Raw genomic sequence first — 57,671 nt, forward strand, 5'->3', positions numbered from 1 at the left:
TATCCGTCGCTTTGACTCTTCCATCCGTCGCTCTTGCCCTTTCATCCGTCGCTTTGACTCTTCTATCCGTCGCTTCGACCTCTATCCGTCGCTCTTGCACTTTTATCCGTCGCTTTGACTCTTCCATCCGTCGCTCTTGCCCTTTCATCCGTCGCTTTGACTCTTCTATCCGTCGCTTCGACCTCTATCCGTCGCTCTGGCCCTTCTGTCCGTCACTTTGACTCTTCTATCCGTCGCTCTTGCACTTCATCCAACGTTTTAAAAAAAGCTGTATAAGCTTACATGCCTATACAGCTCCTATCGTTATTTAGCTCTTTCTACAATTGTCTTAGCAATGCACTCGCCATGGAAACGGCCATTTTCGATAAAAATTTCATTAGCATTATTTCCTGCTGCAATAACTCCTGCAATAAATAATCCTTCTACATTTGTTTCCATATTTTCCGAATTAAAGAAAGGACGGCCCGTTTCATAATCAATAGAGACACCCATTGCTCGAATAAATGAATGATCTGGATGATAGCCTGTCATCGCAAAAACAAAATCATTTTTTATAGTTTTCTTGCTACCATCAATTTCTAATACAACCTCATGCTCACGGATTTCCAGTATATTTGTATTGAAATGCATTTGGACTTCTTCATTTCGTACTACACCTTCAAATTCTGGTAAAACCCATGGCTTGATGCTAGGTGAATACTCACTACCACGATATGCAACCGTGACGCGAGCTCCTGCCTTATTCAACTCAAGCGCTGCATCTATTGCCGAATTTTTCCCACCTATTACGAGAACATCAGTATCAAAAAATTCATGTCCCTCTTTAAAGTAATGGAAGACTTTCGGCAATTTCTCACCTGGGATGTTTAAATAATTCGGATGGTCATAGTAGCCTGTTGCGATCACTACATAAGGTGTTGTATAGACCTCTTTATCTGTCGTTACTGTAAACACCGCTCCATTTTTTACAACGCTATTTACTTTCTCGAAGCGGTTTACTTGAATATCCTTCAAACGCACAACTTCTCGATAATAAACTAGTGCTTGATTTCGCTTTGGTTTACGACCTTCAATAATAAAGGGCACATCACCGATAGCTAGACGTTCACTCGTACTAAAAAAAGTTTGATGCGTAGGGTAATTGTAAATCGCATTAACGATATTTCCTTTTTCAATGACAATTGGCTTTAAACCAATATTTTGCAAGGCTATTGCTGCTGCTAAACCACATGGGCCTCCTCCAACAATAATTGCATCTACTTGCTGCATTTCTTGACACTCCTATCAACTTTGTATAAGCAATTTGCTCATACTTTACTTTTAACTTCTTTCAGCAATTATTTTATGTAGCGAAAGCAAAGCGTCAGCTACAGAAGTCTCCCACCTCTATAGATGGTTAGATGAATGCGGGTTTAAGTTACTTTTCAGCGGGTTTCCAAACATCCACTGAAATAGAGGAACTCAGGCTAAGAACTTCACATCCTGTGAAAACGCCTGAGTGACCAACATCGTGCTGTTGCCGCTGCCGCTACGCTTTCGCGCAGATGAAACCCTTTTGCTGTCGCTTCGCTTTCGCACAGACAAAACACCTTGCTGTCGCTTCGCTTTCGCACAGACAAAACACCTTGCTGACGCTGCGTTAGCACTACGCTTTCGCGCAAAAAACATCTGCTGCTGACGCTTCGCTTTCGCGCAAAAAACATTTGTTGGCCTAAAGCCTCCGGCGGATGTCACGGAAATCGGAAAGGAGTTCTTTGTGCATGCACAAAGCCGATTCCGGACGCAATTTTGCCGAGGCATAATTGATTAATCGGGCTTTTACCGAATAAATCCTTATCCTTCCATTATACGCCTTCTCTCGAGTTTTGGTTGTTTATTTACCCGAAATTTCAATGTCAATAATATGACACTGTGGTCTCGCACCAAGTCGGAAAGGTAATAATGTCGTACCATAGCCGTTACTTACTAACGTCATCACACCTTCACGCTCCCGATATGAACCGTTAGGATGCACACCGTATGGGCCAATTCTAATTTGACCACCGTGTAAATGCCCACCAATCATTAAATCTGCTCTAAATTTTGCACGGACTCTTGCAAAAACACCAGGGTTATGTGAGATGAAAACAACTAGGTCTTTCTCTCCTACTTTTGCAAATGCTTCATCAAAGCTATATTTCATTGTCGATGTGTCTTCAATTGCATTTAGCCAAAAGCGGTTTTTTTTAGGTAATAATACAGCATCATTGGCGATGATCTGAACACCATGTTCCTGTAAAATACTTCGTAATCGCTCTTCACCTACTTCTCTGTCATTATTACCCCATACAAAATAAGTTGGTCCTAAAGGAGTTAATAATTTTAGATTGTCATGAATACGTTGAATTGGTGTGCGTCCATCCGCAAAATCTCCACCAATAATAACAGCATCAAATTGACCATCTAACTGCTCAATCATCTGGCGGTTAATTTTGCGTAAATGTGTATCCGAAATAAAAAATAGTCGGATCTTTTCCTGTTCACCCTTTAATAGCAATTGATGATGTAAAACATTGTTTTCATGTGCCACCTTCAACATATAAAGCAGGAACGCGATGACTACTAAAACAAATAGTCCAAAATAAATCATTCCCTCACATCTCCTTACGAAAGCAAAAAGACGATTCGTAATAATGAAGAATCGCCTTTTCACTAAATCAGACGTACGCCTCGACCATATTGGTGTTAACGTTTGTCCATTATTTTATACTAGAAAAACATCATTGCCAAAGAATGACACCTTCTTTTCTTATGGTAATTTAATAACTTGCCCAATCATTACATTATTTGAAGACATACCGTTTGCTGCACGAATTTTCGCTAGTGTTGCTTCACTGCCATCACCGTAGTGATTCAATGCAATACGATACAGATTTTCATTTGCTTTTACAGTATGAGTACTTGCTTTTGCAGATTGTTTTGCTTCTTCTGCTTTGCGTGCTTCCTCAGCTTTACGCGCTTCCTCGGCCTTTCGTGCTTGTTGTGCTATTCTAGCTTGCTCAGCTTTTTTAGCTTCCTCGGCTTTTCTAGCTTCTTCTGCCTTCTTGGCTGCTTCGGCCTTTTTCGCTTCCTCAGCTGCCTTCTGCTCAGCTGCTACTTTCTCAGCGTCTTTCTTAGATGGCTCTTTTGCTTTGTCTGTTTTATCTTTGTTTGCTTTATCGTCTTCTTTTGCTTTGTTTTTGTCAGTTGACACAGCTACCTTACCTTCATCCCCTGAATTGTCAAATTCTACAACTTGATCCGAAGATTTTTTTTCAGCCTCTTCAATTGTTGTTCCAGGTTCATAGAATTTTAAAAAATAGACTAATATCGATAATGGAATTAAGATAAAAATTACAAAAAGAATCGTCATTAATGGCGGTTTTCGTTTTGTTTTTTTTGGCTTTTTATCGTTATTACTCCCATTTTTATTCATTCTTGAAACTCTAGATAAAGCTTGCTGTTCTTTTTGTTCTTCTTCAAAAGATTGACGATGCTCTTCGATTTTATCGCGATAATCTTCTTTACTCATTCGCCGTTCCTCCAACCTTACTACGCTTTCTATCATTCTATTATGACGAATTTTGCGAAAAAAGTAAATGACCGTCAGTTTTAGTCTAAAAAGGCTCCTCACCTAACTCGGGGTTGATTTCCGTTACGACTCGGTGCTTTCCTGGTGGCATTCGATGAGCTACTTCTGAACGACATCCTCTGAAACAGGTCTCGTCTGTGACTCTATTCCTCAAGAATTCCCTCAAATTCCACTCCAATCAACTAATCCAAGACAAACGTTGTAACAAAATGTCATCCAAAACTTCCGGTGAATGAACCTCTAACAACCCATTAAGAGTTGCTTTAGCCGACTTTTCCATGGAATCATTTCTATTTTCTTCTCTTCTTTCAAGCGTACCTTATTGATTTCATCATAATGGATTCCACAATTTTCACAACAGTTTTCCGGTTTTTCCAACAATTTTTGCCCAAAATACCCGACTAGCTGTGTGCGGATACAGTCTTTTGTCTGAGTAATTTTATGCATTTTATCGACAGCACGATATTTTTCCAGTGCTAAATGATTTAAACGCACTTTAACTTGTTCCATCGTTTCTTGTTGCAGCCAGTAATCAAGCACACGAAAAGCGGTCTCACTCAGCTCTCCATTTTTCAGCATTTTGGAAGGGTGTACTTGTTGATTTAGTAATTCCTGATAACGGTCGACATGAACGGATGTTGGCAAATCACCTGTTACAACAAATTTCGCAAGTTCCTCGTCACCATCACTATAAAGTAATATCGCGAGAGCTGTTTGACCGTCACGCCCTGCACGGCCAATCTCCTGCATGTAATTTTCTACATTAGCGGGCATCATTTCATGGATAACCTGACGAATATCCGGCTTATTGATACCCATCCCAAAAGCATTTGTAGCCACAATCCAGTCGAGTTCCCCGTCAATAAATTGTTGCTGAATAAACTGACGGTCCTCAGCACTATAGCCTGCATGATAAGCTGCCGCTCGTATACCAGCCTGTATAAGCGCTTCTCTATATTGTTCAGCACGCTTCCGCGAGGACATATATAATATACCCGGCCCTGCTGTCTCTTTAACATGCTGCATAATCCAGTGTGTTTTATCTGCCCTATCCTCAAATACAACACGCCCTAGATGAATATTAGGCCGATCCACATTGTACAAAAACTCAAATGGTGTATCTAGCGACAATGTATCTCGTATGTCATTGACTACTTTATTCGTCGCAGTCGCTGATAATGCTAAAATCGGTGGACGATTTACTTGTGAAAACCATTGTCCAATTCGTAAATAATCTGGTCGAAAATCAAAGCCCCACTGAGAAATACAATGTGCCTCGTCCACGACGATAAGACCTAGCTGCATTTGTGAAAGCTTGTCTTGAACTTGCTGCTGTAAAAGCATCTCTGGTGATGTAAATATAAAACGATACTGCTCTAAAAAATGTAATACATATCGTTTTTCACTTACGGTTAAAAATGAATTTAAGGCAACTACCCTCTTTTCACCAAAGCGTTTTAGCTCCTCTACCTGATCCTGCATTAGAGAAAGCAGAGGAGAAACAATTAATACTGGCTTCTGCAGGACATATCCTGATAGCTGGTAACAAAGTGACTTCCCCATTCCAGTTGGTAATAAAGCAATAACATCTTTTTCTTCTAGAATTGCTTCAATGACCTCTTTTTGGCCAGGACGAAATGCTGTATAGCCAAAATACTTTGTTAATGTTTGTTCAAGCTCCATTTATACTTCTCCTTTCGCGAGGACAAGCCTTAACTGGAAATAACTCATACCTTCAACCACTTCATGCAATGTTTTCAATTTTTTGTTTGATAGTGTTTCGATGCCTGCCAAACTTTTTCCGCTTCTTCATAAGAGACGAATGGACCAATCGAAAAGTTCGGTTCATTCATGGCTAATTCTACCAAATGATCCTCGATTGTACTTTGTTTTAGTTTCCTTATTTGCACAATCTGTTCAATTGAATAGCCCTGCTCATATAAATGTGCTGTTTGCTGTGCTGAATCGGTTAGTAATGCTTTGACTCTTAATCCTTCTGCCACTTTACTAAGTAACGGATAATCATTTGTTTGATGAAATTCATTTAATAATGTATGTAGCAATTCTATAAACGCTAATTGACAATCTAAAACTGTTTCCTGACGTTCACTCGCAAGCTGCTGCCACGTCCATCCTGGTAAACTATGACCACTCAATCGATAGAGGACGAGCTGTTTGTTGGCATCTGATAAGGGTAACTCAGAAAGCACCTGTTCACATTCCTCCAATAATTGTTGCTGTAAATGCCCATCTTGATAGTTATGCTCGACTAAAAATGTACGAACCCAAGACTGAATATTCGTATCCTTACAAATAGGAGAAAATGAACGAACCCCAGCACTTTGAAAAGATAAACTTTGTACAATTAACGAGAACCTCGCAAGAAATACATGCTCATTTCCCCGATAGTGCCATCCGTCAAATAAAAAATCAGGAGTCTGCTCCGCTCGTTGTAAACCTAGCTTTTTCATGGAATAGTGACCAGATTCTTGCATAGTTAACCAACTATACTGTAAAAACGAAGTTACAGCTTCATCAAATGTCTTCCTAGGTAACTTAGGTAATAGCCCAAAATAATTATGTAACTGAAATAGGCCGATGTCTTGAATAGTCTGACCTGAGCGCTTTCCTCTTAATACATGATAAGCAGCAGAAATTGTTCTTTCATTATTTAGTTTTTGAAAGATTTGCAATAAAATTTGATGAAACATAGACGCAAATTCCTCCAATTTAATAGTATTTATGTTGAAATGTAAGATAAACATCTTTAAAATGAGTATGAAGCTTTGTAGGAACATGTAAAAGGAGAGAATGAAAAATGGCTAAATTCACAATTGTTGATAAAGATACATGCATCGCTTGTGGCGCTTGCGGAGCCGCAGCACCAGATATTTATGATTATGATGATGAAGGTATTGCCTTCGTTATTTTAGATGATAACATGGGAACTGCTGAAGTTCCAGAAGATCTACTAGAAGACATGCAAGACGCTTTCGAAGGATGCCCAACTGACTCAATCAAAGTAGCAGATGAAACTTTTGATGGCGACTCATTAAAATTCGAGTAGTTTTTATACTTCATACGTATCTTTAAAGGCATCCTTAACTGGATGCCTTTATTTGATTCCCTCGTTACAAACGCCAACGTTAGATTGCATGGTTAATTTCCCCTTGGATATACATACTTTGGTTGAACCAATTAAATAACATCTACTGGATTCGTCTCTAACATAGCAGGGATGAATTTTTTTGTTCTTTCCAACGTAAAGTTTGTCACTCTTTTCATCTTGTTATTGCAACCATTTTTTATGTATGATAAGATTTTAGTAGTTGGTACTAATAACAGATATTATTTCATAAAGGGGTTCTTATAGATGATGGATAATTTATTACAATTAAAAGATAAGAATATTGTCGTAATGGGTGTGGCAAACGATCGAAGTATTGCTTGGGGTATCGCAAAACGTTTATTTGACGTAGGTGCAAATGTTATTTTCACATATCGTCAAGAACGTTCATTAAAAAAATTACAAAAGCAATTAGAGAATATCGGACAATCTGATTCACTGATTGTACAATGTGATGTCAACAGCGACGAAAGCACAAAAGCAGCTTTTGATGAAATCGGTACAAAAGTAGGCGTTATCCATGGTATCGTGCACTCAGTAGCCTTTGCCAATGCAGAAGATTTACACAATCGCTTCTTAAATACAACTCGTGATGGCTATGCATTTGCACAAGATACCAGCGCCTATTCTCTTATTTCAGCAGCAAAGGCCGCACATCCTTATATGACTGAAGGCGGTTCTATCGTAACAATGAGTTACTTAGGAGCTGAGCGCGTACTTGATGGCTACAACGTCATGGGTGTAGCGAAAGCTGCATTAGAGGCATCTATGCGCTATCTTGCTGCAGATGTTGGTAAAGATAATATTCGCGTTAATGCTATCTCAGCTGGAGCGATTCGTACACTTGCTGCAAAAGGAGTTCCTTCCTTCAATACAATTTTACACAAGATTGAAGAAACAGCTCCATTAAAACGTAATGTTCAACAAGACGAAGTAGCAGATATGACAATCGTGATGCTGTCTCACTTATCACGCGGTGTGACAGGCGAAACGATTTACATCGACGCTGGCTACAATATTATGGGATAAATACAAAGAAGCATGAGAGATCATCATTGATCTCTCATGCTTCTTTGTTTCGTATTGTACCTCAGATTTTCACAACTGTTATTTCAGTACCTTTGGGGCTGGATAATCAAAGCCCTTTGTATCTACTTCTACCTTTTTCATCTGCTGATCTTTTAATGGTTTATCTGCACCATCTCGTTCAGCAGCAGCGATAGCATCTACTATTTCCATCCCCTCGATCACTTTTCCAAAGGCAGCATAATCGCCATCAAGCTGCGATGTATCCTTTACCATAATGAAAAATTGAGATCCCGCAGAATTCAGATCCTGCGAACGAGCCATTGAAATGACACCACGTTCATGCTTTAAATCATTTTTAAAACCATTTGATGAAAACTCACCTTCTATCGAATAGTCTGGACCACCCGTACCATTACCTGAAGGATCTCCACCTTGAATCATAAAATCAGGGACAACTCGATGGAAAATAAGACCATCATAAAAACCTTTTTTAACTAAGGAAATAAAATTAGCTACCGTATTCGGCGCTGTAGAAGGCTCTAATTCGATTACGATTTTTTCATCATTGTTCATCGTAATCGTCACAATTGGATTTTCCTTCACTTTTGATGAATAATCTACATTTCCTTCCGATTGCCCACTATCTTTAGCGGCTCCACAACCTGTCAAAACAAATGCTACCATCAGCAATGCAAAGACAATAGAAAATCCTTTATAACGCGCGAACATATTCTTTCAACTCCTCTTTATCACCAGTCTACTCATTATATTATCAAATAGTTTACGACAAATCATTTTTATAATAATTAATGAAGATGGCTAAAAAGTAAATAAGCTAACAAAAAATTACTATTCCTAGTGCCCTAATGCAATGCGCTGTTGTTTAGCAATAATCCCCTTTAATAAAAAAGATAGTAAGCATGCAACGACTAAAAATACAGCAATCATTGCAATAACGCCTCCCCAGCCGTAATGCATCCAGAATATCCCTCCTATTGTTCCTCCAACACTTGAACCAAAATAATAGAAAAATAAATAGAGAGAAGATGCTTGTGCTTTATCATGAGTGGCTCGTTTACTTACCCAGCCGCTGGCAATCGAGTGCGCTGCAAAGAAGCCAAATGTAAAGATTGTAATCCCTATAATTTTCAAACTAAGCAGCCCATTTAATGTAAAAATTGCCCCTGTAAACATGATCGCGATGGACAATAACAGCATCTTTTGACGGCCATATTGATCAGCTAGACTACCGAACCAAGCAGAGCTAAATGTACCTACTAAGTAAATGACAAAAATCCAACCAACAATCGTGGCACTTAAATTATAAGGTGGCGCCATCAATTTAAAGCCAATGTAGTTATAAAGAGTCACAAAGCTTCCCATTAATACAAAGCTAATACCAAAAAGACAAAGCATAGATGGGTCCTTTAAATGTTGTAAAAGAGATGTCGCCAATGATTTTATCTGTAATGGACGTGCTGTAAAATGCTTGGAGTTAGGTAGCATCCAGATAAATAACACGCTAATCATAAGACTAATGACACCCAGTACAATCATCCCCACCTGCCAATTGTAAAGATCCGTTAATGTCCCTATAATCACTCGTCCACTAAGGCCACCTACCGAATTACCACTTATGTATAAACCCATCGCAATCCCTAAACTAGAAGGATCCATTTCCTCCCCTAAATAAGCCATCGCAATTGCCGGCAATCCTGCAAAAACGACTCCCTGTATAACACGTAACACTAATATCGTTTCAAAATTAGGAGAAAAGGCAAGTGCAAGCGTAATAATAGATGCCCCCAAAATAGAAATCGTCATTAAAGATTTCCTGCCCCATGCTTCTGATAATGAGCCAACAATAATCATACTTATGGATAATGCAAAGGTTGTCACAGAAAGCGTTAAACTCGCAACAGCTGGTGATACATGAAACTCCTTCGCAAATGTTGGTAATAATGGCTGTGATACATATAAGTTGGCGAAGGTAATAAAGCCTGCTAAAAATAAAGCCCAGTTTGCTTTATGAAACGCCTTAGTCCCCTTTTGAATGTAATCCATTTCTCTCTCTCCTTAACGCACTTCAAATTCTTCTATTATTCTAATACAATAATCTTCAAAACACACGATTGTTTGTCAAAAAATAGACAAATTTGCCACCGTTTGAATCATTGCCATAACGTGTTGTTGATTTGGCATACGTTTTAACAAATGTCATCCACAACTTTTGGTGATGAGCCCACTATTTTTAGTGTTGAGTGCATTATTTTATTTGATAATCTTCCTGTGATTGCAATTACATATCTTCAAATAAATTTCTATTTTGAGTTAGCAAATATTGTGTTACAGTGAATGTAATCATCTAGCAATCATTGGCAATATTAGCTCCGATGACCAAACTATTTTCGTTGCACAGACTTGGAGGAATTTTCATGAAAATTATTGAAGCTTTAGCCCTTTCAGCACCCTATATTCACCTTGCATTAAAGGAAGAAGCAATCGTGGCTGTCGTTGAGAAGGAAAGTGAAACAGTTGTAAAATATTTAGCTGGTAAACGTGTAGATTCAGGCTATCTAGATGGACAAAAAGTAAATGCTAATGACCAAAATGTTTTCATTGCCTTTAATGGAAAAAATGCTGATGTCGTTATACCAAAGGATGTATATGGAGTTGCCATCAATGCTTTTTCATTTCCAATCCGTGAAAATGGTAAAGTCGTAGGTGCTCTAGCATTTGGACTACCAATCGACAATGAGCTTAAACTCGAGGATTACATGGGTACATTGGATAACATTGTAAACAGCCTACAGGACAAAGTACATACTATCGCCTCACATTCAGAGGAATTAGCAGCAACAAGTGAGGAAATTAACAAACAAGCACAGCACGCCCTTGAAGATTCAGAGAAAACAAATGAAGTAACAGATTTAATAAAAAACATTTCTCGCCAAACAAATTTACTCGGCTTAAATGCATCTATTGAGGCGGCTCGTGCGGGTCAGCATGGTGCTGGCTTTAACATCGTAGCGCAGGAAGTTAGAAAGCTCTCTTTTGAAACATCAAGCGCCACTGAAAACATTGAAGCATCCCTACGAAATATAAATAGAAACCTTGATAACCTTAAGCAAAATATGGGGCAAATCAATGACGCAACAAACGAACAGGCTCAACTTGTTCAAGATTTTAGTGAAATTATTGAGGAGTTAACAGTTCTTAGTCATGAAATGAAGGGCTTTATGCATGATGCCTTAAAATAATTAAGAGGTGAAGAATATTGCAAATTACAATTAATCCGGAATTATCCTTACGTACTATCGAATTAGAAGATGCTAATGCGGCTTTTGCCTTAACAGATGCATCACGAGCATATTTACGTGAATGGTTGCCGTGGCTAGATTTTACAAAAGAAGTAGCCGATACAACGGCTTATATAGAAGGCTGTATAAAAGGACACGAAGCTAAAAGCAGCCTCTCTCTTGTCATCATTTTTAGAAATAAAATAGTAGGCATTGCTGGCTTTAATACGATAAATCATAGCAATAAAATTGCTGCTATTGGCTATTGGCTCAGTGAAGGAGCTCAAGGGCATGGTATTATGACAAAGACCGTACAGGCATTATTACAATATGCTTTTGAGGATTTACAGCTCAATAAGGTCGAAATTCGTGCTGCTGAGGGCAACGAAAAAAGCCGTGCCATCCCTGAACGACTAGGCTTTACAAAAGAAGGAACGATTCGTGCAGCAGAATGGCTTTACGATCATTATGTTGACCATGTTGCTTACGGTATGCTCGCTAGTGAGTGGAAGGAAAAATAGAAGCAAAAATAGCCGCCCGATATCACAGATATCAGGCGGCTATAGTTTATTATTGTTCAACTGTTTCTTTTATCTCGTCTTGCGTTTCATTAGCTGTAGCTGGTGCTTGCTTTCCTAAGCCTACTGCTATTTGTTCTAGCTCTGGACGCAATGTATGCTTACCTGCATAGCTTTCAATTAGTTCCTTCACGTCAATCCCTGAAGTTTCCTTCAACGATTCCTGTAATGTTGACATTAAATTAGTTGCGTAGGCAGTTACTTTATTGGCACCGCCGCTTCCTTCCCCACCGCCAGTATCAACAACAGTAATCTTATCGATATTGCCAAGTGGACTTGCAAGCTCTTTCGCATATTCTGGCATCATACGTACAATCATATCAAGGACAGCTGCTTGACCGTAGTATTCGAAGGCTTCCGCAATTTTACGTTTTGCCTCGGCTTCAGCAAGACCACGAAGACGAATAATATCCGCATCTGTTTCCCCTTTTGCACGCTCAGCATCCGCTTTCGCAAGACCGTCCAAACGAATTTTCTCTGCTTCGGCTTTTGCTAATGATTCGATACGGTATTTCTCCGCATCTGCTTGCGCTAGTTCACGCATTTTGGCTGCCTCTGCATTTTGCTCGACAGCGTAACGATCAGCATCCGCCTTTTTCTTAACTTCTGAATCGTATTGCTTCTCACGACGTAAAATCTCTTTTTCTTCTAATTCAATTTGTTTTTGACGTTCAATAATGCGAATTTGCATTTCCTGTTCAGTTACTTCCTGCTTTGCACGTGCCGTTTCTAGCTCATACGCTTGGTCTGCACGAGCTTTTGCAATATCTTGCTCTCGACGGAATTCTGCTACCTTTAATTGATTTTCTTTTTCGGCTTCTGCAATTTCTGTCGCACGTTCAAGTTCTGCCTTTTGAGCTTCTTTCGATGCTTCAGCACGCTTAATACGTGTTTCCTTATCAGCATCTGCAGTAGCAATATCCGCATCACGTTTAACCTGTGCAATACGTGGCTTACCAAGTGATTCTAAGTAGCCATTTTTATCGCGTACATCTTTAATCGTAAAGGATACGATTGTCAGACCCATCTTCGCCAAGTCCTGAGATGCAACACGTTGTACTTCCTGAGAGAATTTATCACGGTTTTTATAAATTTCCTCAACCGTCATTGAACCTAAGATTGAACGTAAATGACCTTCTAATACTTCACGCGCCTCATTTTCACGCTCTTCCTTTTGCTTTCCTAAAAATTGCTCCGCTGCCGTTGCAATTTCTGAAATGGAACCGCCAATTTTAATGATAGCTGTTCCATCGGCCATAACGGGTACACCTTGTTCTGTATACACTTCAGGTGTTGTCACATCAAGCTTACTTGACAATAAGCTTAATGGATGTGCCTGCTGGAAAATCGGGAATACAAATGTACCGCCACCACGGATAATTTTTATACGATTTCCTGACTCATCTTTATGTACATTTTTTGAGCCAAGATAGCTACCTGTCACAATCAGTGCTTCATCAGGACCCGCTGTACGATACTTAGTCACATACAGTCCAACTAGTGCGATTAAAACAAATGCTACAATCCCTATAACAATTAAAATTTCCGTTGACATATAAATATCGCTCCTTTATAAAAATTTCTTATCATAAGATCTCACAAACAGTGTTCCTTCCTTCACTTCTACAACAAGTACCGTCGTATCGTAATCGATAGCCTCATTGTCAAAACCTGTTGCCCGCTTCGAAATCATACCGCTAGTCGTTTCAATAACTACCTCTCCAAAACCGTCTGTCGGGATTGGGACAATGACCTTTCCTAGCTGGCCACCAAGTGATTCTTCCGTATAAGCTAACGAAACATCGGCCGATCGTAGCGGAACAAGAACAAATAAATAAAATAGTGCACTTAAAATAGCTCCGATTATACAAGCAGCAACAATGTTCCAAACGCTAGGGAAGAAGGCTAGTTTTTCTAAAATAAATCCTGTTGCTGACATCAACGTAATGAAAGATAGAATGACACTTGGATTAAAAATCGGTAGTCCCTCTCCAATGCCCTCGACAGCATCACTAAAAAACGTAAATAAAAGAGTTGCAAGGCCACCAAATATTAATCCCACTAAAAAGATCTGCTCGAGTGAATAGCCAAATAGCGTCAAGTTGTTCACCCCTTTTCATTGTATTACCTACTATACGGATTCAGCCTCGAAAAGGTTTCGTAATTTTTCACATTTTCTTAATTTTCGAATGATAGATTTTGAAATAGTAAACTTTTTAAAGTAATATTAGCCATGTTACAATAAAGGGAATAATGGCTAAGGAGATATTGAATGAGGCTTTCATCGATTTTAAATTTTTGTATTCTTGTATTTTTCACCTTACTATTCGTCAATGATTTCTTTCCACACACTACAACAGCTGAGATACTGTCTAAAAAAATCACCCTTCTTATATTAATAGCTCTTGTAATCGTACAAATCACGATGGACAAGGGTAGATATAAAAAGCTTTCAAAAAAAGCCTATGTTGGCTTAACAGTATATACAGTCGGTCTTTGGATTGTACTAACATTACTTGGTGGCGAATCACAAATAGGTCTATCATTTAATAGTCCTATTTTTTATATTATCGTGCTGTTGCTTGCACTTGATTTACTGCGTGTTTATCGTCAATCCAAGAAAGAACAGTCTGAGAGAGAAGCAAAGCAGTAGCAAGTAACAATAATTTGCAAGAACACTAAAAAAACAGGTCAATCACCATAGCGTGGAGTTGATTTCTGTTCCGACTAGGCGCTTTCCTGGGGGCGTCCGATGAGCCCCTTCGCTTACGCTCCATTCAACCTATATAAATAGCTTACGTTTTAACAAATGGCATCTCCAACTTTCGGTGATGATTCAAAAAACAAAAAGCATGTCACCGATTGGGCTTTACTTGTAAAGCTCCAATCGGCGGACATGCTTTTCTTAGGATTCTAGTACATTTAAAATAGCATCAAGATCATTGACAGCAATATCTAGGCGTTCCTTTGCCTCAATATTTTGCTGTTTTAATTGACTAAACTCTAGCAAATTTTTCTCATGCTTTAACTTGATAGAAGACAGGCGTTCAATTCGCGATTCAACCTTTTCAATTGCTTGTTCACAAACTCCTGTCCATATCTTTTCTGAATGCTGCATTTCAGTTGTTGATGGGTTGTGGTGACGCATAATTCGTGCATATACTACTTCAATTTGTTCAATTAGTTCAGAATAAAAATGTCGCTCAACACGAGTTGTTTGGAATGTTGGGTGCTCTACCTCTTTTGCATATGGGGTAATTTGACGTAGCAGCTTTCCAGCATTTTCTCCGAAACCATGTGATAAATTCAATACATTCATTAACTGTAAAAGTAAACGAATTTCTTCTAGATTAATAAGCTGTGAATCGATGCTTTCCTTTACCTTTAAGGATTCCATATAGCGTCGATCAAAGTGCTCAATTTCACCATTGCGTTGTTCTACTAAATGATCACCTGCATTGTCTTTTAAGCTTTTAATATAGCGAATTGCATGGCTTTTTAGCTCTTCCATCGATAGCAAGTTGTCATTGTCTTGTTGTAGCTTTCCTCGTTGAACATACGCAAATGCATCCATTTTTTTGGGCCATTGTGCTGCTGGGGTTTCTTCTAAGACATTATAGCGTATATAAATTCCGTGCATTTCATATCCTCCAAGTCCATTAAACAAGTATCTCTAAAGAGAGTAAATCGAATTCGCCATTTTTTCAAGTAAAAAACTTTTAAAGATTGAAAATCCTTCTTTTGAACAGTAATTCAAAAATCCTGAATAGTAGATACCATTCAGGATTGCCTCATTTTTTATCATGATAAAAATTTTATCACTTTATCCTCTGACAAGCTTTGTTCGTACACGGTTTGAAACATACTCCACGACTAAAATAAGCAAAATTAGTCCCAATAAAATAGCTCCTACCTCTGACCACTTATAGGCATTCATAGCAAAAATAAGTGGTGCTCCTATTCCGCCAGCCCCAACTAGGCCGAGTACTGTTGCATCACGCAAATTCATATCAAAACGGTAGATCACAATAGATAAAAATAATGCCGTCAGCTGTGGCCATATTCCAAATCGGATCTTCTCCATTAATGTGCAGCCGATAGCCTCCATTGACTCTAGTACACTTTTATCTAAGTCCTCAATTACATCTACATACAGCTTTGATAGCATTCCGATAGACGTCAATGACATTGTTAACACACCAGCAAATGGGCCAGGGCCTGTTACCCTGATAAACATAAGTCCGTATACGATTACTGGAATAGTGCGAATGATGATTAACAACAATCGAACTACAAATGCAATTGGTTTCGGCATAATATTTGAAGCTGATAAAAAGGCCAAAGGTATTGCCAACAATGCACCTACAATCGTACCGAGAAAGGCAATTGCCATTGTTTCAATTAATAAATAAGGGATACCACCAGTAGACACATTAAAAATTAATGACCAATCAGGATTTAGCAGTCCTACAAATATGTTTTTAGCAATCTTCGTACCATTTAACGATACATTTTCAAAATGAATTGTTGACACAGACCATACAAATAAAATACTTAAAATAAAGACGGTCATGATGTATGACATGCGTCGATTTGGTTGTAATTGTAATTGCTTGTCGATTGCATTCATAGCATCACCCCTACATTAATTTCTTGCGAAGATATTCGCTAGTTGTTTCAATAATAAAAACGGTACAAACAAGCATTAGTAAAATCATACCCACATTCGCATAGCTTCTCCATCCTAGACTTTCGTTGAGAAGTAAACCAACCCCACCAGCACCAACATAGCCTAAAATAGACGCATAACGAACATTTCCTTCAAAGCAAAATAAAGATGTCGATAAGTAATTAGGAAGAATCTGAGGCAGTATCGCATAACGAAATGCTTGAATCGTTGTCAGTCCCATCGAATGCATTGCTTCATATGCCTTCATATCGACATTTTCAATTTGCTCATATAACAATTTTCCAACATATGCAATGGTAAATAAAAAAATAGCAATCGTACCAGCCATTGTACCAAGCCCGAATATAAATGTTGCTATAAGAGCAACAATCAAAGTAGGCAATGTTCGAAGCAAGCTTAAAATAAATTTGCTCGACATAGTGATCCATTTATTTTTTGTAATATTTGTCGCAGCAAGCATTGCGATAGGCAAGGCACAGATAGCACCTACTATGGAACCAAACAATGACATTTTAATCGTATCGAATAACGGCTGCCATAGCTTCGATACATACGTCCAATTAGGTGGTATCATCTTTTGTATAATGACGAAAAACTGACTGATTCGATTGACAATAACCTCTATGCTAAAACCTGTAATACGAATTGAAAGGAACGTTAATAGAAGCAGAATAAGCCACATCAATGGCATTATCGAGCGCTTCTCCAGCACTTCTTTGCCATTAGGCAATACTATTTTTTTCTGGGATAGCAGCCTCCATTGCATGATTGTTTGCCCCCCTCCCTTCATTATTGTTATAGATATACGAAAGAATTTCCTCGTCTACCTCACTAGCTCGCCCATCAAAAACAATTTCACCGCTTCTTACACCAATAACACGAGTTGCATAGGCTAATGCCAGTTCAACGTGATGAATATTAATAATAATTGTCATATTGAACTCATGATTAATGCGTTTAAAATCCTCCATGACTTGCTTTGCAGTGACGGGGTCTAATGAAGCAACAGGTTCATCCGCTAAAATAATTGATGGATTTTGCGCGAGGGTACGCGCTAAGGCTACACGCTGTTGTTGACCACCAGATAACTGATCTACACGTACATACGCCTTGTCTAAAATACCTACCTGATCAAGTGCCATTAATGCTTTAAGCTTCTCTTCTTCAGTAAAGATGCCGAGCATTTTTCGCCAAAACGGCATATTAGGCACAAAGGAAACGAGGACATTTTTCAAAACAGATACACGTGTTACAAGGTTAAAAGATTGAAAAATCATCCCGATATTACGTCGTAATTTTCGTATCCCCTTCCCCTTTAGCTGTTGTACGTCAACAGAATCTACTCGTAATGATCCTCCTGTGATGTCATGCATTTTATTTATACAGCGCAATAAGGTTGATTTCCCTGCACCTGATAAGCCAATAATAGCAACAAATTCGGCCTGCTCAATTTGTAGGTTAATTTGATTTAAAGCAAGAAAGCCATTTGGGTATCTTTTTTCTACCTCTTTAAACTCAATCATAGAACCGCTCCATTTCTGACAAAGTGCTGTAGTATTATAAAAAGGGCTTATCGCCATAATGTCATTCCCAACTTAAGATGAAGAACAAAAAAGAATCTGCAAGCCTTCTGCGGGTAAGCCGCAAGCTTCGCAGATTCTTCACTATGAACAGCTCTGTTCCATTCTATTTAAGGTTTTGAACTAATTCCTGAGCCTTACGCTCATTGTCATAGTCACTATCCTTTGCTACCTGATAACCTTCATGGCTGTAGATAGCGATAACTTCCTTACCTTTTTCAGAGTTTCCAATATTAATAAATGCTTGCTGAATAGCCTTTTTTAAATTATCATTCATGACCTTCGAATTTTTACTTACGCTAATTGTGTCATTATAAATAGCAGGCATTACACCGATTAAATCTGTTTCCTCCCAAATTGAAGCTTTGCGACCAAATTCACCTTTCCAGCTTTCCTCATAATCTCTACGTGCATCTGCATATGTGACCAGTACATCAGTTTGACCTATAGCCAAACGTGCAAAGGCATTGCCATAGGAATCAGCCTGAACAACCTTCGCTAAATCTGGGATTGTTTTATTAAACTTCTCATGTAACCATAATGTTGGGTAAATATAGCCTGCTGGTGAAGACGAAGACATAACATTCCAAGTGACATTATTTAAATCCTCGAAAGTTAATTCTTCACCGTTATTTACTTTCGCTGCTAAAGCTTTTCCTTTTTCCGATGGCCCCGCAACTAAAATCGCTCGGTAAGATGTCGTTTGTTTCGTTGTTGGTGCAGTCGGCTTGTTTTTATTCCAATCGACTGGATTATCTGAATCATTACTTAAACCTGCACGCGTTGCCGTTAAAATAACTTCTGCGCCATCATCATAAAGGACATATGTTCCCCCAGGAATTAAACCAATATCAGTAGTACCTGCTGATAATGCTTCGCCAACTGCTTCATAATTTGTGCCTACTGTAATATCAATTTCACCTACGTCATAGCCTAAATTTACAAGCTCGTCCTTTAATAAATTTTTTAAAGGCTCCGTTGCTGTAATAATTTCATCCGGATCACGTGAAGGCACAAAGCCAATCGTTAATTTTTTTATAGATTCATTGCCTTTTACTTCTGAGGACACATCTACAGTCTCGTCAGAATTAGAAGTTTTGGAAGCCTCGTTTCCACATGCCATCAAGAACACTGAAAACATTAATGTTAAACAGAAAAATAGTAATTTCTTCAAGTTATTATCCTCCCCATTTTCGAATGCCTCCTCAGTATAAACAGTAAATATTTTCCTGGTATTAATAGAAGGTAAATATATGTTTCTAATATGTAAAACAATATTTTGATATCGTAAATACGCAAAATTATTAAAAATAACTTTATATACTATGGATATACTAACTAACGGAGGACTTCTTATGACTGTAAAAAAAATACAAATACTTGCAACTAGTGATATTCACGGTTATATAATGCCTACCACTTTCCGGAATACACTCAATGAGGCACTAGGTTTAGCTAAACTAGCAACAATCATCCAGGAAAAAAGGTTGGAAGGGCCAACAATTTTAATTGATAACGGAGATTTTATTCAAGGAAGTCCGTTGACCTATTATCATCAAAAATTTCAAGCACAAGAGCCTAATCCATTAATACAGGTTGCCAATGCTCTTCAATATGATGCGATGATATTTGGTAATCACGAATTTAATTATGGGCTGTCTGCCTTACAATCTGTAATAAGTCAGTCCAAATTTCCATGGCTAGGCGCTAACATTTTAACGAATGATGGACAGCATTTTACAAAGCCCTATATCATCAAAGAAATAGAAGGCGTTCGCATAGCTATTTTAGGCGTTACAACTCATTTTGTAACTAAATGGGAGGAACCGTATCATATCAGTGGGCTTCGTTTTGAAGATGCTTTCTCTAGTGCAAGCTACTGGGCAAAATGGATACGCTCAAATGAGCAAATTGATGTTCTTATTCTTTGCTACCACGGAGGATTTGAGCGAAGTCTAGAAACCGGAGAATTACTCGAAACAGAAGACGGGGAAAATCAAGGATATCGTATATGTACCGAAATCGAAGAAGTGGATATCATCATTTCCGGTCATCAGCATCGTGAAATTAGCACAACATTTATGGGAAAATCAATAGTACAGCCTAACACTAAAGGAACTTGCTTAGCTAGTATAGAACTAAAAATTATGATGGACAGCCAAAAGAAAATCCACTCGATTACCCATACACCATCACTGATATATGTTACAGAAGATATGAAACCTAATACATCTGTTTGTGGCATCATCTCCCCTACTTTTGACAAAACAGAGGCGTGGTTAGATGAAACGATTGGGATCATTCATGGAAATATGCTAATCGAGAATACATTTTTTGCACGTATTCAAGAGCATCCATATATCGAATTTATAAATCATATTCAAATGGAGTCATCTGGAGCTTCTATTTCTTGTACAGCGCTCTTTCACGATGAGCGTGGTGGCTTAAAACAAGAGGTAACAATTCGTGATATTGTTACAAACTATATTTACGAAAATACATTAAAAGTTCTTCGTTTATCTGGGCTCGACATCTTACTCGCCCTTGAACAATCAGCGACTTATTTTACTGTAGAGGCGGGAGAACTGAAAGTAGCCGAGTCTTTTCTTTATCCTAAAGCACAGCCTTATAATTATGACATGTGGGAAGGTATCGAATATATTTTTGATATTTCAAAGCCTATTGGTGAGCGTGTAACTAAGCTTACCATCAACGGTGAGCCTATAAAGATGGATGAAGAATTCGACGTTGTTATGAGTAGCTATCGTGCAACTGGGGCAGGGAATTTCGATTTTTTAAGAAACCGTCCTGTCGTGAAGGAAATACAAATTGATATAACGGAGCTAATTGCAGATTATATTTTAAAACACCCATCTATTCATGCAACATGTAATGAAAATTGGCAGGTAACGTTTTAGCATAAAAAAATTCGCTCTTTTCCTGTAGGAGAATCCACCTTGGATTGCTGTCCTACAGGAGTATGGCGAAATTTTTTATCTTTCATTGTAATTAAGAATCTTGTCGTATTTGCTTAATGCTTTTTCCCTCAGTAAAGGCATGAATTGATTTTATTGTACCTACTGATTTGAAATTTGCCTTGTCATAGACCTTGGCAACCTGTTCATTGATAGGCAAAATCCAGAGATATTCTAACCCCTGCTTTAGCGACTCTTGCTGAATATGCTGCAGAATATATCCAATCAATCCTCGACCTCGATGGCTTTCAAGTGTTGCTACACTCTCGACTCTCCCTTGATTTCCTGAGACAAAAATATTGGCAGTACAGCAAGCTTTGCCGTCCAATCTTAATAAATAATACGTAAAATGCGGAGAATGATATGTTTCCTCAAAGGCTTTTTTGATTAATGCAGGCTCCCCAAATGTAGTAATACTCATTTCTACGGCTAATGCTTCCTCCATATTGACATCTGTTACACGTTCAATTTGTATTGCTGGATTATGTGATAATTGCGAGTATTCACCATTCCAACACTGTACATCATCAGTAAAATTTTCATATTGAAAGCCATGATTCTCTAATGCTTCTATACAAGACTGATTTTCCTCCACGTTGTATAAATACAATCTTGGGACGAGAGATTTTGACTGATAGAAACTCTTGATTTTCTTTAAAAACATTTCTGGCTCGGTAATCTTCTTCCAAATGTGTGCATGATTAGCGTCATAATATGTTGGCATTTCCTTATTATAAAATAATACTCCTTCGTGACATGTCTCCATCTCACTAAAACTTTTAATATAATCAATATCTAACTGCATGATGTGCTCTATTTTATGCATGCTCTGTTCCTCCCTCAATCCATTTTTCATATAAATCCTCTAGCTGCTGTTCAAGCTTTTGACGTTGCTCTTTGGCAAGTGCAGGATCTTTTAATTTCATTTCGAGCTTTTCAATTTGTTCTTCAATTGGTATCTCTTTTTTAGCAGCATAGGATTTTTCAGGTACTACTTTTATAACTGGTTCTTTGGCTACTTCTAAGCGTTTTTGTCTTGCCCACTCATAATCACCTTCAAACACTTGAATCGTTTCATGCTCAATCCATGCAACTTTTGTAAAAATCTTTTGTAGAAAGTAACGGTCATGCGAAACGCCAATAATAGTCCCTTCAAAGGTTTCCAGTGTATCCTCCAATACCTCTCTCGCTTCAATGTCTAAATGGTTGGTCGGCTCATCCAGCATCAGTAAATTAATATCCTCATGCATTAACTGTGCTAGACGTAAGCGCATTTTTTCCCCGCCACTTAAATCCTTCACTTTTTTAAAGACGTCATAGCCATAAAATAAAAACTGAGCAAGAATATGACGCGCTTCAGCCTCTGACACAGAGACACTTTCACGGAAGGCATCTATTAAGCGAATGGCCGGATTTTTATGTTCAAATTGCTGCGAAAGGTAGCCAATTTGAACATTGCTGCCGACATGACATACACCTTCATTAGGTTCAATTTCACCTAACATTATTTTTAATAACGTTGATTTTCCACTGCCATTGCCACCAACAATCGCTAGTCGTTCTTCGAAGTAAACCGCTAAATCACTTTCCTTAAACAATGGTTTTTCAAATGCATGGCTAATGCCCTTCATTTGTACAACCTCTTTCCCACTACGCTCAGCCATCGTTAACGCTAAATTCATTTTCTTTTTCGTTGCAGGCTTCTTCACACGCTCTATACGGGCTAGTGCTTTTTCCATACTTTTGGCGCGTCGGTGCAGGCCATCATTTGGCGGATTCGCTTCATTTGCCCATTGCTTTAAGCGCTTTATTGTTTCCTGCATTTTTTTAATTTTCTTTTGCTGTTCTTCGTATTGAGCAAACTGCTGTTCAACCTTAGCTTCCTTTTGTGCTACAAATGCATCGTAATTGCCGAGATACGTAAACGCCTCTCCATCCTCAATCTCAATTATTTTGTGAGCCATCTGATTCATAAATTGGCGATCATGTGATACTACAATAACTATTCCTACAAAGTTTCGGACATAATTTTCTAGCCATTCAATTGCTTGCATATCTAAATGGTTCGTCGGTTCATCTAATAGCAAAATAGAAGGATTACTTAAAAGAATTTGCCCAAGCATCACCTTCGTTTTCTCCCCACCACTTAAACTACTAAAATGCTGCTCAAGCAAGGGTGTTATACCTAGACCATTTGCAATCATCGCTAATTGCGCATCAATTTCATAACCACCCTGCAGCATAAACTGTTCTTGCACATGACCATATTGCTGGAGTACCTTTTCTGTTACAGCTAACTGCATTTCCTGCTCAAGCTTTGTCATTTTTGCCTTTAATGCATAAATTTCCGCAAATGCTTCCTCCAGCACTTCCTTCACTGAGAACATAGGATATTGCGGAATTTGATGTAAATAACCAATCGTCGCTTCCTTACTTTTTATGATTCGTCCCTTATCTGGTGTATCCAAACCAGCTAGTAACTGTAATAAAGTCGTTTTCCCACTGCCATTCACACCAACTATAGCAACATGCTCACCTGTATTTACTTCTAATTGAAGCCCTTCAAATAAAACATTTCCACCCATAATTTTTTGTATTTGTTCAGCCTTAATTTGCATCGTTTTTTCCTCCAATGAAACGTGCGAAAAACATCTATAGACACAAAAAAGACTGCTCGATTAACAAGCAGTCTTTTCCTCATTAGTTTGTGAAAAAGAATGGTTAATTCGCTACGTTTGATATTTGATTTTGCTTAAAAATAGACAGACCTATCCCGTTGTTCGCAAAATCGAAAGTAATAACACGTGCAAAATACATAGCTGTATCCACTTTTACACATGTTCTCGTAGCGTTTTTATTCATTCCTTTTCACCTCCGTTCAATATAGTTAAATTCATATTACCATAATTCAGTAATTTTTGAAAAGGGGAAATTACAATCTTTCACATTTTTTCAGCCCCGCACCATAACGAAGGTTGATTTCCGTTCTAATCAAGTCCCAATGTTTCCCAAAATTCATCACTCATTCCCCAATCAAGATGTTTATTAAAAAAATGCGAACTCTTGTACAAATACTTATGTACTAGAGCTCGCACTTTTATGTTACTAATCAACTATTATGGCTGTAATTTAAACATTGTATTTTTTTCTTGTACCATAAACTTATCGCCATACTTATAAAAATTAATGCACCGACAGCTATAATCCAAAAGAATACGTTTCCTCCAACAGTTGATGAATTAAAAAACATACCGCTAATAACAATAAATACACAACTTATAATCCCTGATAAAATAATGGCTAACTGACGATTTAGTTGATAAATGAAAAAAATAAGTACAGTACAAATATAAAGAACACTTACTGTCATAATGGTCGGGAAAAATGGTTGGAATTTAGCCGCATAGACAAAGTAATCAAGCTGGCTAATATCCTGTCCATTGTTTATCTCCATATTAAATAACTGAGAGAATGGGGTTGAATACTTCCATTCCAGCGTATTATCTATGATACCACTTCCCTCATACCAAGAAATAGCTGTTGACATCAATAAAGTCAAGAAACCAAGAATTAGTTGTATCACATATTTAAACAATGTACTTCCCCCTTCACCCTTTGAAGTTAAAGACGTTAGAATAAGCTTTTAGTTTCCAAAATCAACAAAACTTTACAATATTAGGCTCGATACCATAACGTGTGGTTGATTTCCGTTCCGGCTGGGCGCTTTCCTGGGGGCGTCCGATGAGCCGCTTGGGCCAACACGATGTTGGTCACGAAGGCGTTATCACAGGACGTGATGTTTTTAGCCTTCGTTCCTCTATTGCTGATCCCCAAGGAGTCGACCAGCCTCCACTCCAATTAACTTATATACATGACAGTGTTTATCATCTTTATTTTATATATTTTCCATACAATAAACTGGTGATATCCACCCGTACTCTATGTTTTCACTTTTTTCACAAACATTTTAACAAACGGTACGAGGAAAACGGATACGACCAGTACGCGGAATAGCTGAAATGCGGTGACGATTGTGACCTTTGCATGCACGGAAGCGGCGATAATCCCCATTTGATCAAGCCCGCCTGGTACGATGCTTAGAAAGCCAGTTTGAAAATCAAGGCTGTAAAAACTCTCCATGACAAATGTTAAGCCATAAGCAGCGCCAACAAAGATCCCTGCCGAAACAAAAGCGTAAAATACATGCTTCTTCGATAAATGTAGATCGTCTTTTTTCAATAAAAGTCCGATGTAAATGCCAAGCATTAGTTGCGCAATATGAAGTAGTGACAATGGCAATTTCGGTACGTCAATCCCTGCTATATTAATGCCCATTAATAAAAACACTGGACCAAGCATATAGCCTGTCGGAATTTTCACCTTTTGCGCCAGCCAACCTGCTACTCCACACACAGCAAGTAAAGCTATTAGGCTCCATGTATACGCTCCGTTGACAACTACACCCGTTCCCCCAGAACTTGATACCATTAATGGCACAAAGCCGACGATTAAAAGAACCCGTAATATTTGGAAGAACGTAATGACGACCATATCCATATCCCCCTGCTCCTCGGCAAAGGCAACAACCTGTGACATTCCACCAGGTACACAGCATGTCAACGCGGTCGCAAAATCTAAATTCGCACGTTTTGCTACTATATAACTAATACCAAAAAACAATACAATAAATAATACGTTTAAAACAATCATGCTTCCTATAAATTGTTTAATATCCTGCACCGCTTCTGGTGTAAACGCAAAACCAATGGAATACCCCGCAACAATTAAACCAAAATTACGAAAATATTTATGCCATTTCAATTGTACCTTTGTCGACAATTGAACTATTAGCACCCCCGCTATAGCTCCAAGTAACCACGGCATTGGAATATGTAATACATTAAATAAAATCGCACCTGTTAAACCAATACATAACGTAATAAACATGTGCTTATCAAAAATAAACATAGAAGCAACCCCTCGTGACTGTATGATTCTATTATGCCGTGAACCTGCCTATTTTTCTACTTCATCACTTTTTTGCAATGTTATATATCGTTAAAATTGAACCTGTTATTTATAAAATTTAACCTCTTATCCAAGATTTTCTCCAATCCAAAATTTTCTATGCTACATTATTATTACCTGATTCAGTGTTTCTCCATAGTGGAGATATGTAAAGGAGGCCTCCAATGAAAATTCACTTAACGATCAACAGTGCATTAGAAGAAACTGAGATTCATATACATGCAAAGGAATACACCGAGCAAATTGAACGACTCATGAAGCAGCTACAAGCTTCACAAACAACAATATTAGATGGCTATTTTCAGCAGGAAATTCATATGCTAAAAATTTCAGATATTTACTCCATTTACGCAGAGGGTGCAAAAGTATTTTTGCAGACGGAGGAACAGGAATTCGAAACAAAGCGTAAATTATATGAGCTAGAAGCACAATTAGCGAAAGACTTTGCCCGAGTCAGTAAATCGACACTCGTCAACATTAACAAAATTACCTCTATTCAAATGGGTACAATCGGTACAACAGAACTGATTTTAGAAAACGATGTGTCCGTCCATGTTAGCCGGAAATATTTAAAAGAACTAAAACACCACCTAGGTATTGGGAGGGACTCATAATATGAAAATTATTCGCATGATGATTATTGGACTACTCATATCACTTTGCTCTTCCTACGTCTTAGTAACATTCAGTGTCATATCTAATAACGCTGTGGTGTCAGGGTCTGAATTACTTGAGCAAATTATCATCGCCGCCATACTTGGAGCTGTAATAGGTCTGTTGTCCATCATCTTTGATATAGAGCGTTTACCTTTTATTACTCAGCTTATTCTACATTTAATTGCCGTTACGCTGTGTGTCATGATTGCAGGCTATTTCGGGCGTTGGTTTGAACATTCCGGCATTAAGTATGTTCTTATAAGTGAAGCTATTATTTACTTAATCGTTTGGTGCATCCTTTATGTACTTCAAAAAAATGATATTGAAAAAATCAATCAAGAAATTCGAAAAAGAAAGGAATAAACAATATGACCTTTGCTATACAAGTTAAAAATCTATGTAAGCAATATGGCAATCAACAAGCCGTAAAGGGTATTTCATTTTCGGTTGAACAAGGCTCCCTCTTCGCCTTTTTAGGTGCGAATGGTGCCGGGAAATCAACGACCATTGAAATACTCTGTACATTATTAAAAAAATCAAGCGGTACTGTTAAAGTTAATGACTATACACTTGATGCAAGCAACGACAATGCGGAAATTCGAAAATCCATTGGTGTCGTATTCCAGCAAAGTTTATTAGATGAACGATTAACGGTGCGGGAAAATATAATTCACCGTGGTAAAACATATGGCTTATCGAAAAAACAATTGGCCGAAAATTATCAATTCGTTTCAACATATTTACATTTAGAAGATATAGAAAAACGCAAATATGGTACTTTATCAGGTGGTCAAAAAAGGCGTGCTGATATCGCTCGAGCCCTTATCCATCGACCGAAAATATTGTTTTTAGATGAACCGACAACTGGGCTTGATCCACAAACGCGGCAATTCGTTTGGCAAGCCATTAAACAGCTTCAGCTCGAAACAAACATGACTGTTTTTTTAACAACGCATTATATGGAGGAAGCGGCAGTTGCTCATCAAGTCATCGTCTTAAAAGAAGGAGAAATTGTTGCTGAAGGCACACCAGATGCACTTAAAACAAAATACGCCTATGATTCAATGGCACTTGTTTTTCATAATAGTACTGAAGGGATGCAGTGGCTCGAGGAAAATGCCATCTCCTATACAGAAAAGCTAGGTATTTTCTCCATCCGAGTCGACTCGACACTTCATGCATTAACGCTATTAAAAAAAGCGGAGCCGCTTATTGCTTCGTTTGAAGTAATCAAAGGTACGATGGATGATGTCTTTCTTCATATTATGGCCGAGGGAGGTGCAGCTTAATGGAAGCATTATTTAGCTTAGTAAAACGAAATAACAAGGTTTTCAGACGTGATAAAACACAAGTCTTCTACTCGCTGCTTTCTGTCATTATTGTCATTGTCCTTTACGCAGTATTTCTTCAAAAAACGCAAGTAAATGCCATTGAAGAAGTGACAAAGGCTACTCCAGAATTGGTAACGATGGTCAATGAATGGATTGTCGCTGGTTTACTCTCTATGATCGCTGTTTCTACTACACTTGCCGCGTATGGCATCGCTGTAAGGGATCTTGAAACAAAAGCGCAAGCTGATTTTCTCACAGCGCCTATCTCGCGAGCAACCATTCAATTTAGCTATGTATTAAATGCCTTTTTCATTGGCTGTATCTTTTCCTTTATCGCCCTTATTGGCTGTGAAATTTTTATCGTATCAACTGGCGGTGAGCTACAAAGCTTTGGGGATTTCTTAAAAGTGGTAGGCTTACTATTTTTATCAGTGTTACTTGCCAGTGTTTTTAATCTCTTCCTTGTGTTACTTGCTAACAGCCAACATTCATTTTCAACGCTCAGTACAATCTTCGGTACAGCACTCGGTTTCTTATGTGGTGTTTATGTACCTGTTGGTGTACTTCCAAGCTTTGCTCAAAATCTTATTATGTATTTCCCTATCAGTCATACAACGTTACTATTACGCAATACCTTTATGGAGAGCTCAATTTCCAAGGTTTTCGAAGGTGCGCCTGCTTCACAGGTGGAAGAATATAAAAAAATGTATGGTATTGTCTATGACCTTCATGGAAATATACTAAGTACCTCAACTAGCATTGTCATTATTATCGTCACAATTATTGTGCTAGCAATCTTATCTATCATTATTTTTAAAAAGAAAAATAAATAAACACTTTCGCACATCGTTTATAAAATGATGTGTTTTTTATTGATTTTATTTAAACAATTTGTTATTTTAATAATATATAAGCAAACGAAATTAATAATCGTTTGCGTTTTATAGGAGGACTTCCAATGGATGTAAATGAATTATTTTGGCAAGCTTCGATTCATGACATAAAAAAAGGCTACACCGATGAAGCAACGCATTTCACTTGTTTGCTTTGCGGGGAAAAGATTGAAAAGGGTATTATTTATCCACATGAAGGCGTTCTCTACGAGGCAGAAAAATTTATGCACCATCATATTACTGCTGCACATCAATCTGTATTTCATTATTTAAATGGCCTAAATAAAAAAATGACAGGACTAACTGATCATCAAAGTCATATTTTACGCTTATTTTATGAGGGAAAAACCGATCAAGAGATTAAAGAGGAACTGGAAATTGGTAGTGCAACAACGATACGTCATCATCGCTTTACCCTTAAAGAAAAGGAACGTCAAGCGAAAGCATTTCTTGCGATGATGGAGCTATTAAAAGAACAGAATCAAAAGGAAGACAGCTTTGTACCTATTCACAAAACGGCTACGATGGTCGACGATCGCTATAATATTACGATTTCTGAAGAACAGCAATTACTTGAAAAGTACTTTCCAAACGGTATTGGCAAAGCGCTTGTCCGCTTCCCAAAACGTGAAAAGCATAAAATTGTGATACTCCGTGCAATCACAAAACTTTTCGATGAAACAAAACAGTATTCAGAAAAAGAATTAAACGAAGTGATTCAACCGATATATGAGGACTATGTACAAATACGTCGCTATTTAATCGAATACGGCTTCATGGATCGACAAGAGGATTGCAGTGCTTACTGGATAAAAAAATAAGAAAGCAGGGTTTCCAATGGACCATAAAAAAGAATTAAAGGAAATGTATAAAGAAATAAAAATCGAAGCTGGTGTTTTTACTATGACCAATAAACAAAATGGTAAAGCGTTTGTTGGTAGCTTCAATAATTTAAAACGCTTAAACGGCTTTCAATTTTCATTAAAAACAAATACACATACCAATAAAAAGCTACAAGCCGATTACAACACATTCGGCAAGGATGCCTTCGATATTGAAGTTGTGGAATATTTGAAGAAAAAAGAAGAGGGCTATTTTGATGCCAAAAAAGAGCTAGAAAAGCTAGAACAAAAATGGCTCGACAAGCTTCAGCCATTTGGTGAACGTGGATATAATTAGGTATAGCATGAAAAAAGAATCTGTTTTCTCCGCGATTAAGCTAGGGAAATTTGCAGATTCTTTTTTGATTTACATTATTTTGCGTGGGGATTCACTGCTTTCGGGTATTCATTTTCGTAGGTACAAATACCAGTTGGACCGGAGCATTTTTCTCTTGAAGCCGATCAGTTCTCTGGCTGACCCGAGCACTTTTCTCTTGCACCTGATCAGTTCTTTCGCTGACCCGAGTATTTCTTCCCCGAATCTACTCCCACTTCTTTACGCGAGGCTTTACATTGACGCACTAGTATTCATCCTACTTGTTCTCTCACTTCATTTCTTCCATTAAATTAATTTCCTGCTGAACTTTTCTTGTTAGCTTTTCGAAAACTAGCTCATAGGAATGTTTGATTAAATTTTCAACTAAATCAATAGGCACGTCATCTACATCCATATAGATTGAATTCCAATGTGTTTTATTCATATAATAGCCCGGAATAATACCTTCATAGGCTTCTCTCAACTCTTCAGCTCGATTAGGCTCGCATTTTAAAGTAAGTACTGGTCTTCCAGTAACATCCCCGCCCATCATCCCATACATTTTACCACCAATATGATAGCGATCCGCTTGCCATTCTTCTTTGTAATCATACGTTGTCCCACGAAGCTTTAGGCAATATGTATGAATTGTTTCTTTGTTCATTATTTAACCCCATTTCGTCTAAAAATATAAAAACACACGTTCTATTATATTCATTATAATCAACAACGTGTGTTGTGGAAATAATTATTTATTTTAGATTACCCGATGAGCCGCTTTGAAATATGGTTATTTTGTGCGAAAGTGCAGCGTTAGCCACACGAAATGCGTTATTACAGGACATCCTTTATTTTATGCCTCTATCAAACATGCCGATGACCTCGGTAGTTTGCAATATATTGACAAAGGCTTTGGCATCTGTTTCCTTGATCGTACCTTTAACTTCAGCAAGCTGATAGCGCGTAATGACGGTAATTAAAACTTTTCGCCCTTCTCCTGAATAAGCACCCTTCGCATCCATAATAGTTACACCTCTATGAAGCTTTTCCAGAAGCTGCTGTTTTACTTCCTCGCCCTTGCTCGTAATAATCATCAGTGTCAATTTAATATGACTCGTATGAATAGTGTCGACAACCTTCCCTGTGGCATAAATCGATACGAGCGTCAGTAATGCCGCATCCCAACTAAACACGAATCCGGAGATAGCAACAACGATACCATTCATCGCAGAGATTAATGTACCAAGTGGAAAATCTCGTTTGCGGCTTAACAGCATCGCTATAATATCAAAACCTCCAGAGGAACCTGCCGCACGAAAAATCATGCCCATCCCTACGCCCACAATAACACCACCAAATAACGAGGCAAGAATTGGCTCTTGTGTAGCTTTATAAATCGGAATAATATACAAGCTTACCGACAAGACAACTACTGAAAGAATGGTATAGCTAATGAAACGCTTCCCTAATTTCATAACCCCTATAATAAGCAACGGCAAATTCAATAGTAAATTTAAAACTCCCGTATTCAAGGGTGTAATAATACCAAGCATGATGGCAATCCCGCTTAATCCCCCACTTAAAATCTCATGTGGAATTAACAAAAAATTGTAGGCAAAGGCGACTAATATCGATGAAAGTGTAATAACGACAATATTACTCATAACATTTCCCCTATCATTAACGAACGAGTTTTGTACTTCTTTCCCTTAGAATACCCAACTTATTCGTTCAAAAAACCTGGAGTATTGCTCTACTGCTTTTAGCGACATTCATTTCTTCTGATGTTCTTTTTTTCTGCTCCTCTTTTAACGGCACTTCTTTTAATGGCTCCTCTTTATTCTCTTCAACTTTCTCCGCTACCTTATAAATACGTTCGAGCATTGGTGGATGTGTATAACGGAACCACTTTACGAGTAACTGTGGATTTACCTCACTTAAACCAGATATCGTTAGCTTTTGGAATGCAGTAACTGCAGACTCTCGATCACCTGTTAGTGAAATCGCATATTGATCAGCTCTATTTTCCTGATACCTCGAAATATAATTTGACAGAGGGCTCGAAGCAAATAATAAAACAGATGTTAGGAGTAAAAACAATGGATAAGAGCCTATATCACCGATTTTTTTAATTTTTAATACCTGTCCGTAACGTCTAATGAACCACCTCAAACATTTCGCTGTCAGCCATAATCCTAGCAATGTCAATAGAAGATACCCTGCAATGCCAAAATAAATATGCTTCTCAACGTAATGTCCCATTTCATGTGCCATGATAAATAATATTTCATTATCTGTTAAACGATTTAAGGTTGTATCCCATAGCACAATTCTCGAATTACTGCCAATACCCGTTACATAGGCGTTTAAGGCATTTGTTTTTTCTGCCATATTAACTTCATATACATGTTCTGCTGGTATATTTGCCTGTGTTGCAATTGACAAGATTTTCGTCTCGAGCTCTTTATTTTTTAGCGGATAAAAATCATTATATAAAGGATCAATAACTACAGGTTGAATGAACATCACAAATATTGTAAATGGAATCGTTAGAAACCATGCATATAACCACCATCTTTTGGCACTTTTTTTGATGAGCCAATAAAGGACTGATACGATAATTAAACTCATGCCAAAGTTGACCCAAAAATCTATAATGCCATCTCGCATCCATGACGAAAACCCTTGTGTACTAATTCCATAGGTTTTGCTTAAATTGTAACGATAATAATCGAGTGGGAATAGTACAACATATAGTAAAAGTGATAATAAAAATAAGTAACTTGCATTTTGTAACAGCTTCCATTTTGTTTGTGATGTTGCTACCTTTTCGAAATAACGTGATACGCCCATAATTAATATCATGAAATAGATTAACCATTCCAAAGGTGTAGCAACAAAGAATAGGAAGTTCCGTATTTTAGAATATTCACCGCTTAAGTATAATTCTTTTTCAGACATAAACATCACTGGATCTGCAGCTGTCCCCTGCATCGCTCGTGGTATTGTACCACCACCGCTGTGGAATATATACCAATACATACACAGCACATAAACACCGAATAAAAGTAGCGCGACAATTCCCATTTTTTTCGCTATGTCATTTCCTCCCTTGTTCAACACTAAGTTCGTCCTATAGTAAGTGTAAGCTAAATTGAAAAAGTTAGAACAAATTTTTCTTGTTTTTATTTACCTTCTATTCTACTTCACACCAAAAAGAAAAATTCGCTCTACTTCTCCAAACGCGTAACAAGCCATGTAGATGCTAAAGCACAACGGCTTGTTCGCTATTCCTAGAAGTGACGCGAATTTCAAAGAATATTTTTTATTACTTATCCATTACAAATGCCGTTTTGCCACGTTGATCTTCACTTAAATAACCAGCTAATTCTAATCGATCATGCCATTCTTTTTCTATAATAGCAGCCTTTAATGCATCATCCTCTTTCGTTGATAGCTCTACCATAATCTCCCCTTGATATTGCCAAATTTCAATATCCGCCGCATAGCCCTCAAAGCTTCCTTTATATGTTGTTGCCTTTGCAGGACCATATACGACAGCTTGGGATAATGTGTTTTGATACCATGCTTCAGAATCCCAATTTAAAATTTTCTTCGGAACATTTTCTAATATTAATTTTTTTGCCACATTTGTATCCACTGCATCATAGGAAACTTTAGATGTATTCTTTAATGACTCCTTACGACTTATTGTGAACGAACGATTGCCACCTTTAATATCCGTTTCAAATTTATAGTTAGACTCTGCTCCAGTGAAGCCATGACTTTCTGTAATAGCAATTGCTTCATCCAGAGGTGTATGTAAAAATCTCTTTTTATACGTGATATCGATGTTATTGCTTCCTTTATATACACGTAAACGGTGGATATAACCCTCATTTAGAAAAGCTCTATTCGGAGTATCAAAGAAATAAATCTTTACTTCATCTTTTTTTGTAGCTTGGAAAACATTAAAAATATCCGATTCAGTGAAAAGCTCAGATTTAATATTGAATTTAATTTCATTCCCTGGCTCGATTGCTGCTTTAGCTTGTGTAGAATCAAATCCAATGATGCTAACAAGTACAATACCGATTAAACAAAAATTCAGTACCCATTTCTTCATGTTATTTCCTCCTCATTTTGTAGTAATTGCAAGATAGTCGTTTCTCTATTCGTTAATGAACTGTGAAAATAGATTGTCTTATGTGCATGTATTTTCTTAGAAAGTGCAATGATATCATCATAATCTGGATGCGTTTTATAAAAAAATTCCTTATGTTGATTTTCGGAAAATTGAATTCTATATTTGCCTTTATTCCAATATCCCGTAAAGATAACCATAGCTGTTGGTTTTTTGTGTAGTAGTTCCATTAATTTCGCTTCATTACGCTCAGGTACAAAATAAATGAAGTTTTCACTTTCTGTTTTCTTTGTCAAACATTCTAGTTTAAACTCTTGCAAAATTGTTTTGGTAGGCAATAAATTTTCAGGTGCCTCATAATAATTATCAAATAACGACAATAAAGCATGATCTACACGTATCGCTCTTGTCGTATGCTGAAAAAGATAAGTAGCAATATCTGCTGTTTTTCCTGAGAAAGAAGATGGGAAAATGATTGGGCAGCCTGGATTTGCATTGATATATTCCGTCATTTGCTGCAATACTTCTATATTATTGATGCGCTTCTCAACATGGCCGCTATCCATAATGGCAAGATCATAAACAGTCCCGTCCTCTATCGGTAGTGTTGCTTTTAACAAATAGGAATCCACAACATAATCGCCAGAGTAAAATATCACCTCCTCAAAAAAACGAATCTTATACCAAACGCTTCCTATTAGATGCCCACTGTAGCCCCATTGAAAGGCAAGGCATTTACTAACAACTATCCACTCTCCGATTGATTCTGGTTGAAAGATTCCTGTATGTTGAAAAGACTGTTTTAGTTGCTGCGCAGTCATTTTACTCATAATTATCGGCCCTCTATATCCCCATCGCTCAAGTAAAGGAATCGCACCTACATGATCTGTATGTGAATGGGAAATAAACACTGCATCAAGCTTTGTCACGTGAGCTTGTGTTAATTTTGGAGGTGTCTTTTGTCGATTGTTCATCACTCCGCAATCGAGTAAAATAGCATGTCCATTATTTTCAATGAAAAAGCAGTTACGCCCATACTCACCGACCCCACCTAAAATTTCTACATTAAGCATCCGCATGTCCTCCCCGTTTTTGTAGCCAATCTAATTGAAACATAAAAATAACGGTCATGACGACTGTAATCACCGCTACAGCCATTCCTACACCAACATTTCCTTGTTCAAATTGACTGTAAATAAATGTTGCGCCTGTCTCTACTGAAGGAGGCAAAATGAGTAATCCAGCGACAAGCTCACGCATGGAGATAATAAACGTCATCATCATTCCAGCAAGAATTCCCTGCATTAATAATGGAATAATGATATGTCGATAAACAGCCAAGCTACTTCGCCCAAAAATAGCAGCTGATTGGAATATCGAAGAATCTAATTGTGATAAAGATGACTTTATATATTGCACGGAATATGGTAAAAAAAGTACACAATACGTGACTACAACCATTGCCTTTGTGTTATAGATAGTCGCTGGTAGCCACGGTGCATTCCAAAACATAATTAAACCAACTACAAAGACAATTCCAGGAATAATATTAGGCATTAAACTAAAGAAATCTAATATTTGCTGCTTTTTCGTTTCTCCCTTTTTAATGTATAAGGCAATGAACAAGCCAATAATTGCTGTAACGACAGCTGTGATTACGGAGAAAACAACACTATTTAAAAATGCTGACAATCCAGCACTTCCACTTGTAAATACTTCCTGGTAGGAAGCAAAGCTAAAATTCCCTGCCTGCAAACCATCTCCCCTTACTTTCTGCAAAGATGTCACAATAATTGAGAAGTAAGGAATACCGATTGATAGCAAAATGATGCTTCCCACAAAGAGCCATGAACCGAACTTGACATACCATTTATCTTCAATCTCGCGAATAGCTGGTGTTTTTCCAGATAGCACACTATATGTATATTTCCGTCCAATAAGATTTTGAAAATACCAGATAACGAGACAAACTGATAGTAAAAATAATGACAGTGATGTCGCCATACTAATATCTACTGGCCATCTTGAAAGGTAAGAGTGAATCTCCGTTGTAAATACTTGAAAGCCAATTCGACTACCAAACGTAGCAGGTGTTCCAAATTCAGCTAGCGTTTTGATGAAAATTAGCAAGCTCCCTAGAACATAGCTAGAAACTACTAAAGGCAAAACTATTTTCATCCAATTTCTCCAAGAGCTTCGTCCAAAAATTAATGCAGCATCTAGAAAGGAGCCATTGATTCTTAATAGCGTATTTTTCAGCATTAAATATAAAAAAGGAAAAAGATGCAGGCTCATAATCATGACCATTCCAAATAAGGTGAAGAACGATTCAGTCATCCAAGCAGCATTTGGAAATAGCTGTTGGAGAAAGCCATTATTTTGCATGAACAATATCCATCCCATGGAGCCAATATACGGAGGTGTCATAAATGGAATGGTTAAAATAATATCTAGCCAATCGTATTTATATAAGCTTGTTTTCGTTCTTATTAACGCCATTGGGAATGCTACAATCGTAGTCCCTAAAACAACTAAAACCCCTAATAATACAGAGTTTCCAAGCGTTTGCCACATTCTGTCATTGGCAAACATTCTGTTAATCTGCGAAACATCTAATTGCCCATCTTTCATAAACGTATAAAATGCAATGGCAATTAACGGTGCGATAGCAAACGTGACGACAAGTGTCAGTAAAAATCCAAAAGTTCGTCTGCCTTCCATAATCATTGATGATTCAATCCTTTCCTAGAAAAACTTCAAGGAGGCTAAAAAACCTCCCCTAACTACTTAACGAAAAATATCATTGAATTTAGTTAATACTTCAAGTTGCTTCGCTTCTGCACCTTTCCAATTCACGTTTAGCTGAGGAATTTCATCTAAGGCTGCACGATCCTTAACAGGTATATCTTTGTTGCCTGGTAGTAAGTAGGCATTTGCTACAAGCTTTTGCCCTTCATCTGACAGTAAAAAATCAACGTACGCTTTTGCACTTTCTACGTTTTTTGCATCCTTCAAAATACCAACAGCTCGCGGACTGACAACTGTCCCGCTTTTTGGATAAATAATTTCTACTGGCTCACCATCAGCTTTTGCTTTATAGGCCATGTAATCTACCCCTGAAATTGTGGCATTTTTGTCACCAGTAATAACAGCATCTAACGCTTCCTTATTGGCACCATTCACCTGTAAACCATTTTCCTTCCACTTCTCCATCGTAGTCCAAGCTGTTTTTCCAGCTTCTGAATATCCGAATAGGAAGTCTACAGCAGAGCCTGACAAGCTAGGGTCTGGTATATTAATTTTATTTTGCCATTCAGCTTTTGCTAAATCTGTCCATTCTGCCGGAACCTGTTGCGTATTTTTGGTATTATAAGCAATTCCTAATGCTGAGGCACTGTAACCATAGTAATAACCTTCTGCATCTGACCAATCGCTATTGATTTTCTTGGCATTATCAGCGTCTATATAGCTTTGAAGTTGATCTGTTTCCTTTAAGCCATCCATTGAAGCGACAGAGGCTAGTACGACAACGTCAGCTATAGGGTTATTTTTTTCCGCTTCTAAACGCGATAATATTTTGCCTGTTGTTCCTTGGAACATCTCTATTTTTATGCCTGTTTTCTCTTCAAATGCTTGTTGAATTTTCGCTGCTAAACCATCTGGACCAGCAGAGTATACCGTTAAAGTTTGTTCTTCTTTTGCGGTTGAATTTGCTTTATCATTCTTCTCTACCTCTTTATTTCCACAGCCCGCTAATGCTAATGTTAAAAGAATCCCAGCTGTAGCAATTAGTTTTAACCCTCGTTTTTTCAATGGTAACCCTCCAATTGATATATTTGTTTTTCATCAATAAAAACTTCAAGCTGTTTGCCATGTTCTATCGGTTCTGCTTCGTAAAAGCTCCAGTGCTTACCTTCTACCTGTGCTTGCACTAAATAACGATCACCAACAAAGGTACTTTTTACAATCATCGCTTGTTTTGCAATTGTACCTGGGCGTCGTAGTCTGGAAACTCCTTCAGGTCGCACAATATAATTACCTTTATCAAACCAGTTCACTTTGCCGATAAAATCTGCTACATACGGTGTTGCTGGAGCGTGATAAATTTCTTCTGGCGTTCCTACTTGTGCAATTCTTCCTGCCTCCATCACGATAATTTGATCTGACATTGCCATTGCCTCTGTTTGATCATGTGTGACAAAAATTGCCTGACAATCTAACTCGTAAATAATATGCATGATTTCATCTTGCATTTTTTCTCTTAGTACTGCGTCGAGCGCTGATAATGGTTCATCAAACAAAATAAGCTGTGGATTTGTCGCTAGTGCCCTCGCAAGTGCTACTCGTTGCTGCTGTCCTCCCGATAACTCCCCTGGCTTTCGTTTTTCAAAACCCTCCATTTTCACCAATCGCATAACATGCTCCACTCGAGCCGGAATGTCTGACTTTGAAACAATACCCTTTAGGCCAAAAGCAATGTTTTGGAAAATAGTCATATGAGGCCATAATGCAAAATCTTGAAAAACCATTGCCATATTTCGCTTATTTGGTTTTACATTTTTATGGAGTTTGGATGAATAAATAATTGTGTCATCAAAACGGATTTCTCCATTTGTCGGTTGTTCAAGACCTGCCAATACTTTCAATAACGTTGTTTTACCACAGCCTGATTGTCCTAAGATGGTAATGAACTTGCTATCCAGCTCCACATTGATGGGCCATAACGCATGAGACTGTCCATATTTTTTCTCGATATTCGTTAATGAGATTTTCATCATATCCTCCTCGTTAATTACAACTATAAATTCCAGATATTTAGAAAATATTAATCTACTATTAATATCTCGTTAAAAAAAATCTAATAAACTAAAGCAAAACTAAGATTTTTTCTAATTTACTTTAGGAGGATAAAATGAATAACATGAAGTTACAGGCATTTTGCCTACTCGTAGAATTTAAAAAATTAGCTCCTGTTGCCAAAGAGCTAGGTCTTACAGCGCCGACAGTATCCTTTCATATTCGCTCCATTGAAGAGGAATATGGCATCCATTTGTTTCGGACAAATGCAGGTGGATACCGTTTAACAGAAGCGGGAGAAGGGCTCTATCATTATGCTCGCCAAATTGTACAGCTACAAAAAGACATGAATCGCTTTGTCGAAAATCTTTTGGCGGGTAATATTGGCTCCATTCGTCTTGGCGCAAGCGGGCTACCTGCACATATTTTTATGCCAGATATTATTCATCTGGTTTCAACAGCCTACCCAGACATTCGAATATCGCTAGAAGTAAAAACAGCGCCTGAAATTGAACAAAAGGTAGCTCTTCAAGAATTAGATTACGGGCTAATTATGGAAACAAAACAAGAAAATTCGTCTCTTATATACGAAACAATCGGCGAAGATTCCCTTGTATTAGCATTGAGTCCTACCCATGAGCTTGCAGCAAAAAAGGACATCACAAAAGCAGATGTCCTAAAAAACAAAGTATTATTGCATACATCCTCAAGTTCAACGAATCATTTTATAGAAAAATGGATGGACCCATTTCACCCATCCATTTATACGATTGAGCTAGATTCTGTCAGCACTATTAAGAAAATGCTTACTTTCGGAAAAACAATTGCATTTTTGTCAGTTGCCCTGATAGAAGATGAGTTAAAATCAGGACTTTTGATCAAAAGAGACTTACACGATGTGACACTTAATAGAAAGATTCAACTTATTTATCCTAAATCTCGTCTAGATAGCAAGATGGATGCGTTTGTAAAAACTGCAATTTATGATTTAGCCAAACAATTAAAAAAATAGCCTCTTATGACATAATTCCATAATCAACAATAATAACATGGAATGGGGAATGTTTATCCCAATGAAAGGAGGGCTGTATTTGCTAACTGAGTTACTGACAAAAGATACTATACAACTCGCAAATTTTGTAAATACGTGGCAAGAAGCTATTCATTTAGCTGCAAGTCCACTATTAAAGCACAATAAAATCGAAGAACGCTATATTGAGTCAATGATTCATTCCATTGAGAAACACGGACCTTATGTAGTCCTAACACCAAAAGTAGCGATTCCACATGCACGGCACACAGAAGGAGTAAACGAGCTAGCCATGAGCCTATTAAGCTTACAAAAACCAGTTTTGTTTGGACCAGAAAAGCCTGTTTTCTTAATTATTGTCTTAGCTGCAACCGATAGTGCGTCGCATCTACAGGCATTAGTTGACTTAACAAAGATTTTGCAGGAACCAAATCAAATAGACAGCATCATCGCCTGCCAGCATAAAGACGATATTATTAAAGAAATTCAACAAATTGTGGCAAAGGAGTAATCATGATGAAAATTTTAGTAGTGTGCGGGAATGGCTTAGGCAGTAGCTTTATTATGGAATTGAATGTAAAAAAAGCGTTAACTGAACTTAGGAAAGTTGCAGAAGTAACTCATACAGATTTAGCATCTGCCAAGGCAGAGAAAGCGGATATTTATATTGGCGCAGAAGATATTGTCAATCAATTGCCCAAAGAGAGAGGTCATATCGTTAGTATTGTTAATATGATGAGTATTTCAGAAATTAAATTAAAGCTTAATCCGCTGTTTTAAAGGCTTGAATTTGAACTTAATTAAAAATTGGATAGGATGAGGTGTTAATATGTTAGATGTTATTATGAATGACATTTTAGGAACACCAGCTATATTAGTCGGCCTATTCGCTTTTGTCGGTTTATTAATACAAAAGAAGTCAGCTTCAACAGTTCTTTCTGGTACGTTAAAAACGGTTATGGGCTTTGTTATACTTGGCGCAGGTGCAACCGTTTTAATTGGTTCTTTAAATCACTTTAGTAAAATGTTTGATCATGCATTTAATGTCCAAGGGGTTATCCCAAATAATGAAGCGATTGTAGCAGCCGCTCAAACTAGTTTCGGAACAGCTACTGCCATGATTATGGTTTTCGGTATGATTATGAACATTTTATTCGCGCGATTTACGCCCTTAAAATATATATTTTTAACTGGTCATCATACATTATTTATGGCGTGTTTAATCGCTGCATCACTCTCAGTCGGCGGTATGAGTGGCACACCTCTTATAATCGTTGGCTCTATAATACTTGGTCTTTGTATGGTCGTATTCCCTGCCATTTTACAACCAACTGTTCGTCAAATAACAGGTAGTGATGATTTTGCTGTCGGTCATTTTGGCAGCATAGGTTATTATGTATCTGCTAAAATTGGAAAGCTCTTTGGAAACAAAGCCAAATCAACGGAAGACATAAAAGTTCCAAAATCTCTAGGTTTTTTAAGAGATACATCTGTAGCTGTGTCCTTAACGATGAGTCTATTTTTTATTATCGTTGCCCTATTCGCAGGTCCATCCTATATTGAGTCACAGTTATCTGGCGGTTCGAATTTTATCGTCTTTGCCATTATTCAAGCTATTACCTTTGCCGCTGGTGTCTATATCATTTTGGCTGGAGTGCGAATGCTAATTGCCGAGATCATTCCTGCCTTTAAAGGGATTGCAGATAAACTTGTGCCAAACACAAAGCCTGCATTAGACTGCCCTACAATTTTTCCGTTCGCACCAAATGCAGTTATTATTGGCTTCCTATTTAGCTTTGTAGCAGGCTTAGTGTCCATGTTTATACTCCCCCTCATAGGGCTAAAAGTGATTGTACCTGGGCTTGTGCCACATTTCTTCACGGGTGCGGCTGCAGGAGTATTCGGTAATGCAACTGGTGGTAGACGCGGTGCTATGGTAGGAGCATTTGCTAACGGATTAATTATTAGCTTTATCCCCGCGATTCTACTTATCTTTATGGGAGATATCGGCTATGAAGGAACTACATTTGGTGATTCAGACTTCGGCATTGTAGGGATCGTTATTATTAATGTATTAAAATTATTTGGTGCAGTTTAAAGATTATCGGATAGGGGCCTCGCAAACTCTTTGGGTGTTTGCGAGGCTTTTTTGACATGCCATTAGTACTTATGTTTTATATCCCCCCTCCTTTTTCACTATCAACATAGAGAAAATCCACTGCATAACAAACTAAATACTCAGTGATTAAAAAATATCGGGAATGATTTAAACCCATTTTCCTGTAGTAAATTGTAAAAAATCTGATAATATTTAATGGTAAAACAAAAAATCATCGTCTGACATCTGACTTAGAACGACTTTTTACCGATATAAATTATACATACTATTGGAGGTTCTCATATTGAAAAAATTAATGGTAGGCTTTTGTTTAATAGCTTTGTTAATAACGGGCTGTTCAACAGCTTCGCCAGAAAAAGCGAAAAATGACTATAAAATAGGAATCCTGCTCTCAGATGCAGGGCTTGGTGATGAATCGTTTAATGACTCAGCTTTTAAAGGGCTTGAGAAAGCACGAGATGAGCTAGGTATTCTATTTGATTATAAAGAGGCGCCTGATGGCAATTATGAACAGAAGTTAGAGGAACTTGTCGCAGAAAAGTATAACGTCATTATTGGTCTTGGCTTCTCTGTACAGGAGGCATTGGAAAAGACTGCGAAGAAATATCCTGATCAACAATTCGTCCTGATTGACGGGCAATCAGATGTTGCAAATATCACTTCAATAACCTTTAAAGAGCAGGAAGGTAGCTTTTTACTTGGAATGGTTGCAGCAATGACGAGTAAAACTGGAAAAATAGGATTTATTGGTGGCGCAAATGTTCCGGTTATCCACCATTTTGAGAACGGCTTTATTGAGGGAGCTAAATACTATAATCCAAATATCGAAATTGTTAGTGAATATGCTGGCTCATTTGATGATACTGAGGCAGGTGCGGCAATCGCAGAACGTTACATAAAGAACGGCGTAGATTTTATTTATCATGCAGCGGGATTCACAGGCTTTGGTGCCATAAAGAAAGCAGAAGAAATGGGCATATATGCGGCCGGAGTTGATATTGATCAATTTTACATTGCAGAAAAAACTGTCGTAACATCGATGTTAAAAAATGTCGACCAAGCTGTTTTTAAAATTGCTAAAACAATAGATGAGGACGGGAAAATTTCCGAAAAATCGTTTTCATTCGGTTTAGCTGATAATGGAGTGGGCCTTGCGGATATACGTGTTATTAAACTTACACCTGAACAACAGGCTGCTATTGAAAAAGCAAAAGAAGATATTGTCTCGGGTAAAATAAAAGTTACTGCAGAAAAGGGGAACAGCCAGTGACACTACGAAAAAAATTATTTATGAACATACTTATTCCAATTGGACTCGCAATGGCTATGATTGGTTTTATTATCGTTCAAACATTCGATATACAAACAACTGCACAAGATGATACAGAACTATTACTGGCAGTGAAAGAACTTGAACAAAGTTTAGTTGTAGCGAGCCAATCATTAAATAACTACACTTTTTTAGATAGTGAGGCAAATAAAAATGAAGCTCTTTCAACTTTAAAAGAAACGAAAGTAAATTTAGAAAAACTCTCAACTATTGCAAAAATATCTGAGCATAAGGCAATCATCAAAAAAATCGAAGGTAAATACGACGAATTAGCAAAAGCTGCTGAAGCAGGATTTCTTGCTCACAATCGTCCTGAGATAAAAAAACAAGCAATCAGAATATCCGGTATATTGAACGATATGTATTTACTAAAAAAAGAAACAAATGAATGGTATAAAGAAACAAATGATTTGGCAACGCAAAAAATTTCTTTTATTACCACAACAACAATAATAGGAAGTATCCTTCTAATTATTGCTACTATCATTTTTTCATATGTCGCAACGAAAAGAATTACTAAACCGATTAACCGAATCGTGGATTGTGCACAATTGGTGGCTGCTGGGAATTTGACAATTGACACCTCTTCCCTCCCCTATAAGAAAGGCAGTCGAAATGAAGTTGATCAACTAACTGAGAACTTTTCCAAAATGATTGTTGGGTTAAAAAGCACCGTACAATCAATTGATCATGTAGGCAAAAATGTTGGTCTATTTACAAAAGATGTCACAAGCTATATTGAAACCGTTAACGAAGGCAGTAAACAAATTGCTACATCAACGGATGAATTGGCAAAGGGAAGCCTAACTATTTCAGAAGATATCCAATCAGCGGCTATCCTGATGAATACGATGGCGGATCAATTTACTACTGTTCAGGAGACAAGTGAACAATCAGCAGTGAACGGTAACAAAGCACTTACTGCTGTTCAAAATGGTCGTAGCTCACTAGAGAAGCAATCCTCTATCGCGAAGGATATTTCATCCACTTCGATTAACATCAAAGAGGCTGTTACTCAATTCGCTCAATTCACAACAGAAATTGAAGGAGCGGCTAATGCAGTTCACGCGATTGCTGATCAAACAAATCTTTTAGCATTAAATGCTGCAATCGAAGCGGCACGTGCTGGAGAAGCCGGAAAAGGATTCGCAATTGTAGCAAAGGAAGTCAAAAAACTATCTCATGAAACAGAAAAAGCGACTACTTTCATCTCTTCGATGGTGACACATATACAAGATGGTATTACGCTCATTCTTTCTACGGCAGAGCATGGACATCAGCTGTCAAAAGAACAATTACAATCGATGACCGATACAGAAAAGTCATTTGAGGCTATTGCAACTCATGTATTAGACATTAATGATCAGTTACAGCACCTTACGAAGGATATGGAGCAAACAAGCGAAATGAGCCAGCAAATGAACAGTGCTATTGAAAACATTTCAGCTATTACGGAAGAAACCGCAGCAGGTACAGAAGAAATATCCGCTTCTACCCAAGAGCAGTTAGGATCATTCCAAAAAATTAGTGAAAAGGTATCCGAACTTCAAGAAATGACAAATACATTGTCTGTAGAGCTAAAAAAATTCACTTTATAATGATAAATACAGCTTAAGGATAAATTAATAATACATGGTAAGAAAAAACAAAATCCCGAATAACGGACATTATTCGGGATTTTCCTTAATGAAATATTGTGGTAACAAGCCCTCCGCGTAGAAATTGCAGGGACGAATATATAAATAAACGAAGATGTAAATACTAGAATGATTACTTATTTCAAGATAAATATTTCATTGTTAAATGGAGAACTGCAACTTCATTTCCGGTGTTTTCATAGCTATGCTTTCGATTTGCTTCAAATTGAATAGAATCAAATTCGTTTAATTCATACATTTCTTGTCCAACTTGAATCGAAATTTCCCCTTTCATTACTGTTACAAATTCGATAGCTCCTTCATGATGAGGTTCTGCCTCATATATGCTATTCGGTTGTAAACAAGCACGATGCATTTCCAATCCTGTTTCTTTTTTGTAACGAAATATCGTCTCTAATCGCCACATGTGATTTTCTTCTATAGTAAATCCTTCTCCGCAGCGTGCAACATTTACTATATCTTCTATAACCATAAGCCGAGACAACGGAATAGCTAGTCCTTTCGTAATCTTCCAAATGACGCCTAATGTAGGATTCGTTTCTCCTCTCTCAATTTTCCCTAGCGTTAATTTACTAACACCCGTTTTTTTCGCTAACTCTTCTAAACTTAATTTCTGTTCATTTCGTATTTGTCGTAACAGTTGACCAACTTGCAAAATAACTTCCTTTGTTTGCATATCCTCTTGTTCTTTCATATGAACCCCACCTTCGGTATATTATAATTTACTTTTTATCTAAATAATTATATTATAATATATATTTAGAAAGGAGCGAACGAAATGCGTGCTATCTTATTAGGTATTTTATCATCTGCGTTTTTTTCAGCTACATTTATTATAAATCGAGTTATGAACGTATCAGGAACAAGCTGGGCTTGGACTGCTTCCTTCCGATTTTTATTCGCTTTACCCATTTTATTCTTTATCGTCCTATTTCGCAAAAACCTTCGTCCACTATGGGTAGAAATGTGTAAACATCCTTTGGCATGGCTTGGTTATGGCACAATAGCCGGGGTTGGATTTTATTCCTTATTAAGCTATGCTGCTGTATTTAGTCCTGCATGGCTCGTAGCAGGTACATGGCAAATAACCATTTTAGCTGGTTTGTTATTATCTCCGTTATTTTTTATTACATTGGAGACGAAGTCAGGAGTTAAACGAGTTCGCGGTAAAATTCCCATGCGAAGCTTACTCGTTTCCTTATTTATTTTAACAGGTGTCATTTGTATGCAATTAACAGAAGCTGGGGACATTACTGTTTCTCAATTTTTATCTGGCTTCCTCCCTGTAGTTATCGCTGCATTTTTATATCCTTTCGGTAATAGAAAAATGATGGAAGTCGTTGATGGACGCTTAGATACATTTCAACGCGTGTTAGGCATGGCAATTGGTAGCCTTCCTGTCAGTATTATATTAGCGATTTATGGTTGGACTACAACTGGCATTCCAACATCTGGGCAAATGATGCAAGGTTTCTTATTAGCATTATGTTCGGGTGTTATCGCCACAATGACATTTTTCTTCGCTACTGACTTAGCGAAAAATAACCTTTCTTTGTTAGGAGCAGTGGAGGCAACACAAGCAGGAACAATGATTTTTACTGTTCTTGGTGAAATCGTTTTTTTAAACGGTTCTTGGCCAGTTGGTTTATCTTTAATCGGTATGATCATTATTATGATCGGAATGATAGCCAACAGTATTTTAAATCGATCTGTTCCTGTATCTAAACAAAAGAAAACAAAAACAGCATAGTTTTTCCTTTCTCCAAGTAGCATTTTACATTGTGTAAAATGTTGTAAATTAAGGTGTTTAAAAACTCAGGATAAGAAAAACAAAATCCCGAAACGTTCAATATTCGGGATTTTTCTTATTATAAAGTTAAACCACTATTAAACAACCTTCATTTGTTTCAAATATGTTATCCAAACTTTGATGATAGCTAAAAATTTACGGGCACCCCCATTGGTTCTCCAAACCTATTGCGACTTGGGAGCAATAGGCATAGTTTTTTAAGGAAACGGAATTACTATCCATCCTATGATGAAAATAATTACTGTAAACATCATGATAAACAAGACAATACTTAATCCCCATAGCCCTAATGAGCGACTTTTTTTAGAAAATAAAGCAAGAACGCTAAAAGGAGCTGTCAGATAAATTAACAAATAGAGGTTATTATTCGTTATATCAATATTCGTTAATAGCGTAATATTAAGTAATAAAAGTAGGCATAAGCCACTAATGATTCCAAACCATCCAGCTGTGACGAATCCCTTTTCAAATCGTTTTAACGTGACCAGTTCCATAATTTCACCTCACCTACTTTTAGTGACCGTACAATATCCAGTTTTTCTAATGCAAGGACTTCCTTTTTCGGTCCCGTTACAACAACCCCATAAGTCTTTACGCCATGTTTATTAATGTATGCAATACGCTCCGGCAATGCTAAATTTTTTGCGCTAGAAATCGATGTCGCAAGTTCTTCGTGCTTTTCCATAGTTTTTAAAATATCTTTAAACACTTCTTCATTTGACGTTGCATCGCGAAATGGTGACCAAGTGGAATTATCAGGTTGCACAGGATAGCCAATTGGTGAAACAACATTACCATCTTTACTTAAATTTGTTTTATCAATACCGGTATCGACAGCAGCCCACACAACATCGACATTAGGCATTGTATCTTTAGCTTCTTTAACTGTCATAAGATCATTAAATGAAATATAAGCTTCCACAACAGTTTCATCAGGTAAACCGCCAAGGATCCTCCATTCTCGACCCGTATCCAGTTCCGAATTCCTGTTTTCAGGATGTATTAACCAAGGATTAGTTTCTGTTTGATGTTTTGGTGCTACTCTTTCTAAAGATGTTGTCACTTCTTTTTTAGATAAGCTACCAAGGAAAAAACGTAAATCATAAGTGTTCGCTTTATAGTCTTCCTCTCCTATACGCTTGTATTGATCAAAAGCAAGCTTCATTGAAAATGGCGTAAAGGACATATCAAACTCTATTTCTTCCAGTGATGTATTAGGTTCTGTAACGTAAAGCGTTTCACTTGCCACATCCATTAATGTTGTAGATTTTGTACCAAAGGCGTAATACATAAATGTCAACATAAAACTAATTGGCGCAATCAATAATATCATCGTTAAAGTTGCAAAAATCAGCTTCGATTTTGACGTAAAAATTGTTCTTTTAATAGCTTTTTGATATTTACTTTGATCTTTTACATTTGCAATTTCTGCTTTGGAGCTAGCTATTAATTTTTCATAATCATCCATATTGCTGTCTCTCCTTTTCTATTAAAGCTCTCATCTTTTTTCGCCCACGCAATAAATGACTTTTGAGCGTATTTAATTTTAAATCCAAAATATTTGACGCTTGCTCATAAGTACAATCGTGCACATCACACAACATAATTGCCTGCTTTTCATAAGGCGATAACTGATCAAGTAAAGAAATTAATGAATGAAAGGATTCTTCATTTACCGCAATGGTTTCAGGTGTCATAAATGTCGATTGTTCAAGACTATTCGTAAGATCAACACGGCGTTCTTTTCGTATGTAATCGATATGGGTATAGTAAGCTACTTTAAATAGCCATGGTTTAATGTCTTGGACTGTATTAGAAAGTAATGTAATGTGCGCTTTATAAAAAGTATCCTGCATTAAATCTTCTGCTAATGTTGGGTTTTTGCATAAAGAATATAAATACCGATAGATGTCGTTTATATAGCGCAAATAAAGCTGTTCAATGTCCATCTCTTCCCACCTTTCAATCTATCCTCGTTTCATAAATAGAAAAAGTTGCACTAATTTTATTTTTTTGTAATTTTATTATCATTTGGCAGAAGCACTAAAGTAGTTCTCGGCTACAGTCGTCTAGTTTTTTTCCATTATGGGTTGGATGCCTCCGAAAAAAATAAAATGGAATTCTCCCCTACTATAATAGGGGTTATTTGTCATTTATCATTACAAAAATAACGAAATGACACAATACTATAAAGAGGTAAAGTGGAAATGCTAAAAATTGTATAAATAAAAAAAGGATGTTGTCAAAGCCATTTGTAGACTTTGAGAACATCCCACGTAATCATTAGTTACGCAATATTTATCACTTAATCAATTATGCCTCGGCATAATTGTAGCTGACGCTTTGCTTTCGCACAGATAAACAATGCATCCGGAATCGGCCTGAGGCTTTAGGCCAACAGATGTTTTTGCGCGAAAGCGTAGTGCTAACGCAGCGTCAGCAACATGTTTTGTCTGTGCGAAAGCGAAGCGACAGCAACAGCATGATGTTGGTCACTCAGTCGTTGCCACAAGACTTGGCAACGACTGAGTTCCTCTATTTCAGCAAGTGTTTGGACCCCCGCTGAAAAGTAACTTAAATTCGCATTCATTTCACCATCTATAGAGGCTAAAAAAGTTAAAAATTCTAATGAAAACTATACTTTGCTAACATTTCTCCCCAAGGTGCCATTCCTGACTCTTCAAAACCCACACTGGCATATAGTTTCCTTCCTTGCTCATTCTCCGGCTGATACCCAAGCCATATAACGTTAGTACGATCATCACTGCTCTGGATATCTTGAATAATCAACTTCATTGCGCTCTTTCCATGCCCACGTCCTTGAAATTGCTCATCAATCATAAACCTATATATCCAATAGTTTCTGTCATCCGAATCTATCCCGTACATCGCGAAGCCGATAAGCATTTCTTCACAATAAATCGCCTTTATCTTCATATGCGGAAGAAATTTACTTTCAGCAATTGAATACAGGTTTGAGGCAATAAACCCTTCCTGTTCTTGCTTAGGCTTCAATTGAATACAAGCTTCCCAATTACTTTGATCAATTGATCTTATACTAATCAAATTTCAGATTCCTCCCCTAGTAGTAGAGAAATCCATTGTCACGAAATCTCTACTAAATTAGTATACCCCTACTGATAAACCGACTTGTTATTTTTATATACATACCACATCACTCCTTATAAGATGGTGTTTGTCACCAAACTGTACAATAAAGAGCAATCAATCTACTCTCCTTTTGTACATTATTTTAGTTCGACATATGTAGCCGAATCCCTTCTGTATTTAACAAAAATATACAATTTAAGCATTCGTATTAAACGAATCAAAATATATTATGAAAACATTACATGTACTATTCAAAAAAGGTTTACACTTATCAACTTGTTCATTGCATCCATTGCATTTTTAAATGATGCTTAAAAGCTCGATGTTCGCTGTGTCATCACCACTATCAATATTTGCAGTCACTTTTCCTGATTTCACTGAATAATTGTAAGCACTGCTTTTTTAATCATTCCTTCTATTTCTTCTAAATCAGGGCAAGTAAATCCCCCGCTTCACCAGAATATGACTGCTCATTTCAACATCTGAAGACTTAATACTTCCTTCTTGGTACTATTAGTGGACTATTTACAAGCATTTGTTTCTCTTTTTAAAACACCGAATTTTCCGTATATTAAAAAGACTCGTAGTACAGCTTTTTTTAATGTAGATATTTTCCCATAGCAGAAGCTGTTAAGTGTTGTAACATGCATTTATTTTAGAGTAACCCAAAAACATACAACCCAGATGATTACTTCCCATCAAGTTGCCCTTTTGCTCGCTCAATCATCTTTCGCTTTTGAATTTTTTCGTGTGTTAGTTGTAAAGATTGTTTTAGCGTCTGTGTCCTCTTAGCTTGTTGAAGTGCAATCATCACTGCTGGAATTAAGCTAGCTTCAGAAACAGGTTTAACTAGGTATCCCATAATATTATCTTGCTTAGACTTTTCTACAAATTCTTTTTGACTGTATGCAGTAATCAACAACACTGGTATATCAAGCTGACGACCAATAACCTCGCTTGCTTTTAAACCATTTAGTTTTGGCATTTCTATATCCATTAACACCAAATCTGGTTTTAACTTAAAAGCGAGTTCAATCGCTCGATCCCCATCTCCTGCTTCCCCGACTATCTCATAGCCGTTATTCCGAAGCATCATTTTTAAGTCCAGTCTGATAATTGGTTCGTCTTCAGCAATCAGAATCCGTTTTTTCATAAAACATCACAACCTTTCTGGACAGGGATATTACTACATACTAAAATTCCTTTGTTGAGCAAAAGACACTCCTGTACACTTTGCATGAAGCATTTGTTCGATTAAATCAGATAGATAGGCACCAGCTTCAACTGAAGTTAGTCCATCTTTATGGATATTTGAAATGACCGTCCGATCAGCTTCAACTGTTTTTTCAGTCGGCCGATAAATCATGTATGCACTTAAGCTTTCATCTGTGTTTAGACCTGGCCTTTCACCAATCAATGAAATGATAAGGTCACAATTAACAAGAGCAGCCACTTCGTCTTGCACCCATACACGCCCTCGCTTAATAAAAAACGGCTTTGCGACACTTATATTTTTTAATTTTAACCCTTGAATTAAAGCAGGCAGTAAATCAACTACATTGGCTTCTACCGCAGAGGAGCTCAATCCATCACAAACAATAATTTGAACATCTTTACCCTTATCACCGTTCTTTTCAAGATACTTAATAGATTCATCCGATAACTTTCGACCAGCATCTAAATCCATTAAGTAAGTTTTCATATCACTAGCTTTCGTCTCCAGCTTATGCAACCCCATATTCTGAAGAAAATTATCACTAACATCTCTTAATACAGCATCCTGTGCAGCTGCATGATCAATTAAAAATTGTAAATAGCTTGTCGTCAACATACGAGTTCCAGTTCGACCAATACCAATACGGGCAGGTGTAATACTTTGTGCCCGTTCTATAGATGCAACATTATGCGGCTTGTCTACCCCTTTTATACGTTCTTCCGGAAAATATATGATTTCTTCTTTATTTTGATCGGTATCGTTTTTTGGTGAATTCATGTTTTTCTTCACTTCTTCTACTACTCTTTGAACAATCTCCTGAATATCCATTTTGCTCCTCCCTCCTCAATCAAAAATTGATAAGTCTCCTGCACGTTTTGTCAACTTTCCATTTTCCATCAGGCCCATATTCTCTAACCATTTTTCAAATTCCCTAAGTGGTCGTAAGCCCAGAATCTCACGCAAACTAGCATCATCGTGATAGCTTGTATCTTGATAATTCAGCATGACATCATCTCCACCCGGTACTCCCATGTAAAAATTCGCTCCTGCTACTGCCGTTATGATACCGGCAACTTCCTGATCATTTTGATCGGCATCCATATGATTTGTGTAAGTTGGAGCAATTCCCATTGGTAAACCATGCAATTTCCCCATAAATCCATCTTCAAGATCCGCTCTTATTAATTGGCGACCATCATAAAGTGTCTCCGGTCCAATAAAGCCAGAAACGGTATTCACCATGAAAGGCTTCCAGTGACGTGCATAACCGTAGCTTCTTGATTCAAGAGTTTGCATATCTACCCCAAAATCAGCATTTAAAGATACCTCCGAACCTTGTCCTGTTTCAAAATACATAAAGTTTGGACCTGCAGATGTACCATATCGAGCCATCATTTCATAGCCCTCATCAATAATTTTTTTAGATATACCGAATGCTTCATTCCCTTTTTGTGTACCTGCTAAACTTTGAAACATAAGAGCGATAGGTGCCCCTTGCTTTAAAGCTTCCATTTGTGTTGTTATATGGGCCAAAACACAATTTTGTGTTGGAATTTGCCATTTCTCAATAAATTCATGTGAAAGTGTTAAAAGTTTTTTGACCGATTCAATCGTATCCACATTCGGATTAATACCAATAACCGCATCACCCGCTCCGTAGGACAACCCTTCCTTTATTGAATACAAAATGCCTTCTGGAACATCATTTGGATGGTTGGGCTGACAACGAAATGCTAAGCGACCTGGCTCTCCAATTGTAGTATTACAATGTGCTTGATATTTCATTTTCTGTGAAGCAAGAACAAGATCAATGCTTGACATCAGCTTGGCAACCGCTGAAATCATTTCACTTGTTAGTCCCCTTGAAAGTTTCAATAATTGATCTCTACCTGTATCTGATGACAAAATATAATTTCTCAGTTCACCGACAGTCCAACTTTGAATATCCTTGTAAATCGTGTCGCTAATATCATCATAAATCAAGCGTGTTACTTCATCGATCTCATACGGAATAACCGGATTCTCATAAATTTCTTTCAGCTGCATCTCACTAAGTACTACTTTTGCTGCCATACGCTCAAGCGATGATTCCGCTGCTACCCGCGCCATCACATCCCCAGATTTCGCTTCACTCGCTTTTGCAAGTACCTCCCTTACCGACGAAAACGTATAATGAGTTCCTTTTACTACACAAGACAATTTCATCATTTAACACCCCTTTTTATATGCTAAAAATTGCAATCAAACGAAAAAAAAGCGCTTTCACTTATCCCTGAAGAAATTTTCTTCGGGCGTGAAAGGCGCCTTTGCCTCAGTTATTATTTTAATTCATTCTACACTACTAGCAAATATTTTGTAAATAGTTCGAAAACAATAACAACATCAATTAAAAATGATATTTATTTTAAAATATACAATTCCTCAAGATTTAAAAAACTTGTAACTGTCTAACTAAAGCTTTAATTAGGAGACCTAGTGTCATTTAGTATTAACTACGGTAGATACTATCGGAAAGGTTATTGAAACTTTTGTCCCTTCCTCAGAAATAGGGAATGAAAAAACTCCTTGTAGCTTCTCTTCAACTAACATTTCTACAAGCTGTAATCCTAAAGATGATATATCGCCTAAAGAAAAAGAATCACCAATTCCACATCCATCATCCGTTACTGTAATCGTAACCATTTGCTTTCGTTGCCTCAAATTTATAGCAATTTTCCCGTAATTTCGTGAAGGAAAGGCATGCTTAATGCTATTTTGAACTAACTCATTAACAATCAGTGCTACGGCTGTTGCTTGATCTGAAGGACAGCATACAGATTCCCCTTCTACAGACACAGTAATATGTTGACCTGGAATAATGGACGAGGAAACTAACAAAGTAGAAATTTGTTGAATTAAAAGTTTAATATCTGCTTCATCAATTCCACGCTGAGCCAAATAATCATGCACTAAAGCCATACTAGATATACGAGATATACTATCGTGGAATACCTCAGTTACTTCTACCGAGTGAGAACGTTGCATTTGTAACCGTAGCAAACTGGAAATTACCTGTAAATTATTTTTAACGCGATGATGAATTTCCTGAACGACAAAGGATTGAAATACACGTTGCTTGTCTTCACTATTAGCCGCTTTCATAAACTGCTCTATATTTTTTTCATTCTGCGCTACCTGTGAGATATCGCTTTCTTTAATTAATACCGCAATAGTCTCCCCATGCAGGTCTTTTATAGGAACAATATCTTGTTGCATGATTCCGCGCTCTTCGGTAATGCCTCTTGATCCAAAAAGTGGTTTCCCAGTTTTCAAACTAAATAAAACACCCGGCTCCATCTCTTCATATGCTATCTGCCCTAACATACTTTTTTTATACAAAGATGCTATAGTAGTAGGCTTTGCTTCAGCTACAATTAAAGATGCGTTATCTTCTTGCAAAAGACAATCAATAAAAATGTCTGCTTGAGAAAGATCAGCTATTATTTGAAGGTTTTCAGCCATACCTAAAATAATTTCACACTGTTCATTTGATAAACTTGTAAATCGTTCTAAATCTAAAATTCCCATCATGATATCGCTCCCCTTTCTCCAGTTTTCCAAACACTATAGCAAAAATAAAAAGTGTGTTCAATGTGACACAACAAAGTTATAGAATTTTCAAAATAAAACATTTACTACTATGTGGTGCTTTAAGTTTCTGAAAATCTACTTTTTGTTATTGTAGTTAATAATACGAAATTTATGACAGGGTTTACCCCATATGTAAACAAAAAAAACTGCTATCCTTAGATAACAGTTTTTTTGAACAGCCTCTTTACCTCTGGGCTGCACTTTCACACTTAATAGGACAATTCGTCATCATTATACTTCGAACATATTCGTTTTTTCTTGTAAGTCTTCAGCCATTTTAGAAAGTGCAGAAGTAGATGCAGTAATTTCTTGCATGGAGGCTAACTGTTCTTCTGTAGCCGCTGAAATATTTTGTGTCCCTTCTGCAGAACTTTGGGCAATTCCGTTGATTTGTTCCATAGATTTGGTCATTTGATTAACTCCAGCAACCATCTGTTGTACTGATGAAGACACTCCTTGAATTTGAACAGATACCTCATTGATGGCATGTTGAATTTTTTCAAAGGATTGACCTGCGATGTTCACATTGTTAATACCTGTTTCCACTTCATTCGTTGTGAATTGCATAGAATCTACTGCTCTATTCGTTTCCGTTTGAATTCCTGTAATTAACTCAGAGATTCTCTGTGCTGATACAGAAGATTCTTCGGCCAATTTTCGTACTTCTTCCGAAACGACCGCAAAGCCTTTTCCGTGTTCTCCTGCTCTTGCCGCTTCAATCGCTGCATTTAGTGCCAGTAGATTGGTTTGTGCTGCAATGCCTGTAATAACTTCAACGATTTGTCCAATCTCTCCCGAACGCTCACCTAAACCACTAATTACATTACTTAGACTACCAATAGAAGTTTGAATGGAGTTCATTTGTTGAACAGCGGTTTTAATAATATCATTTCCATCCACTGAAAGTTGTTCTGCTTGGATAGCAGCCTCTGAAACGTTAGTAGAATTTCTAGCTATTGTTTGAACGTCTTGTACCATATGATTAACAACATCTGATGTTTCTATAATTGTTCTAACTTGATCGTCCGAGCCGCTTGCCACCTCTAACGTAACAGACGCGATATGCTCACTTGCCTCACTCGTTTGTTCCGCACTTGCCGAAAGCTCAACCGAAAATGCTGCCATCTGTTCGGATGATTGTTTCACCTGACCAATTAGATCTCGTAATTGAGCAATCATATGGCTAAATGAAGACGTTAAGACACCTAGTTCATCCTTTGAATCATAGTCTACACTAAAATTTAGTTCTCCTGCTTCCGCTCGTTGAACAGCAAATTTTAATTTTTCAATTGGAGAAATTATATATTTTCGTACACCTATAAAACCGATTGCAACAAACAGAATTCCTAATACAATTGAAATGATTAGAGAGATCGTGATACCTTTACTTGCCTCAGCTTTACTTTCCATATTCAATGTACTTGCATATTTTTTATTCAATTCTGTCAGCTCCAAACCTTTTGACATAATTTCGTCAAATACAGGCTTAGCACTTGAATTAAAGAGATTTATTGCTTCCTCATTCTTATTGGCAAGACTTAGTTGAAAGACTTTCTCCATACTTTCTTTAAAGTTTGGAAATTGCTGAACCAATTCATTTATTATTTTGTCCTCATCCGATTTTAAATTGGCTTCTTTAAGTATTTGAAGATTCTTTTCATTCTCTTCAAAAGCATGCATTACTTCATTATTAATTTGTTTAATAGTTGATTCATCTGTAAAAAGGAAAGAACGATACATATTTGAAATAATGACCCGATTATTAAGCCTATAATCAGTCAAAACTATACTTGGTTCTAGACGGTTTTTAAAAATATTCTCTGTATTATTCTCCAAAGATTTCATTGTGATATATCCATTCACTTGAATAATACCAACTGTTAAAATGGCTATAAACATTAATAGGACTAACTTTTTAAATATAGATAGATTGCGTAGCATGGTTAATACGCTCCTTTTTAAATTCAATTTTTAGTGCACATTTTAATGAAAGACAATGAATCGTACATTATCAAAGGTGCGAGCCTCCATGTTTATTTACAACATGGAGCTAACCTGCTTGTCTTGTTTAATCCTATGTTTTCATTATATTGACTTTTCTCTTCGTTTTTCTGATAACCTACTTAAAAATAATAATGAATTCCCCTGCTTTTAGCCCCTCCCAATAACATTAGAAAATTTATTCTTCATACTATTCACAATATATTACGACATATTTCGATATTTTTGAACAAAAAATCGACAAAAAAAATACAATTGAGTAAATCAACCTAAATTACTACATTTTTTTTAATAAGTAGTTCTTCAGAAACAGTTTCTAAAATTTTTCTAAAGACAGAGGGATGTCCCAAAAGTCATTTGCAGACTTTTAGGGCATCCCCAGCGTAGTTACATTCTATTTATTACTCTCTTAGAAATTTTAACGAAAACTATACTTTGCTAACATTTCTCTCCAAGGAGCCATTCGGGCTTCTTCAAAACCCACACTAGTATACCTTGCTCATTGTTTGGCTGATATCCAAGCCATATGACATCAGTGCAATCATCTCTACTCTGGATGTCTTGAACAATCAACTTCATTGTGCTCTTGCCATAGCCAACCCTTTATATCGCTCATCAATTATAAACCTGTATTTCCGATAGTTTCTACCGTCTGAATAAATCCTGTATATTGGCCTAGATACTAATTTTCCACACTAATGTCCTCCCCCTTGTCTTGGGCATTAATTAACCGTGATGATAAAGGAACAAAATAAAGAGCGTGTTTTAAATCGATAACCGATTAAAACACGCTCTTTATAAAAAAGCTTAATCTATTTTAATTACTACATG

General features: G+C 37.3%; 56 protein-coding genes. 19 read left to right on the plus strand and 37 right to left on the minus strand.

Features of this window, described 5'->3' with window-relative positions; translation table 11 throughout:
• Positions 1–303: 303 nt before the first annotated feature.
• From ABH968_RS11685 to ABH968_RS11705, 5 genes are all read right to left on the minus strand, one after another.
• Positions 304–1,269 (minus strand): YpdA family putative bacillithiol disulfide reductase, encoded by a 966-nt coding sequence (locus ABH968_RS11685; RefSeq protein WP_370044203.1) that lies wholly within the window; start codon positions 1,267–1,269, stop codon positions 304–306.
• Between the two features lie 604 nt (positions 1,270–1,873).
• Positions 1,874–2,629, minus strand: a complete 756-nt coding sequence (locus ABH968_RS11690; protein WP_370044204.1) for a metallophosphoesterase — start codon at positions 2,627–2,629, stop codon at positions 1,874–1,876.
• Positions 2,630–2,788: 159 nt separating this feature from the next.
• The gene (locus ABH968_RS11695) at positions 2,789–3,550 is read right to left on the minus strand and encodes a LysM peptidoglycan-binding domain-containing protein (protein WP_370044205.1); all 762 of its coding nucleotides are present in this window, start codon (positions 3,548–3,550) and stop codon (positions 2,789–2,791) included.
• Between the two features lie 300 nt (positions 3,551–3,850).
• Positions 3,851–5,293: a RecQ family ATP-dependent DNA helicase gene (locus tag ABH968_RS11700; RefSeq protein WP_370044206.1), complete on the minus strand. Its 1,443-nt coding sequence runs from the start codon at positions 5,291–5,293 to the stop codon at positions 3,851–3,853.
• A 74-nt stretch (positions 5,294–5,367) separates the two neighbouring features.
• Entirely contained in the window at positions 5,368–6,321 is a 954-nt protein-coding gene (locus ABH968_RS11705) for a YpbB family protein (protein ID WP_370044207.1), read from the minus strand.
• Between the two features lie 107 nt (positions 6,322–6,428).
• Here ABH968_RS11705 and ABH968_RS11710 point away from each other — a divergent pair, with 107 nt between their 5' ends.
• Positions 6,429–6,677, plus strand: coding sequence for a ferredoxin (locus ABH968_RS11710; protein WP_053482601.1), 249 nt, complete (start codon positions 6,429–6,431; stop codon positions 6,675–6,677).
• A 306-nt stretch (positions 6,678–6,983) separates the two neighbouring features.
• Positions 6,984–7,766: an enoyl-ACP reductase FabI gene (locus ABH968_RS11715; RefSeq protein WP_370044208.1), complete on the plus strand. Its 783-nt coding sequence runs from the start codon at positions 6,984–6,986 to the stop codon at positions 7,764–7,766.
• Between the two features lie 78 nt (positions 7,767–7,844).
• Here ABH968_RS11715 and ABH968_RS11720 read toward each other — a convergent pair whose 3' ends face one another.
• A complete protein-coding gene (locus ABH968_RS11720) occupies positions 7,845–8,495 on the minus strand; it encodes a peptidylprolyl isomerase (RefSeq protein WP_370044209.1) in 651 nt (216 codons plus the stop codon).
• Between the two features lie 126 nt (positions 8,496–8,621).
• Positions 8,622–9,830, minus strand: coding sequence for an MFS transporter (locus ABH968_RS11725; protein WP_370044210.1), 1,209 nt, complete (start codon positions 9,828–9,830; stop codon positions 8,622–8,624).
• Between the two features lie 371 nt (positions 9,831–10,201).
• Here ABH968_RS11725 and ABH968_RS11730 point away from each other — a divergent pair, with 371 nt between their 5' ends.
• A complete protein-coding gene (locus ABH968_RS11730) occupies positions 10,202–11,026 on the plus strand; it encodes a methyl-accepting chemotaxis protein (RefSeq protein ID WP_370044211.1) in 825 nt (274 codons plus the stop codon).
• A gap of 17 nt (positions 11,027–11,043) precedes the next feature.
• The gene (locus ABH968_RS11735) at positions 11,044–11,586 is read left to right on the plus strand and encodes a GNAT family N-acetyltransferase (RefSeq protein ID WP_370044212.1); all 543 of its coding nucleotides are present in this window, start codon (positions 11,044–11,046) and stop codon (positions 11,584–11,586) included.
• Positions 11,587–11,635: 49 nt separating this feature from the next.
• On the opposite strand, the gene ABH968_RS11740 is transcribed toward ABH968_RS11735, so the two are convergent.
• A complete protein-coding gene (locus tag ABH968_RS11740; RefSeq protein WP_370044213.1) occupies positions 11,636–13,198 on the minus strand; it encodes a flotillin lipid rafts scaffold protein FloT in 1,563 nt (520 codons plus the stop codon).
• A 15-nt stretch (positions 13,199–13,213) separates the two neighbouring features.
• Entirely contained in the window at positions 13,214–13,744 is a 531-nt protein-coding gene (locus tag ABH968_RS11745; RefSeq protein WP_053482607.1) for an NfeD family membrane protein, read from the minus strand.
• A 171-nt stretch (positions 13,745–13,915) separates the two neighbouring features.
• Between ABH968_RS11745 and ABH968_RS11750 the strand changes: the two genes are divergently transcribed.
• Complete coding sequence (locus tag ABH968_RS11750) at positions 13,916–14,296, plus strand: hypothetical protein (RefSeq protein ID WP_370044214.1); 381 nt, start codon at positions 13,916–13,918, stop codon at positions 14,294–14,296.
• 252 nt (positions 14,297–14,548) lie between these two features.
• On the opposite strand, the gene ABH968_RS11755 is transcribed toward ABH968_RS11750, so the two are convergent.
• From ABH968_RS11755 to ABH968_RS11775, 5 genes are all read right to left on the minus strand, one after another.
• Entirely contained in the window at positions 14,549–15,283 is a 735-nt protein-coding gene (locus tag ABH968_RS11755) for a hypothetical protein (protein WP_370044215.1), read from the minus strand.
• Positions 15,284–15,466: 183 nt separating this feature from the next.
• Positions 15,467–16,273 carry a phosphonate ABC transporter, permease protein PhnE gene (phnE, locus tag ABH968_RS11760; RefSeq protein WP_370044216.1) on the minus strand — a complete coding sequence of 269 codons (807 nt, stop codon included), beginning with the start codon at positions 16,271–16,273 and terminating at the stop codon, positions 15,467–15,469.
• Between the two features lie 10 nt (positions 16,274–16,283).
• The gene (gene phnE / locus ABH968_RS11765; RefSeq protein WP_370044217.1) at positions 16,284–17,099 is read right to left on the minus strand and encodes a phosphonate ABC transporter, permease protein PhnE; all 816 of its coding nucleotides are present in this window, start codon (positions 17,097–17,099) and stop codon (positions 16,284–16,286) included.
• On the minus strand, positions 17,056–17,856 hold the full coding sequence (gene phnC / locus ABH968_RS11770) for a phosphonate ABC transporter ATP-binding protein (protein ID WP_370044218.1): 801 nt from the start codon (positions 17,854–17,856) through the stop codon (positions 17,056–17,058). The genes phnE (ABH968_RS11765) and phnC overlap by 44 nt, the downstream gene beginning before the upstream one ends.
• 163 nt (positions 17,857–18,019) lie before the next feature.
• Complete coding sequence (locus tag ABH968_RS11775; protein WP_370044219.1) at positions 18,020–19,087, minus strand: phosphate/phosphite/phosphonate ABC transporter substrate-binding protein; 1,068 nt, start codon at positions 19,085–19,087, stop codon at positions 18,020–18,022.
• Positions 19,088–19,268: 181 nt separating this feature from the next.
• Between ABH968_RS11775 and ABH968_RS11780 the strand changes: the two genes are divergently transcribed.
• Positions 19,269–20,831, plus strand: a complete 1,563-nt coding sequence (locus ABH968_RS11780) for a bifunctional metallophosphatase/5'-nucleotidase (RefSeq protein WP_370044220.1) — start codon at positions 19,269–19,271, stop codon at positions 20,829–20,831.
• A gap of 91 nt (positions 20,832–20,922) precedes the next feature.
• Here the strand turns inward: ABH968_RS11780 and ABH968_RS11785 are convergent, their stop codons facing one another.
• The 5 genes from ABH968_RS11785 to ABH968_RS11805 form a co-directional block, all read right to left on the minus strand.
• Positions 20,923–21,714 carry a GNAT family N-acetyltransferase gene (locus ABH968_RS11785; RefSeq protein WP_370044221.1) on the minus strand — a complete coding sequence of 264 codons (792 nt, stop codon included), beginning with the start codon at positions 21,712–21,714 and terminating at the stop codon, positions 20,923–20,925.
• Positions 21,707–23,506, minus strand: coding sequence for a ribosomal protection-like ABC-F family protein (abc-f, locus tag ABH968_RS11790; protein WP_370044222.1), 1,800 nt, complete (start codon positions 23,504–23,506; stop codon positions 21,707–21,709). Before abc-f ends, ABH968_RS11785 begins: the two co-directional genes overlap by 8 nt.
• A gap of 103 nt (positions 23,507–23,609) precedes the next feature.
• The gene (locus ABH968_RS11795) at positions 23,610–23,750 is read right to left on the minus strand and encodes an RAxF-45 family protein (protein ID WP_370044223.1); all 141 of its coding nucleotides are present in this window, start codon (positions 23,748–23,750) and stop codon (positions 23,610–23,612) included.
• Between the two features lie 247 nt (positions 23,751–23,997).
• Complete coding sequence (locus ABH968_RS11800; protein WP_370044224.1) at positions 23,998–24,483, minus strand: YjdJ family protein; 486 nt, start codon at positions 24,481–24,483, stop codon at positions 23,998–24,000.
• A 344-nt stretch (positions 24,484–24,827) separates the two neighbouring features.
• Positions 24,828–25,856 carry an AbrB family transcriptional regulator gene (locus tag ABH968_RS11805; protein ID WP_370044225.1) on the minus strand — a complete coding sequence of 343 codons (1,029 nt, stop codon included), beginning with the start codon at positions 25,854–25,856 and terminating at the stop codon, positions 24,828–24,830.
• Between the two features lie 224 nt (positions 25,857–26,080).
• On the opposite strand from ABH968_RS11805, the gene ABH968_RS11810 reads away from it, so the two are divergent.
• The 6 genes from ABH968_RS11810 (at position 26,081) to ABH968_RS11835 (ending at position 29,976) form a co-directional block, all read left to right on the plus strand.
• Positions 26,081–26,530, plus strand: coding sequence for a LytTR family DNA-binding domain-containing protein (locus ABH968_RS11810; RefSeq protein ID WP_370044226.1), 450 nt, complete (start codon positions 26,081–26,083; stop codon positions 26,528–26,530).
• A gap of 1 nt (position 26,531) precedes the next feature.
• The gene (locus ABH968_RS11815; RefSeq protein ID WP_370044227.1) at positions 26,532–26,936 is read left to right on the plus strand and encodes a DUF3021 domain-containing protein; all 405 of its coding nucleotides are present in this window, start codon (positions 26,532–26,534) and stop codon (positions 26,934–26,936) included.
• Positions 26,937–26,941: 5 nt separating this feature from the next.
• Positions 26,942–27,862, plus strand: a complete 921-nt coding sequence (locus ABH968_RS11820) for an ABC transporter ATP-binding protein (protein ID WP_370044228.1) — start codon at positions 26,942–26,944, stop codon at positions 27,860–27,862.
• Positions 27,862–28,737, plus strand: coding sequence for an ABC transporter permease (locus tag ABH968_RS11825; RefSeq protein WP_370044229.1), 876 nt, complete (start codon positions 27,862–27,864; stop codon positions 28,735–28,737). The genes ABH968_RS11820 and ABH968_RS11825 overlap by 1 nt, the downstream gene beginning before the upstream one ends.
• Before the next feature lie 125 nt (positions 28,738–28,862).
• On the plus strand, positions 28,863–29,618 hold the full coding sequence (locus ABH968_RS11830) for a DUF2087 domain-containing protein (protein ID WP_370044230.1): 756 nt from the start codon (positions 28,863–28,865) through the stop codon (positions 29,616–29,618).
• 16 nt (positions 29,619–29,634) lie between these two features.
• Entirely contained in the window at positions 29,635–29,976 is a 342-nt protein-coding gene (locus ABH968_RS11835; protein ID WP_370044231.1) for a GIY-YIG nuclease family protein, read from the plus strand.
• A gap of 307 nt (positions 29,977–30,283) precedes the next feature.
• On the opposite strand, the gene ABH968_RS11840 is transcribed toward ABH968_RS11835, so the two are convergent.
• The 8 genes from ABH968_RS11840 to ABH968_RS27845 all read right to left on the minus strand — a co-directional run bounded on the left by ABH968_RS11840 (position 30,284) and on the right by ABH968_RS27845 (position 38,913).
• Positions 30,284–30,658 (minus strand): MmcQ/YjbR family DNA-binding protein, encoded by a 375-nt coding sequence (locus tag ABH968_RS11840; RefSeq protein ID WP_370044232.1) that lies wholly within the window; start codon positions 30,656–30,658, stop codon positions 30,284–30,286.
• A 184-nt stretch (positions 30,659–30,842) separates the two neighbouring features.
• A complete protein-coding gene (locus ABH968_RS11845; RefSeq protein WP_370044233.1) occupies positions 30,843–31,658 on the minus strand; it encodes a YitT family protein in 816 nt (271 codons plus the stop codon).
• A 67-nt stretch (positions 31,659–31,725) separates the two neighbouring features.
• Complete coding sequence (locus ABH968_RS11850) at positions 31,726–33,093, minus strand: M48 family metallopeptidase (protein ID WP_370044332.1); 1,368 nt, start codon at positions 33,091–33,093, stop codon at positions 31,726–31,728.
• Positions 33,094–33,322: 229 nt separating this feature from the next.
• On the minus strand, positions 33,323–34,120 hold the full coding sequence (locus tag ABH968_RS11855) for a hypothetical protein (protein WP_370044234.1): 798 nt from the start codon (positions 34,118–34,120) through the stop codon (positions 33,323–33,325).
• On the minus strand, positions 34,117–35,211 hold the full coding sequence (locus ABH968_RS11860) for an MBL fold metallo-hydrolase (protein WP_370044235.1): 1,095 nt from the start codon (positions 35,209–35,211) through the stop codon (positions 34,117–34,119). The genes ABH968_RS11855 and ABH968_RS11860 overlap by 4 nt, the downstream gene beginning before the upstream one ends.
• Positions 35,204–36,865, minus strand: a complete 1,662-nt coding sequence (locus ABH968_RS11865) for an ABC transporter permease (RefSeq protein WP_370044236.1) — start codon at positions 36,863–36,865, stop codon at positions 35,204–35,206. Before ABH968_RS11865 ends, ABH968_RS11860 begins: the two co-directional genes overlap by 8 nt.
• 60 nt (positions 36,866–36,925) lie before the next feature.
• Complete coding sequence (locus ABH968_RS11870; RefSeq protein ID WP_370044237.1) at positions 36,926–37,951, minus strand: ABC transporter substrate-binding protein; 1,026 nt, start codon at positions 37,949–37,951, stop codon at positions 36,926–36,928.
• Positions 37,948–38,913, minus strand: a complete 966-nt coding sequence (locus ABH968_RS27845; protein ID WP_483308125.1) for an ABC transporter ATP-binding protein — start codon at positions 38,911–38,913, stop codon at positions 37,948–37,950. Before ABH968_RS27845 ends, ABH968_RS11870 begins: the two co-directional genes overlap by 4 nt.
• 137 nt (positions 38,914–39,050) lie before the next feature.
• On the opposite strand from ABH968_RS27845, the gene ABH968_RS11885 reads away from it, so the two are divergent.
• The 6 genes from ABH968_RS11885 (at position 39,051) to ABH968_RS11910 (ending at position 45,012) form a co-directional block, all read left to right on the plus strand.
• The gene (locus tag ABH968_RS11885; RefSeq protein WP_370044238.1) at positions 39,051–39,947 is read left to right on the plus strand and encodes a LysR family transcriptional regulator; all 897 of its coding nucleotides are present in this window, start codon (positions 39,051–39,053) and stop codon (positions 39,945–39,947) included.
• Positions 39,948–40,026: 79 nt separating this feature from the next.
• Positions 40,027–40,476, plus strand: coding sequence for a PTS sugar transporter subunit IIA (locus ABH968_RS11890; protein ID WP_370044239.1), 450 nt, complete (start codon positions 40,027–40,029; stop codon positions 40,474–40,476).
• Between the two features lie 5 nt (positions 40,477–40,481).
• The gene (locus ABH968_RS11895; protein WP_370044240.1) at positions 40,482–40,745 is read left to right on the plus strand and encodes a PTS sugar transporter subunit IIB; all 264 of its coding nucleotides are present in this window, start codon (positions 40,482–40,484) and stop codon (positions 40,743–40,745) included.
• Between the two features lie 49 nt (positions 40,746–40,794).
• A complete protein-coding gene (locus tag ABH968_RS11900) occupies positions 40,795–42,063 on the plus strand; it encodes a PTS ascorbate transporter subunit IIC (RefSeq protein WP_370044241.1) in 1,269 nt (422 codons plus the stop codon).
• Between the two features lie 304 nt (positions 42,064–42,367).
• Positions 42,368–43,354, plus strand: a complete 987-nt coding sequence (locus tag ABH968_RS11905) for a BMP family lipoprotein (RefSeq protein WP_370044242.1) — start codon at positions 42,368–42,370, stop codon at positions 43,352–43,354.
• Positions 43,351–45,012 (plus strand): methyl-accepting chemotaxis protein, encoded by a 1,662-nt coding sequence (locus ABH968_RS11910; RefSeq protein WP_370044243.1) that lies wholly within the window; start codon positions 43,351–43,353, stop codon positions 45,010–45,012. The genes ABH968_RS11905 and ABH968_RS11910 overlap by 4 nt, the downstream gene beginning before the upstream one ends.
• Before the next feature lie 181 nt (positions 45,013–45,193).
• Here the strand turns inward: ABH968_RS11910 and ABH968_RS11915 are convergent, their stop codons facing one another.
• Positions 45,194–45,766: a helix-turn-helix domain-containing protein gene (locus ABH968_RS11915; protein ID WP_370044244.1), complete on the minus strand. Its 573-nt coding sequence runs from the start codon at positions 45,764–45,766 to the stop codon at positions 45,194–45,196.
• A gap of 84 nt (positions 45,767–45,850) precedes the next feature.
• On the opposite strand from ABH968_RS11915, the gene ABH968_RS11920 reads away from it, so the two are divergent.
• Positions 45,851–46,822 (plus strand): DMT family transporter, encoded by a 972-nt coding sequence (locus tag ABH968_RS11920; protein ID WP_370044245.1) that lies wholly within the window; start codon positions 45,851–45,853, stop codon positions 46,820–46,822.
• 257 nt (positions 46,823–47,079) lie between these two features.
• Here the strand turns inward: ABH968_RS11920 and ABH968_RS11925 are convergent, their stop codons facing one another.
• The 9 genes from ABH968_RS11925 to ABH968_RS11965 form a co-directional block, all read right to left on the minus strand.
• Positions 47,080–47,376, minus strand: coding sequence for a hypothetical protein (locus ABH968_RS11925; protein ID WP_370044246.1), 297 nt, complete (start codon positions 47,374–47,376; stop codon positions 47,080–47,082).
• On the minus strand, positions 47,358–48,350 hold the full coding sequence (locus ABH968_RS11930) for an anti-sigma factor (RefSeq protein WP_370044247.1): 993 nt from the start codon (positions 48,348–48,350) through the stop codon (positions 47,358–47,360). Before ABH968_RS11930 ends, ABH968_RS11925 begins: the two co-directional genes overlap by 19 nt.
• Positions 48,343–48,831 carry a sigma-70 family RNA polymerase sigma factor gene (locus tag ABH968_RS11935; protein WP_370044248.1) on the minus strand — a complete coding sequence of 163 codons (489 nt, stop codon included), beginning with the start codon at positions 48,829–48,831 and terminating at the stop codon, positions 48,343–48,345. Before ABH968_RS11935 ends, ABH968_RS11930 begins: the two co-directional genes overlap by 8 nt.
• Before the next feature lie 676 nt (positions 48,832–49,507).
• Complete coding sequence (locus tag ABH968_RS11940; RefSeq protein WP_370044249.1) at positions 49,508–49,948, minus strand: GNAT family N-acetyltransferase; 441 nt, start codon at positions 49,946–49,948, stop codon at positions 49,508–49,510.
• Between the two features lie 733 nt (positions 49,949–50,681).
• On the minus strand, positions 50,682–51,146 hold the full coding sequence (locus tag ABH968_RS11945) for an ANTAR domain-containing response regulator (protein WP_370044250.1): 465 nt from the start codon (positions 51,144–51,146) through the stop codon (positions 50,682–50,684).
• A 33-nt stretch (positions 51,147–51,179) separates the two neighbouring features.
• The gene (eutC, locus tag ABH968_RS11950) at positions 51,180–52,037 is read right to left on the minus strand and encodes an ethanolamine ammonia-lyase subunit EutC (RefSeq protein ID WP_370044251.1); all 858 of its coding nucleotides are present in this window, start codon (positions 52,035–52,037) and stop codon (positions 51,180–51,182) included.
• A 15-nt stretch (positions 52,038–52,052) separates the two neighbouring features.
• Complete coding sequence (locus ABH968_RS11955) at positions 52,053–53,414, minus strand: ethanolamine ammonia-lyase subunit EutB (RefSeq protein WP_370044333.1); 1,362 nt, start codon at positions 53,412–53,414, stop codon at positions 52,053–52,055.
• A gap of 273 nt (positions 53,415–53,687) precedes the next feature.
• Positions 53,688–54,779, minus strand: a complete 1,092-nt coding sequence (locus tag ABH968_RS11960) for a sensor histidine kinase (RefSeq protein WP_370044252.1) — start codon at positions 54,777–54,779, stop codon at positions 53,688–53,690.
• Positions 54,780–55,070: 291 nt separating this feature from the next.
• Positions 55,071–56,780, minus strand: a complete 1,710-nt coding sequence (locus ABH968_RS11965) for a methyl-accepting chemotaxis protein (RefSeq protein ID WP_370044253.1) — start codon at positions 56,778–56,780, stop codon at positions 55,071–55,073.
• Between the last annotated feature and the right edge of the window lie 891 nt (positions 56,781–57,671).

It is taken from the genome of Lysinibacillus sp. RC79, from assembly GCF_041262405.1.
Taxonomy (GTDB): domain Bacteria; phylum Bacillota; class Bacilli; order Bacillales_A; family Planococcaceae; genus Lysinibacillus.

Coding starts and splice junctions, on each gene's coding strand:
- ABH968_RS11685 (WP_370044203.1), bottom strand. CDS start 1,269: ATGCAGCAAGTAGATGCAATTATTGTTGGAGGAGGCCCATGTGGTTTA.
- ABH968_RS11690 (WP_370044204.1), bottom strand. CDS start 2,629: ATGATTTATTTTGGACTATTTGTTTTAGTAGTCATCGCGTTCCTGCTT.
- ABH968_RS11695 (WP_370044205.1), bottom strand. CDS start 3,550: ATGAGTAAAGAAGATTATCGCGATAAAATCGAAGAGCATCGTCAATCT.
- ABH968_RS11700 (WP_370044206.1), bottom strand. CDS start 5,293: ATGGAGCTTGAACAAACATTAACAAAGTATTTTGGCTATACAGCATTT.
- ABH968_RS11705 (WP_370044207.1), bottom strand. CDS start 6,321: ATGTTTCATCAAATTTTATTGCAAATCTTTCAAAAACTAAATAATGAA.
- ABH968_RS11710 (WP_053482601.1), top strand. CDS start 6,429: ATGGCTAAATTCACAATTGTTGATAAAGATACATGCATCGCTTGTGGC.
- ABH968_RS11715 (WP_370044208.1), top strand. CDS start 6,984: ATGATGGATAATTTATTACAATTAAAAGATAAGAATATTGTCGTAATG.
- ABH968_RS11720 (WP_370044209.1), bottom strand. CDS start 8,495: ATGTTCGCGCGTTATAAAGGATTTTCTATTGTCTTTGCATTGCTGATG.
- ABH968_RS11725 (WP_370044210.1), bottom strand. CDS start 9,830: ATGGATTACATTCAAAAGGGGACTAAGGCGTTTCATAAAGCAAACTGG.
- ABH968_RS11730 (WP_370044211.1), top strand. CDS start 10,202: ATGAAAATTATTGAAGCTTTAGCCCTTTCAGCACCCTATATTCACCTT.
- ABH968_RS11740 (WP_370044213.1), bottom strand. CDS start 13,198: ATGTCAACGGAAATTTTAATTGTTATAGGGATTGTAGCATTTGTTTTA.
- ABH968_RS11750 (WP_370044214.1), top strand. CDS start 13,916: ATGAGGCTTTCATCGATTTTAAATTTTTGTATTCTTGTATTTTTCACC.
- ABH968_RS11755 (WP_370044215.1), bottom strand. CDS start 15,283: ATGCACGGAATTTATATACGCTATAATGTCTTAGAAGAAACCCCAGCA.
- phnE (WP_370044216.1), bottom strand. CDS start 16,273: ATGAATGCAATCGACAAGCAATTACAATTACAACCAAATCGACGCATG.
- phnE (WP_370044217.1), bottom strand. CDS start 17,099: ATGCAATGGAGGCTGCTATCCCAGAAAAAAATAGTATTGCCTAATGGC.
- phnC (WP_370044218.1), bottom strand. CDS start 17,856: ATGATTGAGTTTAAAGAGGTAGAAAAAAGATACCCAAATGGCTTTCTT.
- ABH968_RS11780 (WP_370044220.1), top strand. CDS start 19,269: ATGACTGTAAAAAAAATACAAATACTTGCAACTAGTGATATTCACGGT.
- ABH968_RS11785 (WP_370044221.1), bottom strand. CDS start 21,714: ATGCATAAAATAGAGCACATCATGCAGTTAGATATTGATTATATTAAA.
- abc-f (WP_370044222.1), bottom strand. CDS start 23,506: ATGCAAATTAAGGCTGAACAAATACAAAAAATTATGGGTGGAAATGTT.
- ABH968_RS11795 (WP_370044223.1), bottom strand. CDS start 23,750: ATGAATAAAAACGCTACGAGAACATGTGTAAAAGTGGATACAGCTATG.
- ABH968_RS11805 (WP_370044225.1), bottom strand. CDS start 25,856: ATGTTTATTTTTGATAAGCACATGTTTATTACGTTATGTATTGGTTTA.
- ABH968_RS11810 (WP_370044226.1), top strand. CDS start 26,081: ATGAAAATTCACTTAACGATCAACAGTGCATTAGAAGAAACTGAGATT.
- ABH968_RS11815 (WP_370044227.1), top strand. CDS start 26,532: ATGAAAATTATTCGCATGATGATTATTGGACTACTCATATCACTTTGC.
- ABH968_RS11820 (WP_370044228.1), top strand. CDS start 26,942: ATGACCTTTGCTATACAAGTTAAAAATCTATGTAAGCAATATGGCAAT.
- ABH968_RS11825 (WP_370044229.1), top strand. CDS start 27,862: ATGGAAGCATTATTTAGCTTAGTAAAACGAAATAACAAGGTTTTCAGA.
- ABH968_RS11830 (WP_370044230.1), top strand. CDS start 28,863: ATGGATGTAAATGAATTATTTTGGCAAGCTTCGATTCATGACATAAAA.
- ABH968_RS11835 (WP_370044231.1), top strand. CDS start 29,635: ATGGACCATAAAAAAGAATTAAAGGAAATGTATAAAGAAATAAAAATC.
- ABH968_RS11840 (WP_370044232.1), bottom strand. CDS start 30,658: ATGAACAAAGAAACAATTCATACATATTGCCTAAAGCTTCGTGGGACA.
- ABH968_RS11845 (WP_370044233.1), bottom strand. CDS start 31,658: ATGAGTAATATTGTCGTTATTACACTTTCATCGATATTAGTCGCCTTT.
- ABH968_RS11855 (WP_370044234.1), bottom strand. CDS start 34,120: ATGAAGAAATGGGTACTGAATTTTTGTTTAATCGGTATTGTACTTGTT.
- ABH968_RS11860 (WP_370044235.1), bottom strand. CDS start 35,211: ATGCTTAATGTAGAAATTTTAGGTGGGGTCGGTGAGTATGGGCGTAAC.
- ABH968_RS11865 (WP_370044236.1), bottom strand. CDS start 36,865: ATGATTATGGAAGGCAGACGAACTTTTGGATTTTTACTGACACTTGTC.
- ABH968_RS27845 (WP_483308125.1), bottom strand. CDS start 38,913: ATGAAAATCTCATTAACGAATATCGAGAAAAAATATGGACAGTCTCAT.
- ABH968_RS11885 (WP_370044238.1), top strand. CDS start 39,051: ATGAATAACATGAAGTTACAGGCATTTTGCCTACTCGTAGAATTTAAA.
- ABH968_RS11895 (WP_370044240.1), top strand. CDS start 40,482: ATGAAAATTTTAGTAGTGTGCGGGAATGGCTTAGGCAGTAGCTTTATT.
- ABH968_RS11900 (WP_370044241.1), top strand. CDS start 40,795: ATGTTAGATGTTATTATGAATGACATTTTAGGAACACCAGCTATATTA.
- ABH968_RS11915 (WP_370044244.1), bottom strand. CDS start 45,766: ATGAAAGAACAAGAGGATATGCAAACAAAGGAAGTTATTTTGCAAGTT.
- ABH968_RS11920 (WP_370044245.1), top strand. CDS start 45,851: ATGCGTGCTATCTTATTAGGTATTTTATCATCTGCGTTTTTTTCAGCT.
- ABH968_RS11925 (WP_370044246.1), bottom strand. CDS start 47,376: ATGGAACTGGTCACGTTAAAACGATTTGAAAAGGGATTCGTCACAGCT.
- ABH968_RS11930 (WP_370044247.1), bottom strand. CDS start 48,350: ATGGATGATTATGAAAAATTAATAGCTAGCTCCAAAGCAGAAATTGCA.
- ABH968_RS11935 (WP_370044248.1), bottom strand. CDS start 48,831: ATGGACATTGAACAGCTTTATTTGCGCTATATAAACGACATCTATCGG.
- ABH968_RS11945 (WP_370044250.1), bottom strand. CDS start 51,146: ATGAAAAAACGGATTCTGATTGCTGAAGACGAACCAATTATCAGACTG.
- eutC (WP_370044251.1), bottom strand. CDS start 52,037: ATGGATATTCAGGAGATTGTTCAAAGAGTAGTAGAAGAAGTGAAGAAA.
- ABH968_RS11955 (WP_370044333.1), bottom strand. CDS start 53,414: ATGAAATTGTCTTGTGTAGTAAAAGGAACTCATTATACGTTTTCGTCG.
- ABH968_RS11960 (WP_370044252.1), bottom strand. CDS start 54,779: ATGATGGGAATTTTAGATTTAGAACGATTTACAAGTTTATCAAATGAA.
- ABH968_RS11965 (WP_370044253.1), bottom strand. CDS start 56,780: ATGCTACGCAATCTATCTATATTTAAAAAGTTAGTCCTATTAATGTTT.